Source organism: Salmonella sp. SAL04214 (genome assembly GCF_046550615.1).
GTDB lineage: Bacteria > Pseudomonadota > Gammaproteobacteria > Enterobacterales > Enterobacteriaceae > Salmonella > Salmonella enterica.
Genome location: NZ_JBGDXT010000008.1, coordinates 1 through 57,671 on the forward strand (window position 1 = coordinate 1; position 57,671 = coordinate 57,671).

Genomic DNA, 57,671 nt, shown 5'->3' on the forward strand with positions numbered 1-57,671 from the left:
CACCGCGCGTTCGACGAAGCGCTCCACCACGTCGTCGGCGTAGTGGCGGTAGCCGAGCAGGTTCTGGCCGCGCAGCAGCATCTGCAGCGGGGTTTTGGGCATGGCTTTTTTGAGTTCACGCAGGCGAACCCACGGGTCTTCGCCGAGGAAACGGATGCAGGCGTCAAAGGTGGCGCCGCCCCAGCACTCCAGCGAGCCGTAGCCCACGTCGTCGAGCTGAGCGGCAATCGGCAGCATATCGTCAAGACGCAGGCGGGTGGCGAACAGAGACTGGTGGGCGTCGCGCAGGACGACATCGGTAATGGCAATGGTCATGGATCCCTCCGGGAAATTAAACGTGGTGGCGGTGATGGTGAATGGCGGCGGCAATCACCGGCTTTAAGCGGGTGAAGTCGTCCACGACGGGAACGGCGCGCGGTGCGGGCGCGGCGACGGGCTCCGGGAAGAAGCGAGTAATCACGGCAGACATGCCGCGAATGGCGAAAATCAGCAGGAACAGAAAGCTCAGTACGAACCCCATCCCTAAAAACATCAGGGTGAAACCTTCACCCAGTAGTACAGCTTCATTCATGAATCATTTTCCATAATGAGAGGCACGACGGTGGCCTTGACGACAACCTTCCTGGTGAATCCGGCTAAGGAGTAGAGTGGATTTCCCTTGGCCACCTCTGGCTTTGGCCTCTACTTTTCTCCAGGTCGTTTGCGGCAAAGACACCGCCGTGCGTTTTTTTACACCATCATGCTGAACACGATGCTAGCGATAACCAGCACAATACCGCCGCCCAGACGAGAGGAAATTTGTGCATATGAAATGAGGTTCATACGGTTACAGGCGGAGAGCACTTCCAGATCGCCGGAGCCGCCGCGGTTGGCCATACAAAGACCCGCAGTAATGGATGATTCAATCGGGTAGAAGCCAATCAACCAGCCCCCGATAGCTGCGCCAACGACAGCGCCGACCACAATGATTGCGGCGATAACGACGTTCGCGAACGTCAGGGCATCGATGATCTCTTGCAGATCGGTGTAGCAAACACCCACACCTACCATCAGCACCCACAGCAGTTGTTTGGAGAAGAAGTCAGAAAGACGTTTTGCCCCGGCTTTAATCTCCGGTGAGCAAAGACCTGATGCGTTCAGAGCAGCAACAATCAGAACCATCCAGGCGAAGTAGTGAATAGAGACGCCGCCGATGCTTGGCAGAATTTTCTTGGCAACAACATAGGCCAGCAGGAAGCAGGTGGTGGATAACACCATGCCAACCGCCGTTTCACGATGGGTAATCTGACCGGCCTTTTCATCATCTTCGGTTTTGAAGGAAGCCTTACGAACCAACTCGCCTTCACCGCTAAGCCAGGTGTATTTTTTACCGACCATATCGAGGAGGGCGGCGAAAATAATGGCGAAGATATTCGCAATGGTCAGAATAGCAATAGCCGTTGAGTAATACTCTTCGCGAGAACGTCCGGTAACCGAGTGATAAATTTCAGACAGAGGCACGGCGCCCGCGCCGTTACCACCGCCCATAATCGGCAGAACGTACAGCATCATGATACGGTCGACCGGGATACCGAAGCACAGACCAATGACGATACCGAAAAGGGACGCGCCGACAATCCCGGCGAGGATGGTTGGGATATAGCCCAGCAGTGATTTTAATAGCAGCTTACGGTTTACCGACAGGATCGCGCCTGTGATCAATACTGCGATAAACAGGTTAAGGAAGTTGCTTTTATCCATTACGTTGCTGATCGCATCAATTTCTTTCTGCGTAAATATACCAGCATAGACAAAATAAGCTGCAACCAGAAATATCATAACCGGTGCGCCGCCAATATATTTATTGAAGATCGGTAAACGTTTGCCGATTTCACCAAAAATGGCCCCCATAACAAACATAAGAGCAAAACCACCGACTAAGTCAGTCGGTATAGCGTTATAGAAATGAGACAGTAATAAAGTAATTAATGCAAAGGCATAAAGCGGTAGCGGCATACCAAAGATTTTGAATCTGAGTAAATCGCTGGCCCCCTTTTTCTCCGTCGCCGAAGCCTGGGTCATGTTGGTCATAAACATTTTCCTGTGTATTGATGGGTAACAAGACCCGCGCATACTAATAAATTCAATGAACCGTGAGATGTGACTATCTTCACTGAATGGTTGTGTTTTTAATTAATTTAATTATTTTTATTAACTCTGGTTAATTAAGGAAATAAAAACCATAAAGCTTATAAAAGCAAGGGGGAAAGTGTGATGTCTATTCCAGACGAGTAATACAAACGCTGGCGAAATATGCGGCGTTATTTGCTGACGGATGCAGAATAGAGTGAATCTAATATTTAAACGCATTTATTTGCAAAAGGATGTATTGCGTCGCGAGTCGGTCGCCATGTTTCTGGAGGGCGTGGGACTCGCCCTGGAAGACGATTGTGAAATCGCGGTATGCGCATATTGGCAGGGTGAGATAGTTGGATGCGGCTCGCTGGCCGGAAACGTACTGAAATGCATCGCCGTTTCCCCGGTTTTACAAGGGGAAGGGCTCAGCCTCAAACTGCTGACTGAGCTGCTTACATTGGCCTACGAGTTAAACCGCAGCGAGCTTTTCCTGTTCACTAAGCCGCAAAATCGGTTGCTGTTTTCTGGCGCGGGGTTTTGGCCCATTGCGCAGGCAGGTGAGCTGGCGGTGTTAATGGAGAACAGCAGTGAACGGTTAGCGCGCTTTTGTCGCCAACTGGCGCTTTATCGTCAACCGGGAAAAACGATCGGCGCCATCGTCATGAACGCCAATCCGTTTACCTTGGGCCACCGTTACCTGGTGGAGCAAGCAGCTGCGGCCTGTGACTGGTTGCATCTGTTTGTAGTCAAAGAAGATGCTTCATTTTTTTCCTATACCGACCGTTGGGCGCTGATCGAACAAGGAATCGCGGGCATTGACAACGTCACGTTGCATTCCGGCTCCGCTTATATGATCTCGCGTGCGACGTTCCCCGGCTATTTCCTCAAAGAAAAAGGGGTTGTGGACGACTGCCATTGCCAGATCGATCTGCAACTCTTCCGTGAACATCTGGCTCCAGCGCTGGGGATTACCCATCGTTTTGTCGGCAGTGAACCGTTTTGTCCTCTGACCTGTGCCTATAACCAGCGAATGCACGACATTTTACACGATCCGAAGCGCAGCGGCCCGGTTATTGAGGTCGTCGAGCTGGCGCGGGTGGAGAAAAACGGCACGGCTATTTCCGCCTCTCGCGTCAGAAAACTGTATAGCGAACGTAATTGGCCGGCAATAAGCGCGCTGGTGCCTGCTGGCACCCTGGCATATCTGCAGCGGCATGCCGCCAGACACACTGAAACCATATGACGTAACACCGTTAACAAGGAACATAACTAATGAAAATCATTAAAGATGCCCTGGCAGGCACGCTGGAATCCAGCGATGTGATGATCAGGATTGGTCCATCCAGCGAGCCAGGAATTCGGCTGGAGCTAGAGAGTCTGGTGAAGCAGCAGTTTGGCGCGGCGATTGAGCAGGTGGTTCGGGAAACGCTGGCGAAACTCGGCGTTGAACGCGCGCTGGTTAGCGTCGATGACAAAGGCGCGCTGGAGTGCATTTTACGCGCCCGAGTGCAGGCGGCGGCGCTGCGCGCTGCAGAACAAACGGAAATTCAATGGAGTGCGTTATGAGACCTCGTCGCAGTATGTTGTTTATTCCCGGCGCAAATGCGGCCATGTTGAGCACCTCGTTTGTCTACGGTGCGGACGCGGTGATGTTCGACTTAGAAGACGCCGTAGCGTTACGTGAGAAAGATACCGCCCGTCTTTTGGTTCATCACGCGCTTCAACATCCGTTCTATCAGGATGTTGAAAAAGTGGTGCGCATTAATCCACTGAACACGCCGTTTGGTCTGGCCGATCTTGAGGCTGTCGTGCGTGGTGGCGCGGATATCGTGCGTCTGCCGAAAACCGACAGCAAAAACGATGTGCTGGAGCTGGAAGCGCAGGTTGAACGGATCGAACGTGAATGTGGACGTGAAGTCGGCAGTACCAGGCTGATGGCGGCGATCGAATCAGCGAAAGGCGTGGTCAATGCCGTCGACATCGCCACCTCCAGCCCGCGCATGGTGGCAATTGCGCTGGCGGCATTTGATTACGTGATGGATATGGGCACCAGCCGGGGCGATGGCACCGAGCTGTTCTACGCCCGCTGCGCAGTGCTGCATGCGGCGCGCGTTGCGGGTATTGCCGCCTATGATGTCGTTTGGTCGGATATCAATAATGAAGAAGGCTTCCTGAAGGAAGTGCAGTTGGCGAAAGGGCTTGGTTTTAACGGTAAGTCCTTAGTGAACCCACGTCAGATTGAGCTGTTACATCAGGCTTATTCTCCGACACGTAAAGAAGTTGAGCATGCGCACGAGGTGATTGCCGCCGCTGAAGAGGCTGAGTCTCGCGGTCTGGGCGTCGTTTCACTCAACGGCAAAATGATTGACGGCCCGATTATCGACCACGCGCGCAAAGTGGTGGCGCTGTCGGCTTCCGGTATTCGTGATTAAGGAAGGAACCATGAAAGAGACTGTAACCATGCTCAACCAGCAATATGTCGTACCGGAAGGATTACAGCCCTACCAGGGGGTAACAGCAAACAGCCCGTGGCTTGCCAGTGAAACGGAAAAGCGTCGGCGTAAAATTTGTGACTCGCTTGAAGAGGCTATCCGTCGTTCCGGGCTTAAAAATGGCATGACGATATCCTTCCACCATGCGTTTCGTGGTGGCGACAAAGTCGTCAATATGGTGATGGCGAAGCTGGCGGAAATGGGATTCCGCGATCTGACGCTTGCCTCCAGCTCATTAATTGATGCCCACTGGCCGCTTATCGAACACATTAAAAATGGCGTGGTGCGGCAGATCTACACCTCCGGGCTGCGCGGCAAGTTAGGGGAAGAGATCTCCTCTGGCCTGATGGAAAACCCGGTACAGATCCACTCTCACGGCGGCCGCGTAAAGCTGATTCAGAGCGGTGAGCTGAATATTGATGTCGCTTTCCTCGGCGTGCCGTGCTGCGATGAATTTGGTAATGCTAACGGCTTTAGCGGCAAGTCACGCTGCGGCTCTTTGGGATATGCGCAGGTTGATGCGCAGTATGCTAAATGTGTGGTGCTCCTGACTGAAGAGTGGGTCGAATTTCCCAATTATCCGGCCAGTATCGCGCAGGATCAGGTTGATTTAATCGTGCAGGTGGATGAGGTAGGGGATCCGGAAAAAATCACCGCGGGCGCGATTCGTCTGTCCAGCAACCCGCGTGAACTGTTGATCGCCCGGCAGGCGGCCAATGTGATCGAACACTCAGGTTATTTTTGTGACGGTTTCTCGCTGCAAACCGGCACCGGTGGCGCTTCTCTGGCGGTCACCCGTTTCCTGGAAGACAAAATGCGTCGCCACAACATTACGGCGAGTTTTGGCCTGGGCGGGATCACCGGCACCATGGTGGATCTGCATGAGAAAGGGTTGATCAAAGCGTTGCTGGATACGCAATCATTCGATGGCGATGCCGCCCGTTCGCTGGCGCAGAACCCGCATCATATTGAAATCTCAACCAATCAATACGCGAACCCCGCCTCTAAAGGCGCGGCATGCGAACGCCTGAACGTGGTGATGCTGAGCGCACTGGAAATTGACGTGAATTTCAACGTTAACGTGATGACCGGTTCAAACGGCGTACTGCGTGGCGCATCGGGCGGCCATAGCGATACGGCAGCAGGGGCCGATCTCACCATTATTACCGCACCGCTGGTCCGTGGCCGAATCCCATGCGTGGTGGAAAAAGTGCTGACTACCGTCACGCCTGGGGCAAGTGTTGATGTGCTGGTTACCGACCATGGTATTGCGGTGAACCCTGCGCGTCAGGATCTGCTTGATAACCTGCGTGCTGCGGGCGTGGCGCTGATGACCATCGAACAACTGCAACAGCGCGCTGAGCAACTGACCGGTAAACCGCAGCCGATTGAGTTTACCGATCGGGTGGTGGCTGTGGTGCGTTATCGCGACGGTTCAGTGATTGACGTGATTCGCCAGGTTAAAGGCTGATGAAGGGCACAGACCTGCTGTACGAGGGCCAGGCAGTTACGCTGGAGGAGATGCTACAAGCGCGCGATAAACGTGCCGCCAGGCAGCGTCAGGCGTTGAACTGCTATCGGCTACCGTTGATTTCCCTCACGCTGGTTGCACCGGGCGCCGTTAAAAACTCAGCGGTCTGGCGGCGTGTCGCCGATTACGCAATTGCCGAAATACTGGCGCTTTGCGAACAGAAGGAGTGGGTCAACGTCTGGGAAATGCAGGTAAATGAACGCAGCGGCCCGGAATGGATGGCAGCGGTCTGTGCGCCAGCAATGGCGTTGAAACAGCACATGTCGACACTAGAGATGAGCCATCCGTTAGGGCGGCTTTGGGACATCGACATTATTGATAGCGACGGTAAGTCGCTATCACGCCGTGAACTCGGGCATCCTGCCCGGCCATGTTTGATATGCCAGCAGGATGCTCATCTCTGTGCCCGGGGCAAGCATCACACCCTTGACCTTTTGTTGGATGAAATTGCACGAAGGATTGAATGCTATGAGCGTGAGCGTTGTGACTGAACGGCGTACGCCAGCGTACTCATCGCTGGCGGCTGGCGAACTTAATGGGTTGGTTGCAAGAGCGCTGCTGACGGAAGCCAGGCTGACACCAAAACCCGGTCTGGTCGATATTCGTAATTCGGGAGCGCATAGGGATATGGATCTGGCGGCATTTGAACGTAGCACTACCGCCATTGCTCCATGGATGGAAAAGTTTTTTATCATGGGCAACAACACGGCGGCGCTGGCGGCAGAAAATGTCCTGGTGATGCTGCGTCCGCTGGGGATGGCCTGTGAGAACGATATGCTACAGGCGACCAATGGTGTGAATACCCATCGCGGGGCGATTTTCGCTTTTGGCCTGCTGAGCGCAGCGATTGGCCGACTTCTCGCGCGGGGAGAACCGTTGGAGCAAAATCGTATCTGCGACCAGGTTGCCCGCCTGAGTCGGAATATTGTTGCCCACGAGCTCTCAGCAAAAAAAGCGGGAAAACTGACAAAGAGTGAAACCCATTTCCAGTGTTATGGCCTGTCGGGCGCGCGGGGAGAAGCGGAAAGCGGTTTTCGAACCGTCAGAACGCAGGCTTTGCCGGTGTTTAACCGGGTCGTGCAGGAGCATGACGATACCCATCTTGCCCTACTGCAAACATTGTTGCATCTGATGGCGTGGAATGATGATACCAATCTGGTGTCACGGGGAGGCCTGGAAGGGCTTTACTACGTGCAGCAGCAGGCACAAAAATTGTTGTGGCAAGGGGGCGTATTGGTTGAGGGGGGCATTGAAGCGATGCAGTCCCTCGATGATGAACTCATCCTGCGTAACTTAAGCCCTGGCGGTAGCGCGGATTTACTGGCAGTGACCTGGTTTTTAAGTCATTTTCCTGCCGGTTCCCTCTATCCTGAGTAAGTTTCTCTTCTTTCATTCTCTCCAGCAATGATTCATCCTGCGGGATGAATCATGTCTTTTACTGATATCGCTCCCTGTTTATCATTAATTTCTAATTATCGGCGATTTTAGATGGCGGCCTCCGGGCGCGCTGGTTACTCTGAAAACGGTTTACGCAATTTTTACAAAAGAGAATAGCTATGCATGAAGCACAAATCCGCGTCGCCATTGCCGGCGCCGGTGGCCGCATGGGACGGCAGTTAATCCAGGCCGCCATGGCGATGGAAGGTGTTCAGCTGGGTGCCGCGCTGGAGCGCGAAGGCTCTTCCTTGCTGGGCAGCGATGCTGGCGAACTGGCGGGGGCGGGAAAGTCCGGCGTGATCGTTCAAAGCAGCCTTGAGGCGGTAAAAGATGATTTTGACGTTCTCATCGATTTTACCCGTCCGGAAGGCACGTTGACGCATCTGGCGTTTTGCCGCCAGCATGGTAAAGGGATGGTGATTGGTACTACCGGCTTTGACGACGCCGGTAAACAGGCCATTCGCGAGGCGTCACAAGAGATTGCGATCGTTTTCGCCGCAAACTTTAGCGTCGGCGTTAACGTCATGCTCAAGCTGCTGGAGAAAGCCGCGAAGGTAATGGGCGACTATAGCGATATTGAAATTATTGAAGCGCACCACCGCCATAAAGTGGATGCACCGTCGGGTACGGCGCTGGCAATGGGCGAGGCAATCGCCGGGGCGCTGGATAAAAATCTGAAGGACTGCGCGGTCTACTCGCGTGAAGGTTATACCGGCGAGCGCGTACCGGGCACGATTGGCTTTGCGACCGTTCGGGCGGGCGACATCGTCGGCGAACATACCGCGATGTTTGCCGATATTGGCGAGCGCGTAGAGATTACGCATAAAGCTTCCAGTCGCATGACGTTTGCAAATGGCGCGTTGCGATCGGCGTTATGGCTAAAAACGAAGAAAAATGGGCTATTTGACATGCGGGATGTGCTGGGGCTGGATGTATTATAGCGACTAAATACCTTCGTGATGTGGTTGTGGTAATCAAGATTAATTGATTACAAAGGGCAATATATTATTGCCCTTTTGTTTTTTTGCCCCCCGGTTATTCGGTCAGATAAATAACGCCTTTCACCATTCATGTTTCGACAGTTTCTTCTCCCACGACATGTTCTGCCGCAGTGGCTTACCGTATGCAAAAGGCACCTCGACCAGACTGATAAGACTGATATCCATCGGGGGGTAGTGCTGTTCCACGGGGGCGTTTTATCTCTTTTGCTTCAATAGGTTAGCTTTTTTATGCTGTAGTGAGGCTGGTTGTGGTCCAATCGTATGCGCTAGTCTTAAAGAAAAAGAAGCTGGATCTTTATATCGCGATTGGAGTTGTCATTACATTGTCTTAATCTGCTGTTTTTTGTTGATTTTATAATGCATTTGATTTGTTTTTTATATTTTTAACTTATTGATTTTTAAAATGTTTTTGTCGTTAATTTTCTTAATTTTGAATTTTTATTAATTTAATAACATTAATGGCTATTAAATGAATTTTTATCGTTGTTTTTTGTTGTTTTAATGTGAAATTTGACCATTTGGTCCACTTTTTATCGTTCCAGTCAGCTTTTTTCGAACTTAAGGAAGCGCAAGCGTTTTCTATCGTCACTTAGTTGATCTTTTTGCCTCTTAAACAGAATAACTTACTTATAATGTGCAAAATAACATAAAAAATACCCGCTTTAAGTTGACTTTTATCCGGCTTAACTTCAGAATGCCGCCGTTTGCCAGAAATCCACGGGTAAGCAAATTTGCATTGCTTCATACTGACTGAATGAATTAATATGCAAATAAAGTGAGTGAATATTCTCTGGAGGGTGTTTTGATTAAGTCAGCGCTATTGGTTCTGGAAGACGGAACCCAGTTTCACGGTCGGGCCATTGGGGCAACGGGTTCGGCGGTTGGGGAAGTCGTTTTCAATACTTCAATGACCGGTTATCAAGAAATCCTCACTGATCCTTCCTATTCCCGCCAAATCGTCACTCTTACTTATCCCCATATTGGTAATGTCGGCACCAATGAAGCCGATGAAGAATCTTCTCAGGTTCATGCGCAAGGTTTAGTGATTCGCGATCTGCCGCTGATTGCCAGCAACTTCCGTAACACAGAAGACCTCTCTTCTTACCTGAAACGGCATAACATTGTGGCGATTGCTGATATCGATACCCGCAAGCTGACCCGACTGCTGCGTGAGAAAGGCGCACAGAACGGCTGCATCATTGCAGGCGATAGCCCGGATGCGAAGCTGGCGCTGGAAAAAGCGGAAGCATTCCCTGGACTGAACGGTATGGATCTGGCGAAAGAAGTGACCACGGCGGAAACCTACCGCTGGACGCAGGGTAGCTGGACGCTGAAAGACGGTTTACCGGAAGCGAAATCTGAGGATGACCTGCCGTTCCACGTGGTGGCCTACGATTTTGGCGCCAAGCGCAACATTCTACGTATGCTGGTGGATCGCGGCTGCCGCCTGACGGTGGTGCCAGCGCAGACCGCTGCTGAAGAAGTGCTGAAAATGAATCCGGACGGCATTTTCCTGTCGAACGGCCCTGGCGACCCGGCCCCGTGCGACTACGCCATCGACGCGATTGAGAAATTCCTCCAGACCGACATTCCGGTATTTGGCATCTGCCTCGGCCATCAGCTGCTGGCGCTGGCGAGCGGTGCGAAGACCGTTAAGATGAAGTTCGGCCATCACGGCGGCAACCATCCGGTAAAAGATATGGACAGAAACGTGGTGATGATCACCGCGCAGAACCACGGCTTTGCGGTGGATGAAGACTCGCTGCCAGCCAACCTGCGCGTGACCCACAAGTCGCTGTTCGACGGCACCCTGCAGGGCATTCATCGTACCGACAAACCGGCGTTCAGCTTCCAGGGACACCCGGAAGCCAGCCCGGGCCCGCACGATGCGGCGCCGCTGTTCGACCACTTTATCGAGCTTATTGAGCAATACCGTCAGTCCGCGAAATAATCAGGAGTAATAAGAGCCATGCCAAAACGTACAGATATAAAAAGCATCCTGATTCTGGGCGCGGGCCCGATTGTTATCGGTCAGGCGTGTGAGTTTGACTACTCCGGCGCTCAGGCGTGTAAAGCGCTGCGCGAAGAGGGCTACCGCGTTATTCTGGTGAACTCCAACCCGGCCACCATCATGACCGACCCGGAAATGGCCGATGCCACCTACATCGAGCCGATTCACTGGGAAGTGGTGCGCAAAATCATTGAAAAAGAGCGTCCGGATGCGGTGCTGCCAACCATGGGCGGCCAGACGGCGCTGAACTGCGCGCTGGAGCTGGAGCGTCAGGGCGTACTTGAAGAGTTCGGCGTGACCATGATTGGCGCCACCGCCGACGCCATTGATAAAGCCGAAGACCGTCGTCGCTTCGATATCGCGATGAAGAAAATTGGTCTCGACACCGCGCGTTCCGGTATCGCGCACACCATGGAAGAAGCGCTGGCGGTTGCCGCTGACGTCGGCTTCCCGTGCATCATCCGTCCGTCCTTTACCATGGGCGGCACCGGCGGCGGTATCGCTTACAACCGTGAAGAGTTCGAAGAAATCTGCGAACGCGGTCTGGACCTCTCGCCAACCAACGAGCTGCTGATTGATGAATCGCTGATCGGCTGGAAAGAGTACGAGATGGAAGTGGTGCGTGATAAAAACGACAACTGCATCATCGTCTGCTCTATCGAAAACTTCGACGCAATGGGTATCCATACTGGGGACTCGATCACCGTGGCCCCGGCCCAGACGCTGACCGACAAAGAATACCAAATCATGCGTAACGCCTCGATGGCGGTACTGCGTGAAATCGGCGTCGAAACCGGCGGTTCTAACGTCCAGTTCGCAGTGAACCCGAAAAACGGTCGTCTGATCGTTATCGAAATGAACCCGCGCGTATCCCGCTCCTCGGCGCTGGCGTCGAAAGCCACCGGCTTCCCGATTGCCAAAGTGGCCGCCAAACTGGCGGTGGGTTATACCCTCGACGAGCTGATGAACGACATCACCGGTGGGCGTACTCCGGCCTCCTTCGAGCCGTCCATCGACTATGTGGTTACTAAAATTCCGCGCTTTAACTTTGAGAAATTCGCCGGTGCTAACGACCGTCTGACCACCCAGATGAAATCGGTCGGGGAAGTGATGGCGATTGGTCGCACGCAGCAGGAATCCCTGCAGAAAGCGCTGCGTGGCCTGGAAGTGGGCGCCACCGGTTTCGACCCGAAAGTCAGCCTCGACGACCCGGAAGCGCTGACCAAAATCCGCCGCGAGCTGAAAGACGCGGGCGCAGATCGTATCTGGTATATCGCCGATGCCTTCCGCGCAGGCCTCTCCGTCGACGGCGTGTTCAACCTGACCAACATCGACCGCTGGTTCCTGGTACAGATTGAAGAACTGGTGCGTCTGGAAGAGAAAGTGGCTGAAGTCGGTATTACCGGCCTCAACGCCGACTTCCTGCGTCAGCTCAAGCGTAAAGGGTTTGCCGATGCGCGTCTGGCGAAACTGGCGGGCGTGCGTGAAGCGGAAGTCCGCAAGCTGCGTGACCAGTATGACCTGCATCCGGTCTACAAGCGTGTGGATACCTGCGCGGCGGAATTCGCCACCGATACCGCCTACATGTACTCCACTTATGAAGATGAGTGCGAAGCGAACCCGTCCGTTGACCGCGACAAAATCATGGTCCTCGGCGGCGGCCCGAACCGTATCGGCCAGGGCATTGAGTTTGACTACTGCTGCGTACACGCCTCGCTGGCGCTGCGTGAAGACGGTTACGAGACCATCATGGTCAACTGTAACCCGGAAACCGTCTCCACCGACTACGACACTTCCGACCGCCTGTACTTCGAGCCGGTGACGCTGGAAGACGTGCTGGAAATCGTGCGCATCGAGAAGCCGAAAGGCGTTATCGTGCAGTACGGCGGCCAGACCCCGCTGAAGCTGGCGCGCGCGCTGGAAGCGGCAGGCGTGCCGGTTATCGGCACCAGCCCGGACGCCATCGACCGCGCGGAAGACCGTGAACGCTTCCAGCATGCGGTTGACCGTCTGAAGCTGAAGCAACCGGCCAACGCCACCGTCACCGCCATTGAACAGGCGGTCGAAAAAGCGAAAGAGATCGGCTACCCGCTGGTGGTTCGTCCTTCTTACGTACTGGGCGGTCGGGCGATGGAAATTGTCTACGACGAAGCCGACCTGCGTCGCTACTTCCAGACCGCGGTCAGCGTCTCTAACGATGCGCCGGTACTGCTGGACCGCTTCCTTGATGACGCGGTTGAAGTGGACGTGGACGCTATCTGCGACGGCGAAATGGTGCTGATTGGCGGCATCATGGAACACATCGAGCAGGCGGGCGTACACTCCGGCGACTCCGCCTGTTCCCTGCCAGCCTACACCCTGAGCCAGGAAATTCAGGATGTGATGCGCCAGCAGGTGCAGAAGCTGGCCTTCGAGCTGCAGGTGCGCGGCCTGATGAACGTGCAGTTTGCGGTGAAAGACAACGAAGTCTATCTGATTGAAGTTAACCCGCGTGCGGCGCGTACCGTACCGTTCGTCTCCAAAGCCACCGGCGTGCCGCTGGCGAAAGTGGCGGCGCGCGTAATGGTCGGCAAATCGCTGACCGAGCAGGGCGTGACCCAAGAAATTATCCCGCCGTACTACTCGGTGAAAGAAGTGGTGCTGCCGTTCAACAAATTCCCGGGCGTTGACCCGCTGTTAGGGCCAGAAATGCGCTCCACCGGGGAAGTGATGGGCGTGGGCCGTACCTTTGCGGAAGCGTTCGCTAAGGCGCAGCTGGGCAGTAACTCCACCATGAAGAAACAGGGCCGTGCTCTGCTCTCCGTCCGCGAAGGCGACAAAGAGCGCGTGGTGGATCTCGCCGCCAAGCTGCTGAAACAGGGCTTTGAGCTGGATGCCACCCACGGTACGGCGATTGTGCTGGGCGAAGCTGGTATCAACCCGCGTCTGGTGAACAAGGTGCACGAAGGTCGTCCGCACATTCAGGACCGCATCAAGAATGGCGAATATACCTATATCATCAATACCACCGCAGGCCGCCGCGCGATTGAAGACTCCAGGGTGATTCGTCGTAGCGCGCTGCAGTATAAAGTGCATTATGACACCACGCTGAACGGCGGTTTTGCCACGACGATGGCGCTCAATGCCGATGCCACCGAGAAGGTAACCTCGGTGCAGGAAATGCACGCGCAGATCAAAAAGTCGTAAACAAAGGGTTCGGCGGATATTGCTCTAACCGGACCTGTAATATAATGTTGAAAGGGTTTCTGTAAAGAAACCCTTTTTTTATCTTGCGTAAGGTCATTCCTGGAGAAGTCCGTTTCCGTAACCACATTTTCAATGTAATAAGCACGATATTGCTCACACTAATCAATATTTAAGTCGCATACTATCTTGCATATCCACAATTTTAATATGGCTTAGTTTTTATTAGTTTGGACAGGCCGTAGCCAGATTTTTAATTTGTGAAATGGTGTGCTTATGTGTGAAAAATATGTTGAAAGACCGCTTTATTTGTTAATTGCTGACTGGATGATGGCAGAGAACCGATGGATCACTGCCAGGGAGATTTCCCGTCAATTTGATATTGAACATTGCAAAGCAATTAATACGCTCTCCTATATTCTGTCAGAAGTGGGGGAAATTGTTTGTGAAGTGAAGATGATCCCTAACCAAATTGCAGGACGAGGCTGCCAGTGCCAGCGTCTGGTGAAAGTCGTGAGTATCGACTCTCAACTCTATCGCCGATTGAATCATAATTTGCAGGAAAGAAAAGTGAGCGTGGCGAAAGCGCCGCGGCTGTCTGCCGTTCCCCCCACAGAACTAAACCGTGAGCAGAAATGGCAGATGATGCTCTCCAAGAGTATGCGTCGCTAATTGTCTGTTTAACCTGATGGCGGGGTAAACGGTAATTGACGCGTAGGCCGGATAAGCGTGAGCGCATCCGGCATCAATTACTGTGCTGATTTTGGCTTCACGTCCGTCGTGCCTTTCAGGCGCGGCCGGTTTTCTTCGACCTGCGTTAACGGCTTCGTTTCAGATAACCCCGTTCGACAACGGATCGCAAGATCCTGATATTCTTTGGTATTGAGGCGTTTCCAGTGCAGCTCCTGGTCCGTAACCTGGCGTAGTACGCGCGCCGGTGAACCCACCAGCAGTTGCCTTGCCTCACCCTGAAATCCGGCTTTGACAAAACTCATGGCGGCGACAATGCTCTCTTCGCCAATCACTGCGCCGTCCATAATGACGCTGTTCATGCCGACCAGGGCATCCCGTCCCACCACGCAGCCATGTAGAATAGCGCCGTGGCCGATATGGCCGTTTTCATGCACGATGGTATCGGTATCGCAGTAGCCATGCATAATGCAGCCATCCTGCAGATTAGAGCCTGCCTCCAGGATCAGGCGACCATAATCCCCACGCAATGACGCGAGTGGGCCAATATAAACACCGGCGCCCACGATGACATCGCCAATCAGCACGGCGCTGGGATGGACAAACGCGTCCGGATGCACCACCGGGATCAGTCCTTCAAAGGCGTAATAGCTCATAGTTGTACCTCGGTTTTTTTTGCCGGATGGCGGCGTAAACACCTTATCCGGCCTACGGTTGCGCATGTGCTGTAGGCCGGATAAGCGAAGCGCCATCCGGCATAGTCACATTAACGACCTTTCCACACCGGATCGCGTTTTTCGGCAAATGCCTGCGGTCCTTCGAGCGCATCTTCTGAATGCAGTACCGACGGATAATGCTTCAGCACGCCGCTGCGGATGTAGCGGTAGCCTTCTTCTACCGGCATTTCGCTGGTCGCGCGATAAATCTCTTTCAGCGCCGCGATAGCCAGCGGGGCGCTATTGACCAGTTGTTGCGCCAGTTCGCGCGCGCTATCCATCAGTTCGCTCTGGCTGACAACGCGGTTCACGACTCCCCAACGCAGCGCTTCTTCGGCGCTCATTCGTCTGCCGGTCATTACCATTTCGTTGACGATAGCCGGTGGCAGCAGCTTAGGCAGACGCAATACGCCGCCGCTGTCAGGCACGATGCCGAGCTTTGCTTCCGGCAGCGCGAAGCTGGCGTTTTCGGCGCAGACAATAAAGTCCGCCGCCAGCGCCAGCTCAAAACCGCCGCCAAACGCGTAGCCGTTCACCGCGGCGATAACCGGCTTATCGAGGTCAAATATTTCGGTTAAACCAGCAAAGCCGCCGGGACCAAAATCGGCATCCGGCGCTTCACCTTCCGCTGCCGCTTTTAAGTCCCAGCCAGCAGAAAAGAATTTCTCCCCGCCGCCGGTAATGATTGCTACGCGTAATTCCGGATCGTCACGGAAATTAAGAAAAGCTTCACCCATTGCAAAGCTGGTTTTGGCATCAATGGCATTCGCTTTAGGTCGGTCGAGGGTAATTTCCAGGATCGGGCCGTTACGGGTCAGATGTAATGACTCACTCATAGTTCATCTCCAGATAAATAGTTTCCCGGCGGGAGGGATTCCTGCCGGAAGGTTTATTTCAGATTTTTTTTGATTATTTTTCCTGAACAGTTGCGCGGCAGGTCAGTTCTGATCTCCATAAAAGAGGGAACCTTGAATTTCGCCATATTGTTTTCGCAAAAGCTGAAAAACTCGGCTTCGCTTAATGTTTCACCTTCATTAAGGACGATAAACGCTTTAATGGCCTCATCACGGATCGCGTCTTTAATACCAACCACCACAATGTCCTGAATTTTCGGATGCGCAGAAATAATATTTTCCAGCTCGACGCAGGAGACATTTTCCCCGCCGCGTTTAATCATGTTGCAGCGTCTGTCGACAAAATAGAAATAGCCATCCTCATCCTGGTAACCCGAATCACCGGTATGTAACCAGCCCTCTGGTTCCAGCGCCCTGGCGGTTGCCTCCGGCTGCATGTAATACTCTTTGAAGATAGTCTTGCCGGGGATGCCTTTAATACAGATTTCGCCAATTTCTCCGGCGGGCAGCGGGCGATTTTGATCGTCGCGAATTTCAGCTTCATAGCTAAAACCCACGCGACCAATGGAAGGCCAGCGCCGTTTGTCTCCGGGACGGTCGCCAATAATTCCGACAATGGTTTCAGTCATACCATAAGAGGTCAGCAGCCTGACGCCAAAGCGTTCGGTAAAATCGTCTTTTTCCTGCTCGGATAAATTGAGATAGAACATCACTTCGCGCAGGTGATGCTGCCTGTCCGTTGGTGCGGCGGGCTGGACCATCAGCGTGCGGATCATCATCGGGATGCACTCGGTCACCGTCGCCTGATATTTACGTACCTGATCCCAGAAGGCCCTGGCACTGTACTTCTCTAGCAGGACAAAGGTGCTGCCAGCGGAGAATGCAGGCATTGCGGCGGTACACTGACAATCGATATGAAACGCGGGCATCACCGTCATGTACACGTCATCATCGCGCAGGGCGATTTGCCAGGCAGAGTAGTAGCCTGCAAAACGCAGGTTGTAGTGGGTAATTACCACCCCTTTAGGCCGTGAGGTGGTGCCTGAGGTAAACAGAATTTCCGCCGTATCGTCAGTGGATAACGCGGGCGTATAGCACAGCGTGGTGGACTGGCGGGATTGCAGTTGGGTAAAGTGACTCACGCCGTCGTCAGCCGGAAGCTGCTCGCCAATCAGACAGATATGATTAAGCGGAGTGCTATTGTCCTGGCGTATTTCACGGTACATAGGATAAAACTGGGCGCTGGTAACCAGCAGACTCACCTGGCTGTTTTGCAGGATCCAGGCGCTTTCTTCGCCCAGTAAGCGGGCATTAATCGGCACCATAATGGCGCCGATTTTTGCCAGTCCAAACCAGCAAAAGATGAATTCCGGACAGTTATCCAGATGCAGCGCGACCCTATCACCCTTGCGGATCCCTAAGGAATAAAAAAGGTTCGCCGTGCGGTTAATCTCTTCATTGAGCGAAGCATAGCTAAACTGCCGAACGATTCCCTCACAGGATTCGAAAATTAACGCCGTTTTATCTCCGTACACCCCGGCCAGGTCGTCCCACATCTGACGTAAGTTTTGTCCGCCAACGATATCCATATTGCTTTATCCACTGAAATCAGGCGTGAGCGCTAACCGGAAAACCGATTAGCGCATCGCGTTTAATCCTCAACTTTGGCCAGGCCTTTGCCGACCAGTTCCTTAATATCTGCTTCGCTATAACCAATGTTTTTCAGAATGGCGGCGGTATCCATGCCGTGTGACGGCATGCCACGCCAGATTTTCCCTGGGTTGTTTTTAAATTTCGGCATGATGTTCGGCCCTTTACAGGTGCGACCGTCCATTGTTTGCCACTGAGTAATCGATTCGCGGGCAACGTACTGCGGATTACCTTCCAGTTCCGGAATGGTGAGCACCTTCGCACAGGCGATATTCAGCTCAGCAAAACGCGCCTGAACGTCGGCGATGGTGTGTGCTGCCAGCCAGGCGTCCAGTTTCTCTTCGACGAGCGGGCCGTAAGGGCATTCCACGCGATGGATGAGCTGCGTGCCTTCCGGAACTTCCGGCGTACCGAGAATGTGGGCCAGGCCAATATCTTTAAAACACTCGTTGATTTGCGTGATGCCGACCAACTCCATGACGATGTAACCATCGGCGCATTTATACAGGCCGCAACCGGCGTAGTAGGGGTCTTTCCCTTTCGTCATACGTGGACAGATTTCGCCGCCGTTGAAGTAGTCCATCATGAAATACTGACCCATACGCAGCATCACTTCGTACATGGCGATATCGATGCTTTCACCTTTACCCGTTTCGCGTACTTTGTGCAGGGCTGCCAGCGCGGCTGTCGTCGCGGTCATCCCGGAGAAGTAATCGGCGGTATACGGGAAGGCTGGCATCGGCTGATCAACGTCGCCGTTTTGGATCAGATAACCACTGAATGCCTGCGCGATGGTGTTATACGCCGGAAGATTGGTGTACTCCTCGGTACCATACTGGCCGAAGCCGGAAAGGTGGGCAATGACCAGTTTCGGGTTATGTTCCCACAGCACTTCATCAGTAATACCACGGCGGGCAAAGGCCGGGCCTTTACTGGCTTCAATGAAAATATCGGTGGTTTCCATCAGTTTCAGAAACGCTTCCCGACCTTCATCTTTGAAAATATTCAGCGACAGGGCGTGCAGGTTGCGGCGTGAGAGCTGCGGGTAGTTAGGCTGTACGCGAATGGTATCGGCCCATGCGACGTTTTCAATCCAGATAACCTCGGCGCCCCATTCGGCGAACATCTGTCCGGCGAATGGACCGGCGATTTCGATTCCTGAAAAAACAACGTGTACCCCAGCAAGCGGGCCAAAGGTTGGCATTGGTAAATGATTCATCATTTTTCTCCTGGCATTTTTTGCGGTATGTAGGCCGGATAAGCACAGCGCCATCCGGCATGATTGCCTGATGGCGACGCCCCGCGTCTTATCAGGCCTACAAGGGATCGATTAGCGGTATTGCTTAAGTACCGCACGACCCAACGTCAGGATCTGCATTTCGTCAGAACCACCAGAAACACGGTCAACGCGCAGATCACGCCAGAAACGCGTGATGCGGTGGTTGCCCGCGATACCAACACCTCCCAGTACCTGCATGGCGGTGTCTACCACTTCAAACGCGGCGTTGGCGCAGAAGTATTTGCACATTGCCGCGTCGCCGGAGGTAATGGTGCCGTTATCCGCTTTCCACGCGGCTTCCAGCAGCATATTTTTCATGGAGTTCAGTTTGATCGCCATATGCGCAAACTTCTCCTGAATCAGCTGGAAACGGCCAATAGCTTCACCAAACTGCACGCGCTGATTAGCGTAACGCGCAGCGTCTTCAAAAGCGCACATTGCGGTACCGTAGTTGGTCAGCGCGACGAGGAAGCGCTCATGGTCAAACTCTTCTTTCACGCGGTTGAAGCCGTTACCTTCCCGACCGAACATGTCTTTCTCGTCCAGTTCAACGTCGTCAAAGGTGATTTCACAGCAGCTGTCCATGCGCAGACCGAGTTTCTCCAGTTTGTTGACCTTGATACCCGCTTTGCTCATGTCCACAAACCACTCGGTGTAAACCGGTTTATCCGGCGATGCACCGTCTCTCGCCATGACCACGATGTACGGGGTATAGGCGCTACTGGTGATAAAGCACTTACTGCCATTGAGATAAACCTTACCATTTTTGCGTGTATAAGTGGTTTTCAGACTACCAACATCCGATCCCGCTCCTGGTTCGGTGATAGCAGAGTTCCACATCTGCTTACCGGTGCCCCGGAACGCCATGATTTTATCAATTTGCTCCTGAGTCCCTTCACGCAGGAAAGTGTTAAAACCTCCCGGCAATTGGTACAACACGTAAGTTGGCGCGCCAAGACGTCCCAGCTCCATCCAGACGGCGGCGACGGTAACAAAACCCGCTTCCAGACCGCCGTGTTCCTCCGGGATCAGCAGGCTATCAATACCCATATCCGCCAGCGCTTTTACAAAACGCTCAGGGTAGACGCTGTCACGATCGCACTCGGCAAAATAAGCTTCCCAGTTCTCACTGGCCATCAGTTCGCGAATACCGGCGACAAACAGCTCCTGTTCGTCATTTAAGTTGAAATCCATCTTTCAGCCTCTTGATCAATTGGGTTAATAAGAATTACTTGTCTTTCCAGTGCACTTTGGCGTCTTTAATAAAGGACAGCGTCACCATAATGTTGACGAAGAACAGCGGGCATCCTCCGGCGATAATCGCGGTCTGAATCGGCTTCAAACCACCCAGCGCCAGCAGAACGATACCGATGATGCCGACCAGCACCGACCAGCCGATACGCACTAACAGAGGCGGCTCTTCACCATCGCGAACTTCACGACAGGTCGACATCGCCAGGGTGTAAGAGCAGGCGTTAATCAGCGTGACGGTGGCAATAAAGCAGAGGATGAAGAAGCCCCACATGGTGGCGGTGCTGAGCGGCAAGGCGGCCCAGGTTTCGATAATGGCGCGCGCCACGCCGTGTTGCTCAATCAGTTGCGGAATGTTGAGGATGTTTTTATCCATCAGCAGCAGCGTGTTACTGCCCAGCACTGTCCACAGGATCCAGGTAGACGCGGTCAGACCCATCACCATCCCGAAGCACAGTTCACGTACGGTACGACCACGGGAAATACGGGCCAGGAAGATACTCATCTGGATGGCGTAAATAACCCACCACGCCCAGTAGAAAACGGTCCAGCCCTGTGGGAAGCCGCCTTTACCGATGGCGTCGGTATAGAACAGCATCCGTGGCAGGTGCATTAACAGCATCCCGACGGAGTCGGTGAAGTAGTTCATGATGAAGCTGGCGCCGCTGACGATAAACACCCAGCCGAGCATCAGGAAGCTCAGGTAGCTACGCACATCGCTGGCGATTCTGACCCCTTTTTGCAGGCCGCAGGCCACGCAAATCGCGTTCAGAATGATCCAGCAGGTAATGATGATGGCGTCGAGTTGCAGCGTATGCGGAATACCGAACAGCCATTGCATACACTCGGTGACCAGCGGGGTAGCCAGACCGAGGCTGGTGCCCATCGCGAAGATCAGCGCCACCAGGTAGAAGTTATCGACGATGGTACCGAATAGCCCTTTCGCATGCTTTTCACCGACGAGCGGTACCAGCGTGGAGCTGGGGCGGATGACATCCATCTTGCGTACAAAGAAGAAGTAGGCGAAGGCCACGGAAAGGAAGCTATAGGTTGCCCACGGTAGCGGCCCCCAGTGGAACAGGCTGTACGCCAGACCTATCTCTTTCGCGCCCGTGGAATTGGGTTCCAGACCGAACGGCGGGGTGGAGATATAGTAGTAGATCTCAATAGAGCCCCAGAACAGAACTGCAGCTGATGTACAGGAGGCGAACATCATGAAAATCCAGCTGGCGGTACTAAACTCCGGTTTTTCGTCGCCTAATCTCTTTTTAGCATAGGGGCCAAAAACCAGCCAGAACCAGCCGAAGAGCATGACGACCATATACCATTCAAATGCCCAACCCCAGACGTTGGTGACATAACTGAATACCGCATTAATAACGACGTTAGCGGCATCAAGATCTCTGACTGTTAGCCAGCAAAGTATCCCGACAATTATTAATGGCGGAAAAAAAACCTTCGGTTCAATTCCCGATTTTTTCTTTTCATTTTTCATAAGTGAATTCCAGTGTGAAAACGAAATTTATTTAGCGTGCCAGTCCATGAACGTTTGTTTATTTATTATTAATGATTTGTTGATAAGTTTTTAACCTCTGGGACGCCTCAATGAGTAACTCATGATGGGTATTCACTTCGGGTGATTCTGTTATCTTCGTCACACTTTTTTGCGTTGATTATTTTGTGTCTAAATTTTGATTTTTTCTTTATTTATCAATTGATTGTTTGTGGTTTTTTAACTTTTTTAAGTATCTGACGTTCAATATTGTTGAGCCAGCAAACAATATTGAAAATTTTCATATTTGGCATATTTCTTTCAATATTGGTGAGGTGCGTAACACTATTGAAAGTTACGAATATCAATGTGTGACATTTTCAATATTGGTGATTAAGGTTTTATTTCCGAATTAAAGAGCGTGATATCTGTATTTAACACCGCCGATATAAATACGTTTCCTTCATGATTTCTGGAGATGCAATGAAGATAATTACTTGCTACAAATGCGTACCTGATGAGCAGGATATTGCGATTAATAATGCTGACGGAACACTCGATTTCAGCAAAGCGGATAGCAAAATCAGCCAATATGATCTGAATGCAATTGAAGCTGCTTGCCAGTTAAAACAGCAGTTGGGAGACGCTCAGGTTGTCGCCATGAGCGTTGGCGGCAAAGCGCTGACTAATGCAAAAGGGCGCAAAGATGTCCTCTCTCGTGGCCCTGATGAACTGATTGTGGTCATTGACGATCAATTTGAGCAGGCGCTGCCGCAACACACCGCTACCGCGCTGGCCGCCGCGGCGCAAAAATCAGGTTTCGATCTACTTATCTGCGGCGACGGTTCTTCCGATCTTTATGCTCAGCAGGTTGGTTTGCTGGTGGGCGAAGCGCTGAACATTCCGGCGATTAACGGCGTGAGTAAAATCCTCTCTCTTACCGACAGCACATTGACAGTAGAACGCGAACTGGAAGATGAAGTTGAAACGCTGAGCATCCCGCTCCCGGCGGTGATCGCGGTTTCCACCGACATTAACACCCCACAAATCCCTTCGATGAAAGCCATTCTTGGCGCGGCGAAAAAACCGGTTCAGGTCTGGTCGCCTGCGGATATCGGGCTGAACAGCGTACCCGCGTATTCCGCACAACAGGTTGCCGCACCGAAGCAGCGCGAGCGTCAGCGTGTGGTGATTGAAGGTGACGGTGAAGAACAAATCGCCGCGTTTGTCGAGAATCTGCGCAAAATCATTTAATTATCAGGGGATGTTATGAACAAATTTTCCAGTGTCTGGGTATTCAGCGATACCCCTTCTCGTCTGCCCGAACTGATGAGTGGCGCGCAGGCTGTAGGTGAAAAAGTTAACGCGTTCGTACTGAACGAAGCGGACAGCGCGACAGCATGCCATTTGGGCGCGGATCATGTCTGGCTGCTCAGCGGCAAACCAGAAGACCGCATGATCGAAGACTACGCTGCTGCGATGGCTGAGACTATTCGTCAGCATAGCGAGGGCGGCGCGGTGCTGCTGCCGAATACGCGTCGGGGCAAGCTGTTGGCGGCAAAGCTGGGCTATCGCTTGTCGGCTGCGGTTTCCAATGACGCCAGCGACGTCGCCCTGCAGGATGGAAAAGCGGCGGTTAAACATATGGTCTACGGCGGTCTGGCGATAGGGGCAGAAACCATCGCTTCGCCGTTTGCCGTGATCACACTCAGCAGCGGAACGTTTGACGCACAACAACCGGATGCTTCTCGCAGCGGCGAGATGCACACCGTGCAGTGGCAGGCTCCGGCCACTGCCGTGACCCGCACCGCAACCCAGGCGCGTCAGAGCAACAGCGTTGACCTCGACAAAGCGCGTCTGGTGGTCAGCGTGGGACGCGGCATCGGCAGCAAAGAGAATATCTCGCTGGCCGAAGCGCTGTGCCAGACGATTGGCGCCGAGCTGGCCTGTTCCCGCCCGGTGGCGGAAAACGAGAAGTGGATGGAGCACGAGCGCTACGTCGGTATCTCCAACCTGATGCTCAAACCTGAACTGTATCTGGCAGTGGGGATCTCCGGGCAGATCCAACACATGGTCGGCGCCAACGGCGCGCAGACGATTTTCGCCATCAACAAAGATAAAAACGCGCCAATCTTCCAGTATGCGGATTTTGGCATCGTTGGCGATGCGCTGAAGATCCTGCCTGCGCTGACGGCTGCCTTAGCGCGATAAACCATTTCGGGCAGGATGCGAAGGTATCCTGCCGCTGACAGGAGTACGTATGTCCGAAGATATCTTTGATGCCATCATCGTGGGTGCAGGTCTGGCCGGTTCGGTTGCGGCGCTGGTGCTTGCTCGCGAAGGTGCACAGGTGCTGGTTATCGAGCGCGGCAATTCTGCTGGCGCGAAGAATGTCACCGGTGGGCGTTTGTATGCACATAGCCTGGAACGCATCATTCCCGGCTTTGCGGATCAGGCCCCCATTGAACGCATGATCACCCACGAAAAACTCGCCTTTATGACCGACAACGGGGCGATGACTATCGACTACTGCAATGGTGAAGATGCTTCAGCGTCGCAGGTTTCCTATTCCGTCTTACGCAGTAAATTTGACGCCTGGCTGATGGAGCAGGCCGAAGAGGCGGGGGCGCAACTGATCACCGGTATTCGCGTCGATAACGTCGTTCAGCGTGATGGCAAAGTCGTGGGCGTGGAAGCCGATGGCGATATTCTGGAAGCCAAAGTCGTAATCCTCGCTGATGGGGTGAATTCTCTGCTGGCTGAAAAGCTGGGCATGGCCAAGCGTGTTGAGGCATCGCATGTTGCTGTCGGCGTGAAGGAACTGATCGAATTGCCGAAGTCGGTCATTGAAGATCGTTTTCAGCTACAGGGCAACGAAGGTGCCGCCTGTCTGTTTGCCGGAGCGCCGACCGATGGTCTGATGGGCGGTGGCTTCCTGTATACGAATGAAACAACCCTTTCCCTGGGGCTGGTCTGTGGACTTCATCATCTGAAAGACGCGAAAAAATCGGTCCCGCAAATGCTGGAAGATTTCAAACAGCATCCGGCCGTTGCGCCGCTGATCGCCGGTGGCAAGCTGGTGGAATATGCCGCGCACGTTGTACCCGAGGCGGGAATGAATATGCAGCCTGAACTGGTGGGCGATGGCGTACTGATTGCCGGGGATGCTGCCGGCATGTGTATGAACCTCGGCTTTACCATCCGGGGTATGGATCTCGCCATATCCGCAGGCGAAGCGGCGGCGAAGACGGTGCTTTCGGCGATGAAGCGTGACGATTTTAGCAAGCAGTCGTTGGATGAATACCGTCAGCATCTGGACGAAGGTCCGATGCGCGATATGCGCATGTATCAGAAACTTCCAGCTTTTCTTGATAATCCCCGCATGTTTACCGCCTATCCCGAAATGGCGGTCAGTATCGCGCGCGACCTGTTCACCGTGGATGGCTCCGCGCCGGTGCCGATGCGTAAAAAAATCCTGCGCCATGCGAAGAAAGTGGGCTTCATCAACCTGATGAAAGATGGCCTGAAAGGAGTGACCGTATTATGACATCTCCCGTCAATGTGGACGTCAAACTGGGCGTCAATAAGTTCAATGTGGATGAAGATAGCCCGCACATCATTCTCAAAACCGATCCTGATAAACAGGCGCTGGAGGTGCTGGTTAAGGCCTGTCCGGCGGGACTGTATAAAAAGCAGGACGACGGTAGCGTTCGTTTTGATTATGCCGGGTGCCTGGAGTGCGGAACGTGCCGGATCCTTGGCCTTGATACGGCGCTGGAAAAATGGGAATACCCGCGCGGGACGTTTGGCGTGGAGTTCCGCTACGGCTAATAAGTACGAAGTTGTGCCCCCGTTGGCCGGATAAGATGCGGTAGCGTCGCCATCCGGCAATCATGTGGCGCCAATGCCGGATGGCGGCGGAAACGCCTTATCCGGCCTACAGATGCGCTTTGCCCGTGTTGACACAGGACATCACCATGCAGCAGCCCAGGAACTTTGATGACCTTAAATTCTCCTCCATTCATCGCAGAATTATGCTGTGGGGAAGCGGCGGCCCGTTCCTTGATGGCTACGTGCTGGTGATCATTGGCGTGGCGCTGGAACAACTGACGCCGCTATTGCACCTTGATGCTGAATGGATTGGCGCGCTCGGCGCGGCTACGCTTGCCGGACTGTTTATCGGCACCTCGTTGTTTGGCTATATTTGCGATAAAGTCGGGCGGCGTAAAATGTTCCTGCTTGATATTATCGCTATCGGCGTTATCTCCGTGGCGACCATGTTTGTTTCCACACCGCTTGAATTGCTGGTGATGCGCGTTTTAATTGGCATTGTTATCGGCGCGGATTACCCTATCGCCACTTCCATGATTACGGAGTTTTCCAACACCCGCCAGCGCGCGTTCTCCATCGGTTTTATCGCCGCGATGTGGTACGTCGGCGCGACCTGCGCCAACCTGGTGGGTTACTGGCTGTATGACATGGAAGGCGGCTGGCGCTGGATGCTTGGCAGCGCCTTTATCCCGTGCTTAATCATTTTGATTGGCCGCTTTGACCTGCCGGAATCGCCACGCTGGCTATTGCGAAAAGGACGGGTAAAAGAGTGCGAACAAATGATGATCAAACTGTTCGGCGAACCGGTCTGCTTTGACGATGAGCCGCCGCAGGAGACCCGCTTCCTGCAGCTGTTTAACCGCCGTCATTTCCCGTTTGTACTGTTCGTTGCGGCTATCTGGACCTGTCAGGTAATCCCGATGTTCGCTATATATACCTTTGGGCCGCAGATCGTCGGGTTACTCGGCTGGGAGCAGGGGCGCAACGCGGCGCTCGGCAATGTGGTCATTAGCCTCTTTTTTATGCTGGGCTGTATACCGGCGATGTTCTGGCTAAACAGTATTGGCCGTCGCCCTCTGCTTATTGGCAGCTTCGCCATGATGACAATCGCGCTGGCGCTACTGGGGCTGGTGTCAAATCTGGGCATCATACTGGTCGTGGTGGCGTTTGCGGTATACGCCTTCTTTTCCGGCGGACCGGGCATACTGCAATGGCTTTATCCTAATGAACTCTTCCCGACGGATATTCGCGCTTCGGCCGTGGGGGTCATCATGTCATTAAGCCGCATCGGAACCATTGTCTCCACCTGGGCATTACCGATTTTCATTACTCGTTACGGTATTAATAACGTCATGCTGATTGGCGCGTTGATTTCGTTAGTCGGGCTTGGCGTATCGGTGATGTTTGCCCCGGAAACTCGCGGCTTGACGCTAACACAGACCGGAAACATGACTTTGCGCGGAACGCCATCGGATAACCCTCGTTAAGAGTGTTCTGCATTTCTCCCTGCTTTTCGCCAATAACGCTACAGTTAACAGTCACATGCTAAAACAACTGAAAAGCAGGGAGAACACCATGCAAAAACGTCTTATGACCGCACTGTTTACCGCAGCAACACTATTCACCGTCGCAGGATGCTCTTCTAACCAGGCGGTTGAAACCACGGATGGCAAAACTATTGTCACCGACGGGAAACCCGAGGTCGATAACGATACCGGTATGGTGTCTTACAAAAACGCCGCCACCGGGAAAACCGAACAGATTAACCGCGATCAGCTGAAAAATATGAGCGAGCTGGATAATTAATTCAATTTTTTCTGGTTAGCCGCTCAATAATATTCTCTCTTTATGCGCATCCATTTATTCCCATGCGAATAAACGGATGCCTGAACAGGCAGGGACGCCGGAAAACGTCGAAATACGTTAGACCATTCGCCCGTGTTCCCGCTTTCCCCACCGCGCTGTCCGCTTACATGAGGTTACACTCATCGACATTTCTCTGAACAGCGGCTCAACATTTCCCGGAAAAAAACATATCGCAGGGCATTTATCCTTATGATTAGGTATAAATGATGAGGTATAAGGAACAGGAGTCTGTAATGAAACTGAAACTAATACCTTTTTATTTGCTCGCGCTATTTTCTGCCGCCTCCGGGGCTACGGAGATAAACGCCTGCAAAGACCTGATCGGAACATGGAAAACCACGGCAGATAACCCGCCTTATACCATGACAATATTGCCGCCAGTAGAAGGCTGCGGGGAAAAATGTGTGAAACTGAACGTACAGTATGAACTTGACGTGACTCACCGCAACGCGCTTTATTGCCATGAAGGACAAGAGGGGGTAAAAGGGCAGGGACCCATGGTGATAGCATTTGAAGGGGCGTATGGTGGACACGCTATTGGAACCTATAACCGACAGCTGCAATTACTTTGGGCTGGCGTAATACCGAAAAATAAAAAGGGGAAATGGATAACGAAAATGGAGAATTATTGGTTCAGGCAGGTAAAAGCGCACTAAATATTACCTTAAAACAGCCCGCAAAACCGTCTTATTCACGAAGGGCTTACTGCCTGCGCGCGCACATTCCAACGGCTTGCCTGCCCCGGATGAACTGTTGATAAAAAAGAGGGCCAGCATCTGTTTCCAGACGGCCCTGAGTGGATTGTGACGGAACATGGCACCTTGCTGGCGCTCTCTTATTATTTCATGCCTGTGCCCTCGTTATGGCGCAATCAGAGCTTTATTTCGTCGCATCGTTATAAACTTCGGCAACGGCTTCAAAATTCGGACCATGCTCACGTGCAGCGATAATATGATAATATTTTCCGCCTTTCGCATCGGCTAATTCTGACAGTTTTTCGCGTAGATCAGAGGGTGAGGAAATCTGCCCGCCACTCTGGGACACATTTATGGTGCCGACCTTAACCAGTTTGAAGTGGCTGATTTCTTGCTTAGAGACCTGCTCTGCCGCAAGCGTGCTGAATGAAGCAACCGTTGCCAGTAATGCGGCGGCAATAATGCGTTTTTTCATAGTTCTGTTCCTGTTGCATTGATGATAAGGTTTGCGCAATATCAGTAATCCGTAACGAAATTATTTATACCCTTCATACTTCAGGTTGCTTATGGGTTGGCTACGGATTACTCGGCCCACCCATGGGCCTCGCCCTGACGGGCCGTCGCATGCGACGTTCAAATCTGCTCCCGGCAGATTTGTCGCTCACCTCAGTCACATAATTATCTATGCTCCTGGGGACTCACTCCCTTGCCGCCTTTAAGCAACTCGAATTATTTTGGGTATATAACCTCGGTTGATTATCTGAAAATAGACTTATTTGGTGTGACCGTCTTATATCTTGTTATAGTCACCTCTTTATGTTGTTGTCAATGTAAAATAATGCGCTGCCAGTTAAAAAGAAACTTAACCCCCTGTAAATAATAGTTTTTATATTATTTCTTGTAATGACGTAAGTTTTATTGAATCACGCGGTAATACGCTAGTTTTATTCATAAGCAACATAACAGAATTGAGTTATGTTTTAATTTCACAGAGTGATATTACCGGTTGTATGTCTATGGTTGCGCGGCCTGTTACTGATAGTGTTTCTTTCGGGGCGATTTTATTGTAGCGGCATAGGGTAATCACCGTAGCTGAAGGGAAAAGGCACGAACACAGCGCTATAGAGTATGTTTAATAATGTATTTTTTTATGAAGTAATGTCTGCAGTTGTATCTCTAAAATAAAAACAATGAGCTTTTCATCTAAATAATTTTTCAGTGAATTATGCTCATTTATTAATATATTTCTAATTTGAAATACAAATCAATTTATAACACATATTCTTACCCGGAAGGCATTGATATATATCCACGCTTCCTCGTACAGTAATAAATGAATATGTGATAAAGTTACTGACTACAGGTATAATAATATGAGTAATAAAAAAAATCTGTCCGCAGAAGAGACGGATCTTACGCGTAGGAAACTGTTAACCAGCGCCGGTATTCTTGCCGCCGGCGGTATGCTATCCGGCGCGGTAAAGGCTGATGAAAAATGCGCCGTCAAGGCGAAACCGGCGTGGGATAAACCGTTTACCGGCGAAATCCCGGAAAAATTGCCAGAAGGATATAATATTCTGTTAGTCGTGACCGACCAGGAGCGTTTTTTTCCTACGTTTCCTTTCCCGGTACCCGGCAGAGAGCGGCTCATGAAAACGGGGGTGACATTCTGTAATCATCAGAATACCAGTAATGTCTGTACGCCTTCCCGCTCCGTATTGTATACCGGCTTACATATGCCCCAGACAAAAATGTTTGATAATCTGGGCTTACCCTGGATGCCTTATGACCTTGACCCCGCTCTTGGAACCACAGGCCATATGATGCGGGAACTGGGATACTATACGGCCTATAAAGGTAAGTGGCATCTTACAGAAAAACTGGAGAAGCCTTTGCCTGACGAAAAAGATGAGGATATTGATGTCGGGGATATTCCTGAACCAGAATTACATAAAATTATGGAAAAATATGGTTTTGCTGACTATCACGGCATCGGCGATATTATAGGCCATAGTAAAGGCGGCTATTTTTATGATTCAATCACCACGGCTCAGACTATAAATTGGTTAAGATGCAAGGGGCAGCCCTTGAATGACCAACACAAGCCCTGGTTCCTGGCCGTTAACCTCGTTAATCCTCATGACGTCATGTTTATTGATACCGATAAAGAGGGAGAAAAGGTACAGTGGCGTGGCGAGTTGGATCAGGATGATAATACCCTGGCGCCCACGCAGCCGCCGGAAAACGAGCTTTATCAGGCAAGCTGGCCGAACTATCCGCTGCCGGCAAACAGGCATCAGTCATTCAATGAGCAGGGAAGACCGCCGGCGCATCTTGAATACCAGACGGCGCGCGCTGCGCTGGAAGGGCAATTTCCTGATGAAGATCGTCGTTGGCGTAAACTGCTTGACTACTATTTCAACTGTATCCGCGATTGTGATACACACCTTGACCGGATATTAAATGAACTTGATGCCCTCAAGTTAACTGATAAAACGATTGTTGTATTTACTGCCGATCATGGCGAATTAGGCGGAAGCCATCAGATGCACGGTAAAGGCGCTTCCGTTTATAAAGAACAGATCCATGTACCGATGATTATTTCCCACCCGGCGTACCCCGGTAATAAGAAATGTCAGGCGTTGACCTGTCATCTTGATATCGCGCTGACATTAGTTGGGCTGACCGGTTTGCCGGAAGAAAAACAGCACCAGGCGTTAGGCAACCGCAAAGGCGTTAATTTTAGCGGATTGCTAAAAAACCCGGAGGGCGTTGCGGTTAATGCGGTGAGAAATGCCAGCTTATATTGCTATGGCATGATCTTGTATACCGATGCCCATTATCTCCACCGCGTTATCGCGCTACAAAGAGATAAACAAAAAACGGTGGCGCAAATCAAGCAGGAAATATCCCATCTGCATCCTGATTTTAGCCATCGTTCAGGGACGCGGATGATTAACGATGGTCGTTATAAGTTTGCACGCTATTTCTCACTAAGGGAGCATAATACGCCGGAAACCTGGGAGGATCTTATTAAGTACAACGATCTTGAACTTTACGATCTTAAAAATGATCCCGATGAGAACCATAACCTTGCTGCTGATAAACAGAAATATCAGGATCTCATTCTTACGATGAATGAGAAACTGAATAAAATTATCAAGGACGAAATTGGCGTGGATGACGGCAGTTTTATGCCGGATGCGGCCCGTGAGCCGTGGGATCTTACTATTGAGCAGTTTAACCGCATGGCGAAAGATTAAGAGCCTGGCCCATTAGGCTATTTTATTCGCCATTTGGGGGCCGGGCAGTGCTCAAAATCCTCACGTACTACGTGTACGCTCCGGTTTCTGCGCGCTGGTCGGCCCCAAACTGGCTTCAACAATTACGCCTGGTGGGCCAGGCTCTAAGTACCTGACCCATTAGGTTAATTTATGCGTCGGCGATCTGGCATCCAGCGTGTCTGGAGGTTCAGATGCTGTTGGCGCTGCGCTTATTGGGCCTGTGTCATCATGTAATGGATTGATATTACAGTCATTACAGGCAAATTTAGCGCAGCGCCGCCCGACAAGAAGGCCTTAAACCGATTTGTCAGCAATTTAAGGCTGCCATCATCACCAACCTTTCCACACCGGATCGCGCTTTTCCGCAAACGCCTGCGGCCCTTCGAGAGCGTCTTCCGGGGGCAGGATGGTGTCAACTCCTGGCTGGCGTTAATTCAATTTTTTCTGGTTAGCCGCTCAATAATATTCACTATTAGCCTGGCGAATTTGTCACTACACTTTGTAATAAAAAAACAGATCATCACAGGCTAATCATGATCCTCATTATTTATGCGCATCCGTATCCGCATCATTCTCATGCGAATAAGCGGATGCTTGAACAGGCAGGGACGCTGGAAAACGTCGAAATACGTTCGCTTTATCACCTCTATCCCGATTTCAATATTGACGTTGCCGCCGAGCAGGAGGCGCTGTCGCGCGCGAGTCTTATCGTCTGGCAGCATCCGATGCAGTGGTACAGCGTCCCTCCTTTACTCAAATTATGGATGGATAAAGTCCTCACCCACGGCTGGGCTTACGGTCATGGCGGTACGGCATTGCATGGTAAACATCTGCTGTGGGCGGTAACGACCGGCGGTGGTGAAAACCACTTTGCTATCGGCTCCCATCCCGGATTTGACGTCCTTTCTCAGCCGCTACAGGCGACGGCGCTCTATTGCGGCCTCAAATGGCTGCCGCCGTTTGCCATGCACTGCACGTTCATTTGCGATGACGACACCTTACAGGCGCAGGCGCGTCAGTATAAACAGCGTTTACTGGCATGGCAGGAGGTGAATCATGGATAGCCATACTCTACTGCAGGCGCTGATCTATCTTGGTTCGGCGGCGCTGATTGTGCCGATTGCGGTACGTTTGGGCTTAGGATCGGTGCTGGGGTATCTGATTGCGGGTTGCATTATCGGCCCCTGGGGGCTACGGCTGGTAACGGACGCCGAATCTATTCTGCATTTTGCGGAAATCGGCGTTGTGCTGATGTTGTTTGTTATTGGGCTTGAGCTGGACCCACAACGGTTATGGAAGCTGCGCGCCTCGGTATTTGGCGGCGGCGCGTTACAAATGGTGGTCTGCGGCGGACTGATTGGTCTGTTCTGCATGTTTCTTGGCCTGCGTTGGCAGGTGGCGGAACTGATTGGCATGACGCTGGCGCTTTCGTCCACGGCTATCGCCATGCAGGCAATGAATGAGCGTAACCTGACCGTTTCACAAGTAGGGCGTAGCGCATTTGCAGTGCTCTTGTTCCAGGATATCGCGGCGATCCCGCTGGTGGCGATGATTCCGCTGCTGGCCGCCAGCGGCGCATCCACCACGCTTGGCGCGTTTGCGCTATCGGCGTTGAAAGTCGCAGGCGCGTTGGCGCTGGTGGTGCTGCTGGGACGCTACGTCACGCGCCCGGCGCTGCGCTTTGTCGCGCGTTCTGGTTTGCGGGAAGTGTTCAGCGCCGTGGCGCTATTTCTGGTGTTTGGTTTCGGCCTGTTGCTGGAAGAGGTTGGGCTGTCAATGGCGATGGGCGCGTTCCTGGCGGGCGTTCTGCTGGCGAGTTCGGAATATCGTCATGCGCTGGAAAGCGATATTGAACCCTTTAAGGGGTTGCTGCTGGGGCTGTTCTTTATTGGCGTCGGCATGTCGATTGATTTCGGCACGCTGGTGGAGAATCCGCTGCGCATTCTGCTGTTGCTGGCCGGTTTTCTGGCAATCAAAATCGTCATGCTGTGGCTGGTCGCGAGGCCCCTGGGCGTACCGGCAAAACAGCGTCGCTGGTTTGCCGTCTTATTAGGCCAGGGAAGTGAGTTTGCGTTTGTGGTTTTTGGCGCGGCGCAAATAGCGGGTGTACTTGAGCCGGAATGGGCAAAAGCGCTGACGCTGGCGGTCGCGCTGTCGATGGCGGCAACGCCGATTTTTCTGATGCTGCTGACGCGCATGGAAAAGACCGAGAAGGGGGAAGCGCGCGAGGCGGATGAAATCGACGAAGAGCAGCCGCGGGTTATTGTGGCCGGGTTTGGACGGTTTGGGCAGATAGCCGGGCGTCTGCTGCTGTCGAGCGGGGTGAAGATGGTGGTGCTCGATCACGACCCCGATCATATCGAAACGCTGCGTAAATTCGGCATGAAGGTTTTTTATGGCGACGCGACGCGTATGGATTTACTGGAATCTGCCGGAGCGGCGAAGGCGGAGGTATTGATTAATGCCATTGACGATCCGCAAACCAATTTGCAACTGAGTGAGTTGGTGAAGACGCATTTCCCGCATCTGCAGATTATCGCCCGCGCCCGTGATGTCGATCATTACATTCGCCTGCGCCAGGCTGGTGTGGCGATGCCCGAACGTGAAACCTTCGAAGGCGCGCTCAAAAGCGGGAGACAGGCGCTGGAAGCGCTGGGGCTGGGGCGTTATGAAGCCCGCGAGCGCGCGGATCTGTTCCGCCATTTTAATACCCGGATGGTGGAAGAGATGGCGAAAGGGGAAAACGATCCGTTATCTCGCGCCGCCGCCTATAAACGTACCAGCGCGATGTTGAGCGAAATTATTACCGAGGACCGGGTGCATCTGTCGTTGATTCAGCGCCACGGCTGGCAGGGAACGGCTGAGGGCAAACATTCCGGGGAGGTCTCCGATGAACCCGAGGTCAAACCGTCAATCTAAAGTAAAAAATGTGATGTTCTGCAAACTTTACTGCTAATTGGCTGTTTTTGAACTACTGTAATGCTGGGGCTCCACATCAAATGAGTGGCGTCGCCAGCAGAACGAAAAATTTTCGTGCTCATCCTCTTTTCGTCAGTCGACGAAAGATTGCGCTTTACGTATAGTGGCGGCAATTTTTTTTGTATCAGGAAATAATTAATGATCAGTCTGATTGCGGCGTTAGCGGTGGATCGCGTCATCGGTATGGAAAACGCCATGCCGTGGAACCTGCCTGCCGATCTCGCCTGGTTTAAACGTAACACGTTAAATAAACCTGTCGTCATGGGACGTCACACCTGGGAGTCCATCGGACGCCCCTTACCGGGACGTAAAAATATTGTTATCAGCAGCCAGCCGGGCACCGACGATCGCGTGCAGTGGGTGAAGTCTGTCGATGAGGCGATTGCCGCTTGCGGCGATGCGCCGGAAATTATGGTCATTGGCGGCGGGCGCGTGTACGAGCAGTTCCTGCCAAAGGCGCAGAAGCTTTATCTGACGCATATTGATGCGGAAGTCGAAGGCGATACCCATTTTCCGGATTATGAACCGGATGACTGGGAATCGGTATTCAGTGAGTTTCACGATGCCGACGCGCAGAATTCTCACAGCTATTGTTTCGAGATTCTGGAACGTCGTTAATACTGTAGTGCCGGATGGCGGCGAAACGCCTTATCCGGCCTACTCTTGAGCCAGATGTAGCCGGATGTAGGCCTGATAAGCGTAGCGCCATCAGGCATAAACCTATCAGGCGTTGACCGCTTCGCCTTCGCCCATATCCATCTGGCGGTTTGACGGCTGCACAAAATACTGTTTATCTTCCCAGCGTAAACAGGTCAACTCCCCGCCCCAGCAGCAGCCGGTATCCAGCGCGTAAATACCTTCTGGCGTCCCTTTCCCTTCCAGCGACGCCCAGTGCCCGAAAGCAATACTGTAAGCCTCGCTCACCGGCCCCGGAATGGCGAACCACGGCTTCAGCGGCGCCGGGGCATTTTCCGGCGACGCTTTACTGTACATATCCAGTTGACCGTTAGGAAAGCAGTAACGCATACGGGTAAAAGCATTAGTAATAAAGCGTAGCCGCGCCAGACCGCTTAACTCCGGCGACCAGTTATTCGGCATATCGCCATACATCGCGTCGAGGAAAAACGGGTACGAGTCGCTCGACAGCACCGCTTCAACATCGCGGGCGCACTCTTTTGCCGTCTGCAAATCCCACTGCGGAGTAATACCCGCATGCGCCATGACCAGCTTTTTCTCTTCATCTACCTGCAACAGCGGCTGACGGCGTAACCAATTCAACAGCTCATCGGCGTCCGGCGCTTCAAGAAGCGGGGTCAGCCGGTCTTTAGGTTTGTTGCGACTAATCCCGGCGAATACGGCCAACAGGTGTAAATCGTGATTCCCCAGCACCAAACGCACGCTATTGCCAAGTGATTTGACGTAGCGTAACACGTCCAGCGAACCGGGACCGCGGGCGACCAAATCGCCTGTCAGCCATAGAGTGTCTGTATCTGGCGTAAATTCCACTTGCTGTAATAAGGCGATCAGTTCGTCGTAGCAACCGTGAACGTCGCCGATGAGATAAGTTGCCATTGTTATAATTTTAGTGAATGAGTGTAGGGACGGCGAGTCGAAACACGGGAATGTCGATGGTAAAGGCGTCGCCATTTTCATCGATCATTTCGTAATGACCCTGCATGGTGCCCAGCGGCGTTTCAATTACCGCACCGCTGGTGTACTGATACTCTTCGCCAGGCGCAATGCGCGGCTGGACGCCAACCACACCTTCGCCCTGGACTTCAGTTTCACGGCCATGACCATTGGTAATCAGCCAGTAGCGGCCCAATAGCTGCACTGGCGCCCGGCCCAGATTGCGGATGGTTACGGTATAGGCAAAAACGTAACGTTCATCGTCAGGTGAGGATTGCGCCTCAATGTAGACGCTTTGCACCTGAATACACACTCTGGGCGAATTGATCATGTTTAACTCTCCTTCAAAGGCGCGTTTTCCGACAGATAGTTGGCCATCTGGCAGTACTGCGCGACAGAGATATTTTCCGCGCGCATTGCCGGGTCAATACCCATTTCCGTCAACGTCTCAACGCTAAAAAGATTGCCGAGACTGTTACGGATCGTTTTACGGCGCTGGTTAAAGGCCTCGGTGGTAATACGGCTCAACACGCGAATATCTTTAACCGGGTAAGGCATTGTTGCGTGTGGAACCAGACGCACCACGGCGGAGTCCACTTTGGGCGGCGGCGTGAAGGCGGATGGCGGCACTTCAAGCACCGGGATCACCTGACAGTAATATTGCGCCATCACGCTTAAACGACCATACGCTTTGCTGTTCGGCCCTGCAACCAGACGATTTACCACTTCTTTTTGCAGCATAAAGTGCATGTCGGCAATGGCATCAGTATAGCTAAAGAGATGGAACATCAGCGGGGTGGAGATATTATAGGGCAGATTGCCGAACACACGCAGCGGTTGGCCCAACTGCGCAGACAGTTCGCCAAAGTTCATGGTCATGGCGTCCTGCTGATAAATAGTCAGCTTCGGCCCTAAAAACGGATGGGTTTGCAAACGCGCCGCCAGATCGCGGTCAAGTTCAATGACCGTGAGCTTATCCAGTCGTTCGCCGACCGGCTCCGTCAGCGCCGCCAGGCCGGGGCCGATTTCAACCATCGCCTGGCCTTTTTGCGGATTAATAGCAGAAACAATACTGTCGATCACAAACCGATCGTTGAGAAAGTTTTGCCCGAAGCGTTTACGGGCTAAATGGCCCTGATGGACTCGATTATTCATTGGGTATTAACAATCATTTTGATGGCGAGATTAAGCGCCGTAATAAAACTGCCGACATCCGCTTTTCCACGGCCTGCCAGTTCAAGCGCGGTGCCGTGGTCAACGGAGGTTCGAATAAAAGGTAGGCCGAGCGTAATATTCACTCCCCGACCGAATCCCTGGTATTTTAGCACGGGCAGGCCCTGATCGTGGTACATTGCCAGCACCGCGTCGGCATTATCGAGATATTTGGGCTGAAACAGCGTATCAGCAGGTAGCGGCCCGTTGAGTTTCATTCCCTGCGCCCGCAGCTCGTCGAGCACTGGAATGATGGTGTCTATCTCTTCCGTGCCCATATGACCGCCTTCGCCCGCGTGCGGATTCAGGCCACAGACAAGAATGCGCGGTTCGGCAATACCAAATTTGGTCCGCAAATCGTGATGCAAAATAGCAATCACTTCGTGCAAAAGCGCAGGTGTGATGGCGTCTGCAATCGCCCGTAGCGGCAGATGCGTGGTCGCCAGCGCCACGCGAAGTTCTTCGGTTGCCAGCATCATCACGACTTTTTTCGCCTGCGAACGCTCTTCGAAAAACTCGGTATGACCGGTAAACGGAATGCCTGCGTCGTTAATAACGCCTTTGTGCACGGGGCCTGTGATCAGCGCGGCAAATTCACCGTTCAGACAGCCATCACACGCTCGCGCCAGCGTCTCTACCACGTAGGGGCCATTTTCTACCGTCAACTGACCGGGGATGGCAGGCGCGCGCAGCGAGACCGGCAATAGGGTCAGCGTTCCCGCGGGCTGCGGCGCAGCGGGGACATCAGGCGAGTAAGGGAGAAGCGAGAGGGGCAGGCCGAGCATGGCGGCCCGCTCCGTCAGGAGCGCGCCGTCCGCACAGACGACCAGTTCAATCGGCCACGCGCGTTGCGCCAGTTGGACGACAAGATCGGGGCCAATCCCGGCGGGTTCGCCGGGAGTGATAACAACGCGTTGCGCACTGCTCATTAGTTACTCAAAATCTTAACGTAAGCGCTGGCGCGCTGTTCTTGCATCCAGGTCGCCGCTTCTTCTGAGAATTTACGGTTCATCAGCATACGATAAGCGCGATCTTTCTGCGCCGCATCGGTTTTGTCTACCTTACGCGTATCCAGCAATTCGATCAGATGCCAGCCGAAAGAGGAGTGTACCGGCGCGCTTATTTGGCCTTTATGCAGCTTCGTCAGCGCGTCGCGGAACGCCGGATCGAAAATATCTGGCGTAGCCCAACCCAAATCACCGCCCTGGTTAGCGGAGCCCGGGTCCTGAGAGTACTCTTTCGCCGCAGCGGCAAAGGTGGTTTTACCACTCTTAATGTCAGCCGCGATTTCTTCCAGCTTCAGGCGCGCCTGCTGATCGTTCATGATCGGCGACGGCTTAAGCAGAATGTGACGAGCGTGAACTTCGGTCACGGAGATACTCTGGCTCTGACCGCGCAGGTCGTTTACTTTCAGAATGTGGAAACCGACGCCGGAGCGAATCGGGCCGACAATGTCGCCTTTCTTTGCGGTGCTCAGCGCCTGGGCGAAAATCCCCGGCAGCTCCTGGATACGGCCCCAGCCCATCTGACCGCCTTTTAGCGCCTGCTGGTCGGCAGAGTAGGTAATCGCCAGTTTGCCGAAATCTGCGCCGTTACGCGCTTCTTCAACAATGCTTTCCGCCTGGCGCTGCGCGTCGTTAACCTGCTCGGAGGTTGGGTTTTCCGGCAGAGCAATCAGGATATGGCTCAGGTTCAGCTCGGTGCTGGCGTCGTTTTGGGTGCCAATCTGTTTTGCCAGCGCGTCAACTTCTTGCGGCAAAACGGTGATACGGCGACGAACCTCGTTGTTGCGGACTTCAGAGATAATCATCTCTTTACGAATCTGGTTACGGTAGGTTGAATAGTTCAGCCCATCGTAAGCCAGACGGCTGCGCATCTGATCCATCGTCATATTGTTTTGTTTGGCGATGTTGGCGATGGCCTGATCCAACTGCTCATCCGTGATCTTCACCCCCATCTTCTGACCCATCTGCAGGATAATTTGATCCATAATCAAACGTTCCAGGATCTGGTGACGCAGCGTGGCGTCGTCCGGAAGCTGCTGACCTGCCTGACCCGCGTTGAGTTTGACTGATTGCATTAAGCCATCAACGTCGCTTTCCAGCACGACGCCATTATTGACGACGGCTGCGACTTTATCGACTACCTGGGGGGCAGCGAAACTGGTATTCGCGATCATGGCGATACCGAGAAGCAGCGTTTTCCAGTTCTTCATACTTTTTCCATTTCAATTAACCGCAATGCGGATTACGTTGTAAATCAATCAGATTACATAGAGCTTTGGTACGGCAGAATGTTCGAACGCAACATTTCTTGCGTGCCGAGGCCGTAGTTAGAGCTCAAACCGCGCAGCTCAATGTTGAAGCCAATCGCGTTATCATAAATCGCGTGTTGTTTATCGTTATCCCAACCGTTCAGCTTACGTTCGTATCCGACGCGGATCGCATAGCAGCAAGAGTTGTACTGCAAGCCGAGCATCTGGTCTGCAGGTTTGCTCGAATTGGTATCGAAGTAGTACGCGCCGACAATCGACCAGCGATCGGCAATCGGCCAACTTGCCACCGCGCCCACCTGGTTGATGCCGTTTTTATACTGCTCTGCCGTGGAATAATACGAAGGCAACGTAGCCTGAATATATTCCGGGCTGGCATAGCGGTAGTTCAACTGTACCAGACGATCCTGATCCCGACGGTATTCGAGGCTGCTGCTGCTGGTAGCGACGCTATCCAGACGGGTATCGTACTGCACTCCGCTACGCAGCCCCCAGCGTTCTGAAATACGCCAGTAAGTGTCGCCTGCCCAAACCAGCGAACCGGTTTTGTCGTCATTCTCCCATTTAATGTTGTCATCGCCGGTGCGAGACTCCGTGAAATAGTAGATTTGACCAACAGAAACGTTAAAACGTTCAACGGCGGCATCATCATAAATGCGTGTTGTGACGCCTGTCGTGACCTGGTTGGCGGAAGCAATACGGTCGAGACCGCCATAAGTGCGGTCGCGGAACAGGCCGTTATAGTCGGATTGCAGCAAAGAAGAATCGTAGTTATAGATGCCGCTCTGGTCGCGGTACGGCACATACAGGTACTGCACGCGTGGTTCCAGCGTCTGGGTATACCCCGGCGCCAGCATCGCCATATCGCGTTCGAAGATGAGCTTACCGTCGACTTTAAACTGCGGCATGACGCGGTTAACCGAATCTTCCAGCTTATTTTTATTGTTTGGATCGCTGTTATAGCTGTCCAGATTCGTTTGCTGATAGTGCGTCGCCATCAGCTTCGCTTCGGTGTTCAGGCTGCCCCAGCGGTTGGAGAGCGGCAAATTAATGGTTGGCTCCAGGTGGACGCGGGTCGCTTCCGGCATGTTGTCTTTGGTGTTAACAAAGTGCACCGCCTGGCCGTAAATCCGGGTATCAAACGGCCCGAGATCGTTATGGTAGTAGTTAACGTCTAACTGCGGCTCCGCAGAGTAGCTGCTGGTGTTTTGATCGTTAAACACCTGGAATTGTTTGGTCGACACCGTAGCGTCAAAGTTTTGTACGGCGTAGCCGACGCTGAATTTCTGCGTTGCGTAGCCGTCGGTACTGGAACCGTACTTACTGTCGAAATCATTAAAGTAGCTGGAGTCGCTGACTTTGGTGTAATCGACGTTAAAACGCCACACCTGATCCATCACCCCTGAGTGCTGCCAGTAGAATAACCAGCGGTGCTTATCGCCCTCTTTGGGATGATCGTCCTCGTAGACTTTATCAGAAGGCAGATAATCTAATTCCATCAACCCGGCGCCTGCCTGCGTGAGATAACGGAATTCGTTCTCCCACATAATATTGCCGCGGCGGTGCATATAGTGCGGGGTGATGGTGGCGTCCATATTGGGCGCGATGTTCCAGTAATACGGTAAGTAGAACTCGAAATAGTTCTTGGTCGTGTATTTCGCGTTCGGGATCAGGAAACCTGAGCGACGTTTGTCACCGACGGGTAGCTGTAAATAGGGGCTATAAAAGATCGGAACCGGACCTACTTTAAACCGGGCGTTCCAGATCTCCGCAACCTGTTCTTCACGGTCATGGATGACTTCACTCCCCACCACGCTCCAGGTATCGGAGCCAGGCAGACAGGAGGTAAAGCTGCCGTTTTCCAGAATGGTATAGCGGTTTTCGCCGCGCTGCTTCATGAGATCGGCTTTACCGCGCCCCTGACGGCCTACCATCTGGTAATCGCCTTCCCAGACGTTCGTGTCTTTGGTGTTCAGGTTCGCCCAGCCCTTCGGCCCTTTAAGGATGACCTGATTGTCATCATAATGCACATTACCCAGCGCATCGACGGTGCGTACAGGTTCCGGCTGACCTTCCGCCTGCTTCTGATGAAGCTGCACTTCATCCGCTTGCAGGCGGCTATTCCCCTGCATAATGTCCACGTTGCCGGTAAAAACGGCATCGTCCGGGTAGTTACCTTTAGCGTTATCGGCATTGATAGTAACCGGCAGATCGTTGGTATCGCCTTTTACCAGAGGACGATCGTAGCTCGGCACGCCCAACATACACTGTGAGGCGAGATCGGCTGCCAGCCCCTGATGACTATAAAGGGCGCTGGCGATCATGGTGGCCAGAAGAGTGGGAATACGTTTTTTCATACGTTGTATTTATTGTTCCATCATCGGTAGCGTTGCGCGTGACAAACGGTCACAGCCTAACTTACTCATCTTCGCTGCGCCAGTGTTAATCCTGCCGTTTAGCGTCTGTGGTGTTAGGCACGGCATTGAATGACAGGTATGATAATGCAAATTATAGGCGATGTCCCACAATTGACCGTAGCCTTCATTCGCAGAAAAGCACCTTATTTTGTGGGAGATAGCCTCACCGATAGCGTAACGTTTTGGGGAGTCTATGCAGTACTGGGGAAAGATAATTGGCGTCGCCGTAGCCCTGATGATGGGCGGCGGCTTTTGGGGCGTGGTCCTGGGTCTGCTGGTGGGCCATATGTTCGACAAAGCCCGCAGCCGAAAAATGGCGTGGTTTGCCAACCAGCGGGAACGGCAGGCGCTGTTTTTTGCCACCACCTTTGAGGTGATGGGCCACTTAACCAAATCAAAAGGACGGGTGACGGAAGCGGATATTCATATCGCCAGTCAGTTGATGGATCGTATGAATTTACACGGCGATTCACGTACTGCCGCGCAGAACGCCTTTCGGGTCGGAAAAGCGGATAATTACCCATTACGTGAAAAGATGCGGCAGTTTCGTAGCGTCTGCTTCGGGCGTTTTGATCTGATCCGGATGTTTCTGGAAATTCAGATCCAGGCGGCGTTTGCCGATGGCTCGCTACACCCTAATGAGCGGGAAGTGCTGTATGTGATTGCGGAAGAGTTAGGTATTTCCCGCGTACAGTTCGATCAGTTTCTGCGCATGATGCAGGGCGGCGCGCAGTTTGGCGGCGGTTATCATCAACAGTCCGGCGGCGGCTGGCAGCAGGCGCAGCGCGGCCCGACGCTGGAAGATGCCTGTAATGTGCTGGGGGTTAAAACCACCGACGATGCAACCACCATTAAACGCGCTTATCGCAAACTGATGAGCGAGCATCATCCGGACAAACTGGTCGCGAAAGGTTTACCGCCGGAAATGATGGAAATGGCGAAGCAAAAAGCGCAGGAAATTCAGAAAGCGTATGAGCTAATCAAAGAACAGAAAGGCTTCAAGTGATTGAATTGCCGGATGCGACTAGCGCCTTATCCAGCCTACGTTAATGAATGTAGGCCGGGCAAGCGAAGCGCCCCGGCATAAATTGGCTCCGAATTTAAAAATCTGCCGGGACTTTAAACGTCATGCTGGTGCCGTAAGCGGGATGGGTAATGGTCAGCATTTCGGCGTGTAACTGCAAACGCGGCGCCAGCGACAACGCTTCCGGCGAGGCGTAAAACCGATCGCCTAAAATCGGGTGGCCTAACGCCAGCATATGCACACGAAGCTGATGCGAACGTCCGGTGATCGGTTTGAGCACCACGCGGGCGGTATTATCCGCCGCAAACTCCACCACGTTATATTCCGTTTGCGCCGGTTTGCCGGTTTCATAACACACTTTCTGCTTTGGCCGGTTCGGCCAGTCGCAGATGAGTGGTAAGTCAACCAGTCCTTCCGCCGGGGAGGGATGCCCCCATACGCGCGCCACATACTGCTTTTTCGGCTCACGTTCGCGGAACTGACGTTTTAGCTCCCGTTCCGCGGCTTTGGTCAGCGCCACTACAATTACGCCGCTGGTGGCCATATCCAGACGATGCACCGATTCTGCCTGCGGGTAGTCGCGCTGGATACGCGTCATAATGCTGTCTTTGTGCGCTTCCAGACGCCCCGGCACGGACAACAGGCCGCTGGGCTTATTGACCACCATAATGTGCTCATCCTGATACAGGATAACCAGCCAGGGTTCCTGCGGCGGATTGTAGTTTTCCATCCCCATGTACGGCTCCGTTATTGGTGCGTGACGACGATAAGACGCAGCGCGTCCAGACGCCAGCCTGCCTGATTCAGGCTTTCCAGCACCTGCTGACGGTTACTGTCGATAGCGGCAAGTTCGTCGTCGCGAATGTTCGGGTTGACGGCGCGCAGCGCTTCCAGACGCGACAGTTCCCCGGACAGTTTTTCATCCGCCTCGCGACGCGCGTTATCAATCAGCGCTCTGGCGGACTTTTCAATCTGCGTCTCACCCAGTTGCAAAATGGCGTGGACGTCCTGTTGCACGGCGTTCACCAGTTTGCTGCCGGTGTGGCGATTCACGGCGCTGAGCTGGCGGTTGAAGGTTTCAAACTCGACCTGGGCGGCCAGATTGTTGCCGTTTTTATCTAACAGCATACGTACCGGCGTCGGCGGCAGGAAGCGGTTCAGTTGTAGCTGTTTCGGCGCCTGCGCTTCCACGACGTAAACCAGTTCGACCAGCAGCGTGCCGACGGGCAGCGCTTTATTTTTCAACAGCGAAATGGTGCTGCTGCCGGTATCGCCGGAGAGGATCAGATCCAGTCCGTTACGGATGAGCGGATGTTCCCAGGTAATAAACTGCGCATCTTCGCGAGACAGGGCTACGTCACGTTCAAACGTGATAGTACAGCCGTCTTCCGGCAGGCCGGGGAAATCCGGCACCAACATGTGGTCGGACGGCGTCAGCACGATCAGGTTGTCGCCGCGATCGTCCTGGTTAATGCCGACGATATCGAACAGGTTCATGGCGAACGCGATCAGGTTGGTGTCGTCGTCCTGTTCTTCAATGCTTTGTGCGAGCTGTTGGGCTTTTTCTCCGCCGTTGGAGTGGATCTCCAGCAGGCGGTCGCGGCCCTGTTCTAACTGGGCTTTTAGCGCTTCATGCTGTTCGCGGCAGGATTTGATCAGATCGTCAAACCCGTCGGTTTCTTCAGGCGCGGCCAGATAGTTAATCAGACTGGCGTAGGCTGAATCATAAATCGCGCGACCGGTCGGGCAGGTGTGCTCAAAGGCGTCCAGCCCTTCGTGATACCAGCGAACCAGCACCGACTGGGCGGTTTTTTCCAGGTACGGGACGTGGATCTGGATATCATGCGCCTGGCCGATACGATCCAGACGACCAATACGCTGTTCCAGCAGATCCGGGTTAAACGGCAAGTCGAACATCACCAGATTGCTGGCAAACTGGAAGTTACGTCCTTCGGAGCCGATTTCAGAACATAACAGCACCTGCGCGCCGGTATCTTCTTCGGCGAACCAGGCGGCGGCGCGGTCGCGTTCGATAATCGACATGCCCTCATGGAACACGGCGGCGCGGATGCCTTCGCGTTCGCGCAGCACCTGCTCCAGCTGTAACGCGGTGGTCGCCTTAGCGCAGATCACCAGCACTTTTTGCGAACGATGGCTGGTCAGATAGCCCATTAGCCACTCAACGCGTGGGTCGAAGTTCCACCAGGTGCCGGTATCGCCTTCGAACTCCTGATAAATTTGTTCCGGATAGAGCATATCGCGGGCGCGATCTTCCGCGCTCTTACGCGCGCCCATAATGCCGGAGACCTTAATGGCGGTCTGATACTGGGTCGGCAGCGGTAGTTTTACCGTATGCAGTTCACGTTTCGGGAACCCCTTGACGCCGTTACGGGTGTTGCGGAACAGAACGCGGCTGGTGCCGTGGCGATCCATCAGCATCGACACCAGCTCATCACGGGCGGCCTGCGCGTCGTCGCGATCGCTATTAGCGGCCTGCAACAGCGGTTCAATATCCTGTTCGCCGATCAGATCGCCCAGCCTGTTCAGTTCGTCGTTGCTGAGTTTATTGCCCGCCAGCAGCATGGCCACCGCATCGGCGACAGGGCGGTAGTTTTTCTGTTCTTCGACAAACTGTTCGAAATCGTGGAAACGGTTCGGATCGAGCAGGCGCAGACGGGCGAAATGGCTTTCCATCCCCAGCTGTTCTGGCGTGGCGGTCAGCAGCAGCACGCCCGGTACGCGTTCAGCTAATTGTTCGATGGCCATATATTCACGGCTCGGCGCATCGGTGCTCCACACCAGATGATGCGCTTCGTCGACCACCAGCAAATCCCACTCGGCGTCGCACAAATGTTCCAGACGCTGCTTATTACGGCGGGCGAAATCCAGCGAGCAGATCACCAGTTGTTCGGTTTCAAACGGGTTATACGCGTCGTGCTGCGCTTCGGTATAGCGTTCGTCATCGAACAGCGCGAAGCGCAGGTTGAAACGGCGCAGCATTTCTACCAGCCACTGGTGTTGCAGGGTTTCCGGAACAATGATCAATACGCGTTCCGCCGCGCCGGATAATAACTGTTGATGCAGAATCATCCCGGCTTCAATGGTTTTACCTAAGCCCACTTCATCCGCCAGCAGTACGCGCGGCGCGTGGCGACGACCCACATCATGAGCGATATTAAGCTGATGCGGGATCAGATTGGTCCGCTGACCGCGCAGGCCGCTGTATGGCATCCGGTACTGCTCGCTCTGAAATTTACGGGCGCGATAGCGCAGCGCGAACCGATCCATTCGATCGATTTGACCGGCGAACAGACGATCCTGGGGCTTACTGAAAACCAACTTGCTGTCGAGCAGAACCTCGCGCAACGTCACATTGGTCTCTTCGGTATCCAGGCGGGTGCCGACATAAACAAGCAGGCCATTTTCTTCTTTTACTTCATCGATATGTAGCTGCCAGCCTTCATGGCTTGTAATCGTATCGCCAGGGTTGAACATGACGCGGGTCACGGGAGAATCACTGCGCGCATACAGGCGGTTTTCCCCCGTGGACGGGAAAAGTAAGGTGACGGTTCGCGCATCCATCGCAACAACGGTTCCAAGTCCCAGCTCGCTTTCTGTATCGCTGATCCAGCGTTGACCAAGTGTAAAAGGCATATGTGTTCGGCTCTATATCTTTAATTGCAGGCATTACTCGCCATTCCCAGGCGACAGCACTGGATAATTGCGAGTATACGACCCCGCTACCAGGCTAATGTGGTAGTGGCGTTAATTAGGTCCAGGAATGGAAAGGGCGCTATGGTACTGGAAGGCGGCGCTTTCGTCACGCGTCAAAATAGCCCCAGTTGCCCGGTCAGTAGTGTAGCAAAATTATCTTCAACGAAGGGAAGAATTCCTTCCGCCACGGGTTGTAGCTGGCGGGTAAGATAGTGTTCGTAATCCAGCGGCGACTGCTGGTAATCCACGGGCTCGGGGCCGTTAACAGTCCAGACATATTTTATGGCGCCGCGATTCTGATACTGCGCCGGACGACCCTGCTTCAGGTTTTGTTCATCCGCCAGCCGGGCGGCGCGAACGTGCGGCGGAACGTTACGTTGGTACTCATGTAAAGGGCGACGCAGACGCTTACGATAAACCAACTGCGCGTCCAGTTCGCCCGCCATCAGTTTATCGATAGTCTCACGCACATAGTCTTGATAAGGTTCATTGCGAAAAACGCGCAGATACAGCTCCTGTTGAAAGCGCTGCGCCAGCGGCGTCCAGTCGGTCCGCACCGTTTCCAGACCTTTAAATACCATGCGCTGGCTGTCGCCTTCCTGAATCAGGCCCGCGTAGCGTTTTTTACTGCCAGTATCCGCGCCGCGGATGGTCGGCATCAGAAAACGGCAAAAGTGGGTTTCAAACTCCAGTTCTAGCGCGCTGGTCAAATTTTGCTGTTGTAACGTCTGCGCCCACCATTCGTTCACGTGACGCACCAGCCTGTGCCCGATTTCCGCCGCGTCGGCTTCTGAATGCGCGCGCCGGAGCCAGACGAAAGTGGAATCGGTATCGCCATAAATCACGTCATAACCCTGCGCCTCAATCAGCGCTTTGGTCTGGCGCATAATCGCATGACCGCGCATGGTGATTGACGACGCCAGACGGGGATCGAAAAAGCGACAGGCCGTGGTGCCGAGTACGCCATAAAAGGCGTTCATAATGATTTTAAGCGCCTGCGAGAGCGGTTTATTGCCCTGACGTTTGGCTTCATCGCGCCCGTGCCAGATTTGGCTAACAATTCCCGGCAGGCAGTGCTTTTCTCGTGAAAACCAGGCGTCAAGGAAACCTTCGGTACTGTGTTTCGGATCCGGCTGCGCCATGCCTTCGACCAGCCCGACGGGATCAATCAAAAACGTGCGGATAATCGACGGGTACAGGCTTTTATAATCCAGCACCAGTACTGAATCGTATAATCCGGGTTGTGAATCCATTACGTAGCCGCCGGGACTTGCCAGCGGCGGCACTTCGCCGAGATTGGGCGCGACATAGCCGGCGCGGTGCATTCGCGGAAAGTAAAGATGCCCGAATGCGGCGACTGAACCGCCGTGGCGATCGACCGGCAGGCCGTTGATCGTCGCGCGTTCCAGCAAAAACGGCATGATCTCGGTTTTATGGAAAATGCGCGTGACCAGCTCGCAGTCTTTCAGGTTGTAGGTGGCGAGGGCGGGTTTATCCTGGGCAAAGCGGCGATCGATCTCATCCATACGATCCCAGGGATTATCAATGGATTTTCCTTCGCCGAGCAGTTCCTGCGAGACGGCTTCCAGCGAAAAAGACGAAAAATTCCAGAACGCGGATTTAAGCGCGTCGATACCATCGATAATGACTCGCCCTCTGGCCTGGGCGAAAAAAACGCCGTTTTTGAAGCCATGTTCGCGCCACTCCAGTTCGCTATTGTCTCGCCCCAGCCGTAAAGGGATACGGTAGCGTTCGGCATGTTTTTGCAGCATACGCAGGTCGAACTGCACCACGTTCCAGCCGATGATGACGTCAGGATCATGTTCGGCAAACCAGGCGTTGAGTTTTTCCAGCAGCTGCGGGCGGCTGGCGACATACACAAGCTCGAAGTCCAGTTGGCGGTCATCGCCATTCGCCGGGCCCAGCATATAAACGGTACGCTGGCCGCAGCCTTCCAGACCAATGCAATACAGTTCGCCGTGTCGCGTGGTTTCGATATCCAGCGAGACCCATTTTAGCGGCGGTCGATAGTCGGGGTGGGGTTTAAGACGCGCATTGCGGATAACGCCGTTGCGCATCTCGCCGTCTACCCAAACGGGCGACGTAATAAAACGTTCCATCAGGTAACGTTCCGGCGGGCGGACATCCGCTTCATAAACGGTGACGCCGTTTTCGCGCAGCAGTTTCTCCATCCGCATAAGCTGGCGGTGAGTGCGGCAATACAGACCGGATACCGGCTGACGATGAAAGTCTCGCAGCTGGAGCGGCGTCAGGCGATAGTCTTTTTCCGCCTGTAGCAGCGAGGCGGCGCGGGAGGTCTGGCTGGTCGGAATAAACGCCACGGACTCTTGCGGCGCCAGCGTTGCCTGCACAGGGCCGTTGTCTGTCGCCAGCCAGAAAGAGACCTCCGTCCCTTGCGGCGTATCCCGCCAGTGCCGGGTTAAAATGAAACCTGCCTGCGCCACGATGATTACCTGTCTAAAAAATTCACGCTAATTATAACCTGTTTTAGGGGGTAATACTGTTATTTTGTACAGGCATATAACGTAAAAGCCGATATCCGCTGTAATAAAAAGTTTCTCGCAGTAAGAAGCGGGTTTTCGCCCACCAGGATTTATAGCGGGTGGATCGCGTGGGTGATGAGCGGCTATCGATACCATTATCCTGAGCGATAGTTTTCAGACGCAGCATATGCAGCGGATCGCTGACCAGTAACGCTGTGCGCCATTGTTGTTGTCGCAGTATCTGTTTTGCGTAACGAATATTTTCGCGCGTCACGGTAGAGCGCTCTTCAATAAAAATTGCCTTAGCCGGAATCCCTTTTTCCAGAACGTATTGACGGGCTATCGCCGCGTCGGAAACCGTTGCGCCAGCGCCGTAGCCGCCGGTTAATACCAACGCGCGGACAATGTGTTGTTGGTAAAGCCAGATGGCATGATCCAGTCTGGCCTTAAAAACGGGAGAAGGCGTTTTTCCGCTAACGCCTGCTCCTGCGACAATCGCGCAGTCAGCTACGCGCGTCTGGTTTTGCTGACTGAACTGATAAATAGCGATGGCGTTATGGATAAACACCGTAGCCATAATGAGAATTATGCCTGCCGCGATTCTGATGATGTAGCGATATTTCATGAATGAGTTCGTTCCCCGTGACGGGTTTAATGGATATTTTAACGATAAAATGGCTTTTAGCGTCAGATATTTTTGCTGACGTATATTTATCAATATAATGATGCCGGTATATACAGCTGATATAATTATCCTATAACTGCTAATTTTGAATCATGTTTATTTACCATTTTTACCCATGTATTAGCCGTTTTGTGTCAAGTCTGTTTTCATACATTAAGTATTTTTCAGAAAGGCGCTTGTTCGAATCTGTTACTTATTTCTCGGATTAACAAAAAAGCGATATTTTTTGTTTGTTTTACTTAATGAAAAGTGTAACAATTTCATTTGGAACATCCGCACCGTCAGGTAGAAATATAATATTCCAATTGGCCGCTATGGTTAAATAAAAATGGATTACAGTGCGAATTCGTCGGGAACTCTCTGCATAATTTAATTTTTATTTTAGAATATAATTTTATTTTGACTTTCAGGTGCGGGTGTTTTTATCAAAATTTGTGGTATTCGGGAATTATCTTTTATGAATGTGAATATGCAGGCGTGTCCGGTAGGGAACGCACGTTATCTTTTCGTCAATACTCAACGCGCTAACCCTTCCATAAAAACCGTGAGTCGATTTTTTGAGTATAAAACATGGACAGATCAGATTTGGCGTACCGAAATTATTGAAAACGGCAATGCTTTTTTTCACTGGCAAGGACACGACAGAAAAAACGGACATCGGGATACCATTATTAACTATCTGTTAAATGGGCAACGCTGGCAGTCAACAATCGAGGATTATATTTTCTTCCATGCGCTGGAAGGAAAAGCGTGGCAGGGACATTATGATAATATTATTGAATATGTGAGTTCTGATCATTACGTCTATCAAAGCGCATTTGCTGAATATATCACCGACCAGACTCATCAACGCGCCCCCCATGGGACGCGTTTTTAGAGGCATTACTGCCCGTAATAGGCTTTTGCGCCATGTTTGCGTAGATAGTGTTTATCCAGCAGGGATTGCTGCATGTCGGGCAACTGCGGCGCAAGCTGGCGGCAGAAGATCCCCATATAGGCCACTTCTTCCAGCACGATGGCGTTATGCACGGCATCCTCGGCATTTTTACCCCAGGCAAACGGGCCGTGCGAATGGACAAGCACGCCGGGCATTTGAGCGGCGTCAATACCTTGTTTTTCAAAGGCTTCAACAATGACATTGCCCGTTTCCCATTCATACTCGCCATTAATTTCCGCCTCGGTCATTTTGCGAGTGCAGGGAATCGTACCGTAGAAATAGTCGGCATGGGTGGTTCCCGTCGCCGGAATCGGCTGACCCGCCTGCGCCCAGATAGTCGCGTGGCGCGAATGGGTGTGTACGATGCCGCCGATAGTCGGAAATGCCTGGTACAACAGACGGTGGGTTGGCGTATCGGACGACGGTTTCTTATGACCTTCAACGACTTCACCGGTCTCCAGACTGACCACCACCATATCGTCAGCGGTCATGACGCTATAATCGACGCCGGACGGCTTAATCACCAGTACGCCGCGTTCGCGATCGACGGCGCTGACGTTACCCCAGGTAAGGGTGACCAGGTTGTGTTTTGGCAGCGCCAGATTGGCTTCCAGTACCTGGCGTTTGAGATCTTCTAACATTGTTTTCTCCCTGCCGGATGGCGCTTCGCTTATCCGGCCTACGAGCGACGGTGTGCCGGATGGCGACACAAATGCCTTATTCGGCCTACAGGACCGTAGGCCCGGTAAACGCAGTGCCACCGGGCATTCAGACTTCACTTTTAGCGTTTTAAACCGTAATACACCTCGTTCCAGCGCAGCGCGTCCTTAAAGGCCGGCAGACGGGTATCATTATCAATTACCGCGATTTCGATATCGTGTATTTCTGCGAACTGGCGCATATCGTTCAGATCCAGCGCGTGGCTGAAGACGGTATGGTGCGCGCCGCCAGCCAGAATCCACGCTTCGGAGGCGGTCGGCAGATCCGGCTGCGCCTTCCACAGCGCGTTAGCCACCGGCAGTTTCGGCAGGGAGTGCGGCGTTTTTACGGTGTCAATGCAGTTGACCAGCAGGCGATAACGATCGCCGAGGTCGATCAGGCTGGCGACGATCGCCGGGCCGGTTTGGGTATTGAAAATCAAACGCGCCGGATCTTCCTTGCCGCCAATGCCGAGGTGCTGGACGTCGAGGATCGGTTTCTCTTCCACCGCGATGGACGGACACACCTCCAGCATGTGCGAGCCGAGCACCAGATCGTTGCCTTTCTCGAAGTGGTAGGTGTAATCCTCCATAAATGAGGTGCCGCCCTGCAGACCGGTTGACATCACTTTCATAATGCGAAGCAGAGCGGCGGTTTTCCAGTCGCCTTCGCCCGCAAAGCCGTAGCCCTGTTGCATCAGACGCTGTACGGCCAGACCCGGAAGCTGTTTCAGGCCGTGCAAATCTTCAAATGTCGTCGTAAAGGCGTGAAAGCCGCCCTGTTCCAGGAAACGCTTCATACCGAGTTCAATACGCGCCGCCTCCCGCACGTTCTGGCGTTTATCGCCGTGGATTTGGGTGGCGGGCGTCAGGGTATAGCTGCTTTCATACTCGTCAATCAGAGCGTTGATATCGCCGTCGCCGATAGAATTCACCACCTGCACCAGATCGCCGACCGCCCAGGTATTGACCGAAAAGCCAAATTTGATTTGCGCGGCCACTTTATCACCGTCAGTCACTGCGACTTCACGCATATTGTCGCCGAAGCGGCAGACTTTTAGCTGGCGGGTATCCTGTTTAGAGACCGCCTGGCGCATCCAGGCGCCGATACGCGTATGGGCCTCTTTATCCTGCCAGTGGCCAGTGACGACCGCGTGCTGCTGGCGCATCCGCGCGCCGATAAAACCGAACTCGCGGCCGCCGTGCGCAGTCTGGTTCAGGTTCATAAAGTCCATATCGATGCTGTCCCACGGCAGGGCGGCGTTAAATTGGGTATGGAATTGCAGTAGTGGTTTGTTAAGAATACTCAGCCCGTTGATCCACATTTTGGCCGGGGAGAAGGTGTGCAGCCAGACCACCAGCCCTGCGCAGCGATCGTCATAATTGGCGTCACGACAAATAGCGGTAATCTCATCCGGCGAGGTGCCCAGCGGTTTTAATACCAGTTTACATGGCAGTTTGGCTTCGGTATTCAGCGCGTTGACCACATGCTCGGCATGTTGGGTGACCTGACGCAGGGTTTCTGCGCCATACAAATGCTGGCTGCCAATCACAAACCATACTTCATAATTATCAAAAATCGTCATTGTCGTGTCCTTAATGAGTCAGGATTGCCTGATTGGCCGGGGTCGTTGGCGCCGGCGCGGCAGTCGGAAGATAATGTTGTTCTGCGCTTAGCGCCCACTGCTGGTAGCGGCGGTAAAGCTGTTCGAAGCGTTGCGCCTGTTCAGGGTGGGGACGCAGAGTGCGTTCTACCGCGCTCGCCATGCTTTGCTGGGCGGCAGGAATATCGGCATGGACTTTCGCAGCGACGGCGGCAAAGATAGCGGCGCCTAATGCGCAACACTGGTCGGAAGCGACGATCTGCAACGGACGATTCAGTACGTCGCAGCAGACCTGCATAATGACCTGATTTTTACGGGCGATGCCGCCAAGCGCCATCACGTTATTGACCGCGATACCCTGATCGGTAAAACACTCCTGAATGGCGCGCGCGCCGAAGGCGGTCGAGGCGACCAGACCGCCAAACAGCGCTGGCGCGTCGGTGGCGAGATTGAGATCGGTAATGACGCCTTTCAGACGCTGATTAGCGTTTGGCGTGCGGCGACCGTTAAACCAGTCGAGCACCACCGGCAGGTGATCCAGGGACGGATTTTTCGCCCAGGCGTTGGTGAGCGCTGGCAGTAGCTGCTTCTGGCTGGCGTTAATCTGGGTTTTCAGTTCCGGGTGCTGCGCGGCAAGTTGTTCCAGCGGCCAGCTCAACACGCGGCTAAACCAGGCGTAGATGTCGCCGAAAGCAGATTGGCCCGCTTCCAGACCGATAAAGTTCGGCACCACGCTGCCATCAACCTGACCGCAAATGCCTTTCACGGCGCGATCCCCGACGCTCTGTTTATCCGCAATCAAAATGTCGCAGGTAGACGTGCCGATGACTTTTACCAGCGTATTGGGCTGCGCGCCCGCGCCGACCGCGCCCATATGACAGTCGAACGCGCCGCCGGAAATCACTACGCTTTCCGGCAAGCCGAGGCGCTGCGCCCATTCGGCGCACAGGGTGCCCACGGGCAGATCGGCGGTGAAGGTTTCGCTAAATAACGGGTAGCGCAGATGACGGTTAATGCACGGATCGAGTTCATCAAAGAAGCTCGCGGGCGGCAGACCGCCCCAGCTTTCATGCCACAGTGTTTTGTGCCCGGCGCTGCAGCGGCCACGGCGGATATCCTGCGGGCGAGTGGTGCCGGAAAGCAGCGCCGGCACCCAGTCACACAGTTCAATCCACGAGACGGCGGCCTGCGCGACGGCGCTATCCTGACGGGTGACGTGCAGAATCTTCGCCCAGAACCATTCGCTGGAGTAAATGCCGCCAATATAGCGGGAGTAGTCGACCTTGCCTGGCTTATGGCACAGACGAGTGATTTCGTCGGCCTCTTCCACGGCGGTGTGATCTTTCCACAGCACAAACATCGCATTCGGGTTCTCGGCGAACTCCGGACGCAGCGCCAGGACGTTACCGTCGGCGTCAATCGGCGCTGGCGTAGAGCCGGTGCTGTCAACGCCAATGCCAACGACATTTGCGCGTTGCGCGGCGCTTAATTGTGCCAGAACGGCTTTCAGCGCGGCCTCCATTGACTCCATGTAGTCGCGTGGATGATGACGGAACTGGTTGTTCGGGCCGTCGCAATAACGGCCTTCTTGCCAGCGCGGATACCACTCTACGCTGGTGGCGATCTCGTCGCCGGTGGCGCAGTCCACTGCCAGAGCGCGCACTGAATCACTGCCAAAATCGAGGCCAATTGCAATTGCCATCGTCTTACTCCATCCAGAAAAACAGGTATGGAGAAACAGTAGAGAGTCGCGGCAAAAACCGTCAGGCAGGATTCGCTAATCTTATGGACAAAAATGCTAATGCTTTGCAAAGTGTGACGCTGTGCAAATATTCAATGTGGACATTCCAGCCATAGTTATAGACACTTCTGTTACTTAATTTTATCGCCTGAACTGTACGCTTTTGTTACAAAGCGCTTTTCACAAGCGGGGTTGATACGTGCTTTCATCAAGCGCAAGGTCTTGCGGAGATGTAAGCACTGTCGTCCTGGTCAATATGGACAATTTGTTTCTTCTCTGAACATCGGGGGGTAGAGAAATCATGGCTGAAACGCAAAATGATCCGCTATTGCCGGGATATTCATTTAATGCCCATCTGGTCGCCGGACTGACGCCAATTGAAGCGAATGGATATCTGGATTTTTTTATCGATCGTCCGTTGGGCATGAAGGGATATATTCTTAACCTGACCATCCGCGGAGAGGGCGTCATTAATAATAATGGCGAGCAGTTTGTCTGTCGGCCTGGCGATATATTATTGTTTCCGCCGGGCGAGATTCATCACTATGGACGGCATCCGGACGCCAGCGAGTGGTATCACCAGTGGGTTTATTTCCGGCCTCGCGCCTACTGGCAGGAGTGGCTGACCTGGCCGACAATCTTTGCCCAGACAGGATTTTTCCGTCCGGACGAGGCGCGCCAGCCGCATTTCAGCGAACTGTTCGGACAGATCATCAGCGCCGGGCAAGGGGAAGGCCGCTATTCTGAGCTACTGGCGATCAATCTGCTGGAGCAGCTGTTGCTCAGGCGTATGGCGGTAATTAATGAGTCGTTGCATCCGCCGATGGATAGCCGTGTGCGCGATGCCTGCCAGTATATCAGCGACCATCTGGCGGACAGCCATTTTGATATCGCCAGCGTCGCCCAGCATGTCTGCCTGTCGCCCTCCCGGTTATCGCATCTGTTCCGCCAGCAGTTAGGCATTAGCGTATTGAGTTGGCGCGAAGATCAGCGTATCAGCCAGGCGAAACTTCTGCTTAGCACTACGCGAATGCCGATAGCGACCGTTGGGCGCAATGTTGGATTTGACGATCAGCTCTATTTTTCGCGGGTATTTAAAAAATGCACCGGGGCAAGTCCTAGCGAGTTCAGGGCCGGATGTGAATAAAAAGTGAATGATGTGTCCACAAAGATGTCATAAGCCGTAACTATTCGGATAATTGACGGCTTGACGAAGGGGGACGGGGTAAGCAGAATCCCTGCTTCATCACGCTGACGGACACACTATGCAAGCACTGCTGGAACACTTTATCACCCAATCCACTTTGTATTCGCTTATCGCCGTGTTGCTGGTCGCCTTCCTGGAATCGCTGGCGCTGGTGGGGTTGATTTTACCCGGCACGGTACTGATGGCGGGGCTGGGCGCGCTTATCGGCAGCGGCGAGCTCAATTTTTGGCATGCCTGGCTGGTGGGTATTATCGGCTGTCTGATGGGCGACTGGATTTCGTTCTGGCTGGGGTGGCGCTTTAAAAAGCCGCTACACCGCTGGTCTTTTATGAAAAAGAACAAGTCGCTGCTGGATAAAACCGAACACGCGCTGCATCAGCACAGTATGTTCACGATCCTGGTCGGACGTTTTGTCGGTCCGACGAGGCCTCTGGTGCCGATGGTGGCAGGGATGCTGGATCTTCCCGTAGCGAAATTTATTGGGCCGAACTTGATTGGCTGTTTGCTGTGGCCGCCGTTTTATTTCCTGCCGGGCATTCTGGCGGGAGCGGCAATCGATATTCCTTCCGATATGCAGAGCGGAGATTTCAAATGGCTGCTGCTGGCGACGGCGTTGCTGCTGTGGGTCGGAGGCTGGCTATGCTGGCGGTTGTGGCGCAGCGGCAAAGCGGCAGTCGATCGTTTAACCGCGTATTTCCCCCGCAGCCGTTTGCTGTATCTGGCGCCGTTGACGCTCGGGATCGGCGTAGTCGCGCTGGTGGTGCTGGTTCGCCACCCGCTGATGCCGGTATATATCGATATTCTGCGCAAAGTTGTGGGTTACTAACGATTCCTTTGCCGGATGGCGGCTTCGCCTTATCCGGCCTACAAAATATGGGATTTGATGCCCAATAGCGCTGAGGCGCTGGCTTGACCGCTTAGTAGCTCGTCTGTTTTGCCTTGCCACGCGATACGCCCGTCGGCCACGACGATTGACCGGGGCGCAATTCGCGCCGCATCTTCCACGCTGTGCGAGACCATCAACAGCGTGAGCTGTCGCTCGCGGCAGATATCGCTGACCAACGTCAGCATCTCCTGGCGCAGCGCGGGATCGAGCGCGGAGAACGGTTCATCCAGCAGCAGTACCGGCTGTTCACGTACCAGGCAGCGCGCCAGCGCTACCCGCTGACGCTGGCCGCCGGACAGTTCGCCCGGTAAACGCGTCATCAGACTCTCAATGCCCATCTGATGTGCGATAGCGTCCCGTTTTTCCCGCTGGCTGGCGTTGAGCGTTAACCCAGGGTTTAGCCCCAGACCGATATTTTGCTGCACATTCAGGTGGCTGAATAAATTATTCTCCTGAAACAGCATTGAGACCGGACGTCGTGAGGGCGGCGTAAGCGTATGATCGTCGCCGGCAATCAGTAGCGTACCGCTGGCAGGCGCAAGAAAACCGGCAATTAAATTCAACAACGTGCTTTTCCCCGCGCCGCTGGGGCCAAGAATCGCCACCTGCTCGCCGCGTTCTACCGCCAGCGTAAAACGCATCGGCAAATGATGGTAAAGCCAGGTGATATCAATCAGTTTTAGCATGTCGGCCCGGTAGTTTCTCTATGAGGGTAAATAACGTAAAGCAGAGCAGCAGCAGTATCAGCGCGGTCACCGCGCCGTCCTGGCTGCGGTAGGAGCCG

The 57,671-nt window shown here is 53.3% G+C and carries 49 protein-coding genes and 2 pseudogenes (1 of these 51 running past the window's edge); 25 read left to right on the forward strand and 26 right to left on the reverse strand.

The window, feature by feature from the left end; translation table 11 throughout:
• From ACLJQD_RS14400 to citS, 3 genes and pseudogenes are all read right to left on the reverse strand, one after another.
• A pseudogene (locus tag ACLJQD_RS14400) lies at positions 1–315 on the reverse strand (oxaloacetate decarboxylase); the annotation flags it as partial.
• A gap of 16 nt (positions 316–331) precedes the next feature.
• Positions 332–571 carry an oxaloacetate decarboxylase subunit gamma gene (locus ACLJQD_RS14405; RefSeq protein WP_001001154.1) on the reverse strand — a complete coding sequence of 80 codons (240 nt, stop codon included), beginning with the start codon at positions 569–571 and terminating at the stop codon, positions 332–334.
• 158 nt (positions 572–729) lie between these two features.
• Positions 730–2,070 (reverse strand): citrate/sodium symporter CitS, encoded by a 1,341-nt coding sequence (gene citS, locus ACLJQD_RS14410; RefSeq protein WP_017441580.1) that lies wholly within the window; start codon positions 2,068–2,070, stop codon positions 730–732.
• Between the two features lie 244 nt (positions 2,071–2,314).
• Here citS and citC point away from each other — a divergent pair, with 244 nt between their 5' ends.
• The 10 genes from citC (at position 2,315) to caiF (ending at position 14,442) form a co-directional block, all read left to right on the forward strand.
• Positions 2,315–3,358: a [citrate (pro-3S)-lyase] ligase gene (gene citC, locus ACLJQD_RS14415; RefSeq protein WP_001181444.1), complete on the forward strand. Its 1,044-nt coding sequence runs from the start codon at positions 2,315–2,317 to the stop codon at positions 3,356–3,358.
• A gap of 29 nt (positions 3,359–3,387) precedes the next feature.
• The gene (gene citD / locus ACLJQD_RS14420; RefSeq protein WP_000691461.1) at positions 3,388–3,681 is read left to right on the forward strand and encodes a citrate lyase acyl carrier protein; all 294 of its coding nucleotides are present in this window, start codon (positions 3,388–3,390) and stop codon (positions 3,679–3,681) included.
• Positions 3,678–4,547: a citrate (pro-3S)-lyase subunit beta gene (gene citE / locus ACLJQD_RS14425; RefSeq protein WP_001247810.1), complete on the forward strand. Its 870-nt coding sequence runs from the start codon at positions 3,678–3,680 to the stop codon at positions 4,545–4,547. Before citD ends, citE begins: the two co-directional genes overlap by 4 nt.
• Before the next feature lie 10 nt (positions 4,548–4,557).
• Positions 4,558–6,078 (forward strand): citrate lyase subunit alpha, encoded by a 1,521-nt coding sequence (gene citF / locus ACLJQD_RS14430; RefSeq protein ID WP_017441579.1) that lies wholly within the window; start codon positions 4,558–4,560, stop codon positions 6,076–6,078.
• Positions 6,078–6,629 carry a citrate lyase holo-[acyl-carrier protein] synthase gene (citX, locus tag ACLJQD_RS14435; RefSeq protein WP_017441578.1) on the forward strand — a complete coding sequence of 184 codons (552 nt, stop codon included), beginning with the start codon at positions 6,078–6,080 and terminating at the stop codon, positions 6,627–6,629. The genes citF and citX overlap by 1 nt, the downstream gene beginning before the upstream one ends.
• Positions 6,607–7,515, forward strand: coding sequence for a triphosphoribosyl-dephospho-CoA synthase CitG (citG, locus tag ACLJQD_RS14440; RefSeq protein ID WP_017441577.1), 909 nt, complete (start codon positions 6,607–6,609; stop codon positions 7,513–7,515). Before citX ends, citG begins: the two co-directional genes overlap by 23 nt.
• Positions 7,516–7,694: 179 nt before the next feature.
• Positions 7,695–8,516 (forward strand): 4-hydroxy-tetrahydrodipicolinate reductase, encoded by an 822-nt coding sequence (gene dapB / locus ACLJQD_RS14445; RefSeq protein ID WP_017441576.1) that lies wholly within the window; start codon positions 7,695–7,697, stop codon positions 8,514–8,516.
• An 862-nt stretch (positions 8,517–9,378) separates the two neighbouring features.
• A complete protein-coding gene (carA, locus tag ACLJQD_RS14450; protein ID WP_017441575.1) occupies positions 9,379–10,527 on the forward strand; it encodes a glutamine-hydrolyzing carbamoyl-phosphate synthase small subunit in 1,149 nt (382 codons plus the stop codon).
• Positions 10,528–10,545: 18 nt separating this feature from the next.
• Positions 10,546–13,773, forward strand: coding sequence for a carbamoyl-phosphate synthase large subunit (gene carB, locus ACLJQD_RS14455; protein WP_017441574.1), 3,228 nt, complete (start codon positions 10,546–10,548; stop codon positions 13,771–13,773).
• A 273-nt stretch (positions 13,774–14,046) separates the two neighbouring features.
• Positions 14,047–14,442, forward strand: a complete 396-nt coding sequence (gene caiF, locus ACLJQD_RS14460; RefSeq protein WP_000333324.1) for a carnitine metabolism transcriptional regulator CaiF — start codon at positions 14,047–14,049, stop codon at positions 14,440–14,442.
• Positions 14,443–14,519: 77 nt separating this feature from the next.
• On the opposite strand, the gene caiE is transcribed toward caiF, so the two are convergent.
• The 6 genes from caiE to caiT all read right to left on the reverse strand — a co-directional run bounded on the left by caiE (position 14,520) and on the right by caiT (position 21,705).
• Positions 14,520–15,116 (reverse strand): carnitine operon protein CaiE, encoded by a 597-nt coding sequence (gene caiE, locus ACLJQD_RS14465; RefSeq protein WP_000122863.1) that lies wholly within the window; start codon positions 15,114–15,116, stop codon positions 14,520–14,522.
• Positions 15,117–15,226: 110 nt separating this feature from the next.
• Positions 15,227–16,012 (reverse strand): crotonobetainyl-CoA hydratase, encoded by a 786-nt coding sequence (gene caiD, locus ACLJQD_RS14470; protein WP_000004383.1) that lies wholly within the window; start codon positions 16,010–16,012, stop codon positions 15,227–15,229.
• Positions 16,013–16,065: 53 nt separating this feature from the next.
• Positions 16,066–17,619 carry a crotonobetaine/carnitine-CoA ligase gene (gene caiC, locus ACLJQD_RS14475; RefSeq protein WP_000355808.1) on the reverse strand — a complete coding sequence of 518 codons (1,554 nt, stop codon included), beginning with the start codon at positions 17,617–17,619 and terminating at the stop codon, positions 16,066–16,068.
• Between the two features lie 62 nt (positions 17,620–17,681).
• Complete coding sequence (gene caiB / locus ACLJQD_RS14480) at positions 17,682–18,899, reverse strand: L-carnitine CoA-transferase (protein WP_017441572.1); 1,218 nt, start codon at positions 18,897–18,899, stop codon at positions 17,682–17,684.
• A gap of 111 nt (positions 18,900–19,010) precedes the next feature.
• On the reverse strand, positions 19,011–20,153 hold the full coding sequence (gene caiA, locus ACLJQD_RS14485; RefSeq protein ID WP_000347134.1) for a crotonobetainyl-CoA dehydrogenase: 1,143 nt from the start codon (positions 20,151–20,153) through the stop codon (positions 19,011–19,013).
• A 34-nt stretch (positions 20,154–20,187) separates the two neighbouring features.
• The gene (gene caiT, locus ACLJQD_RS14490) at positions 20,188–21,705 is read right to left on the reverse strand and encodes an L-carnitine/gamma-butyrobetaine antiporter (RefSeq protein WP_000787073.1); all 1,518 of its coding nucleotides are present in this window, start codon (positions 21,703–21,705) and stop codon (positions 20,188–20,190) included.
• A gap of 480 nt (positions 21,706–22,185) precedes the next feature.
• On the opposite strand from caiT, the gene ACLJQD_RS14495 reads away from it, so the two are divergent.
• The 7 genes from ACLJQD_RS14495 to ACLJQD_RS14525 all read left to right on the forward strand — a co-directional run bounded on the left by ACLJQD_RS14495 (position 22,186) and on the right by ACLJQD_RS14525 (position 28,055).
• Entirely contained in the window at positions 22,186–22,956 is a 771-nt protein-coding gene (locus ACLJQD_RS14495; RefSeq protein ID WP_000692185.1) for an electron transfer flavoprotein FixA, read from the forward strand.
• A gap of 15 nt (positions 22,957–22,971) precedes the next feature.
• Positions 22,972–23,913, forward strand: a complete 942-nt coding sequence (locus ACLJQD_RS14500) for an electron transfer flavoprotein subunit alpha/FixB family protein (RefSeq protein ID WP_001032188.1) — start codon at positions 22,972–22,974, stop codon at positions 23,911–23,913.
• A 49-nt stretch (positions 23,914–23,962) separates the two neighbouring features.
• A complete protein-coding gene (locus tag ACLJQD_RS14505) occupies positions 23,963–25,249 on the forward strand; it encodes an FAD-dependent oxidoreductase (RefSeq protein WP_001287771.1) in 1,287 nt (428 codons plus the stop codon).
• The gene (gene fixX / locus ACLJQD_RS14510; protein ID WP_000203737.1) at positions 25,246–25,533 is read left to right on the forward strand and encodes a ferredoxin-like protein FixX; all 288 of its coding nucleotides are present in this window, start codon (positions 25,246–25,248) and stop codon (positions 25,531–25,533) included. Before ACLJQD_RS14505 ends, fixX begins: the two co-directional genes overlap by 4 nt.
• 146 nt (positions 25,534–25,679) lie before the next feature.
• Entirely contained in the window at positions 25,680–27,020 is a 1,341-nt protein-coding gene (locus ACLJQD_RS14515; RefSeq protein WP_001187057.1) for an MFS transporter, read from the forward strand.
• An 88-nt stretch (positions 27,021–27,108) separates the two neighbouring features.
• Positions 27,109–27,339, forward strand: a complete 231-nt coding sequence (locus tag ACLJQD_RS14520; protein ID WP_001172089.1) for a YgdI/YgdR family lipoprotein — start codon at positions 27,109–27,111, stop codon at positions 27,337–27,339.
• A gap of 299 nt (positions 27,340–27,638) precedes the next feature.
• On the forward strand, positions 27,639–28,055 hold the full coding sequence (locus ACLJQD_RS14525; RefSeq protein WP_000767274.1) for a hypothetical protein: 417 nt from the start codon (positions 27,639–27,641) through the stop codon (positions 28,053–28,055).
• Positions 28,056–28,278: 223 nt separating this feature from the next.
• On the opposite strand, the gene srfN is transcribed toward ACLJQD_RS14525, so the two are convergent.
• Positions 28,279–28,569, reverse strand: a complete 291-nt coding sequence (srfN, locus tag ACLJQD_RS14530; RefSeq protein ID WP_000745961.1) for a DUF1471 family virulence protein SrfN — start codon at positions 28,567–28,569, stop codon at positions 28,279–28,281.
• A gap of 898 nt (positions 28,570–29,467) precedes the next feature.
• Between srfN and ACLJQD_RS14535 the strand changes: the two genes are divergently transcribed.
• Entirely contained in the window at positions 29,468–31,357 is a 1,890-nt protein-coding gene (locus ACLJQD_RS14535; RefSeq protein WP_017441571.1) for a sulfatase-like hydrolase/transferase, read from the forward strand.
• Between the two features lie 351 nt (positions 31,358–31,708).
• Here ACLJQD_RS14535 and ACLJQD_RS14540 read toward each other — a convergent pair.
• Positions 31,709–31,789 (reverse strand): annotated as a pseudogene (locus ACLJQD_RS14540) (hypothetical protein); the annotation flags it as partial.
• Between the two features lie 122 nt (positions 31,790–31,911).
• Here ACLJQD_RS14540 and kefF point away from each other — a divergent pair.
• The 3 genes from kefF to folA all read left to right on the forward strand — a co-directional run bounded on the left by kefF (position 31,912) and on the right by folA (position 34,975).
• On the forward strand, positions 31,912–32,442 hold the full coding sequence (gene kefF / locus ACLJQD_RS14545) for a glutathione-regulated potassium-efflux system oxidoreductase KefF (protein ID WP_000600706.1): 531 nt from the start codon (positions 31,912–31,914) through the stop codon (positions 32,440–32,442).
• On the forward strand, positions 32,435–34,297 hold the full coding sequence (kefC, locus tag ACLJQD_RS14550) for a glutathione-regulated potassium-efflux system protein KefC (protein ID WP_017441570.1): 1,863 nt from the start codon (positions 32,435–32,437) through the stop codon (positions 34,295–34,297). Before kefF ends, kefC begins: the two co-directional genes overlap by 8 nt.
• A 198-nt stretch (positions 34,298–34,495) precedes the next feature.
• On the forward strand, positions 34,496–34,975 hold the full coding sequence (gene folA / locus ACLJQD_RS14555; RefSeq protein ID WP_000624379.1) for a type 3 dihydrofolate reductase: 480 nt from the start codon (positions 34,496–34,498) through the stop codon (positions 34,973–34,975).
• Positions 34,976–35,080: 105 nt separating this feature from the next.
• Here the strand turns inward: folA and apaH are convergent, their stop codons facing one another.
• Genes apaH through lptD form a run of 6 tightly spaced genes read right to left on the reverse strand, consistent with a single transcriptional unit; the run spans position 35,081 to position 41,827 of the window.
• The gene (apaH, locus tag ACLJQD_RS14560; protein ID WP_000257211.1) at positions 35,081–35,929 is read right to left on the reverse strand and encodes a bis(5'-nucleosyl)-tetraphosphatase (symmetrical) ApaH; all 849 of its coding nucleotides are present in this window, start codon (positions 35,927–35,929) and stop codon (positions 35,081–35,083) included.
• 10 nt (positions 35,930–35,939) lie between these two features.
• On the reverse strand, positions 35,940–36,317 hold the full coding sequence (apaG, locus tag ACLJQD_RS14565; protein WP_000610894.1) for a Co2+/Mg2+ efflux protein ApaG: 378 nt from the start codon (positions 36,315–36,317) through the stop codon (positions 35,940–35,942).
• 2 nt (positions 36,318–36,319) lie between these two features.
• Positions 36,320–37,141 carry a 16S rRNA (adenine(1518)-N(6)/adenine(1519)-N(6))-dimethyltransferase RsmA gene (gene rsmA / locus ACLJQD_RS14570; RefSeq protein WP_001065397.1) on the reverse strand — a complete coding sequence of 274 codons (822 nt, stop codon included), beginning with the start codon at positions 37,139–37,141 and terminating at the stop codon, positions 36,320–36,322.
• Positions 37,138–38,127 (reverse strand): 4-hydroxythreonine-4-phosphate dehydrogenase PdxA, encoded by a 990-nt coding sequence (gene pdxA, locus ACLJQD_RS14575; protein ID WP_000093001.1) that lies wholly within the window; start codon positions 38,125–38,127, stop codon positions 37,138–37,140. Before pdxA ends, rsmA begins: the two co-directional genes overlap by 4 nt.
• The gene (gene surA, locus ACLJQD_RS14580; RefSeq protein ID WP_000800482.1) at positions 38,127–39,413 is read right to left on the reverse strand and encodes a peptidylprolyl isomerase SurA; all 1,287 of its coding nucleotides are present in this window, start codon (positions 39,411–39,413) and stop codon (positions 38,127–38,129) included. The genes pdxA and surA overlap by 1 nt, the downstream gene beginning before the upstream one ends.
• 53 nt (positions 39,414–39,466) lie before the next feature.
• Positions 39,467–41,827 carry an LPS assembly protein LptD gene (gene lptD / locus ACLJQD_RS14585; protein WP_000746116.1) on the reverse strand — a complete coding sequence of 787 codons (2,361 nt, stop codon included), beginning with the start codon at positions 41,825–41,827 and terminating at the stop codon, positions 39,467–39,469.
• 253 nt (positions 41,828–42,080) lie between these two features.
• On the opposite strand from lptD, the gene djlA reads away from it, so the two are divergent.
• Positions 42,081–42,893: a co-chaperone DjlA gene (gene djlA / locus ACLJQD_RS14590; protein WP_001200595.1), complete on the forward strand. Its 813-nt coding sequence runs from the start codon at positions 42,081–42,083 to the stop codon at positions 42,891–42,893.
• A gap of 94 nt (positions 42,894–42,987) precedes the next feature.
• Here djlA and rluA read toward each other — a convergent pair whose 3' ends face one another.
• The 4 genes from rluA to ACLJQD_RS14610 all read right to left on the reverse strand — a co-directional run bounded on the left by rluA (position 42,988) and on the right by ACLJQD_RS14610 (position 49,754).
• Entirely contained in the window at positions 42,988–43,647 is a 660-nt protein-coding gene (rluA, locus tag ACLJQD_RS14595) for a bifunctional tRNA pseudouridine(32) synthase/23S rRNA pseudouridine(746) synthase RluA (RefSeq protein ID WP_000525198.1), read from the reverse strand.
• An 11-nt stretch (positions 43,648–43,658) separates the two neighbouring features.
• Positions 43,659–46,565, reverse strand: coding sequence for an RNA polymerase-associated protein RapA (gene rapA / locus ACLJQD_RS14600; protein ID WP_001116966.1), 2,907 nt, complete (start codon positions 46,563–46,565; stop codon positions 43,659–43,661).
• 173 nt (positions 46,566–46,738) lie between these two features.
• The gene (gene polB / locus ACLJQD_RS14605) at positions 46,739–49,090 is read right to left on the reverse strand and encodes a DNA polymerase II (RefSeq protein ID WP_017441568.1); all 2,352 of its coding nucleotides are present in this window, start codon (positions 49,088–49,090) and stop codon (positions 46,739–46,741) included.
• Between the two features lie 43 nt (positions 49,091–49,133).
• Complete coding sequence (locus tag ACLJQD_RS14610) at positions 49,134–49,754, reverse strand: YdcF family protein (RefSeq protein WP_017441567.1); 621 nt, start codon at positions 49,752–49,754, stop codon at positions 49,134–49,136.
• A 517-nt stretch (positions 49,755–50,271) separates the two neighbouring features.
• On the opposite strand from ACLJQD_RS14610, the gene ACLJQD_RS14615 reads away from it, so the two are divergent.
• Entirely contained in the window at positions 50,272–50,691 is a 420-nt protein-coding gene (locus tag ACLJQD_RS14615; protein ID WP_017441566.1) for a DUF4751 family protein, read from the forward strand.
• A 5-nt stretch (positions 50,692–50,696) separates the two neighbouring features.
• Here the strand turns inward: ACLJQD_RS14615 and araD are convergent, their stop codons facing one another.
• The 3 genes from araD to araB form a co-directional block, all read right to left on the reverse strand.
• Positions 50,697–51,392 (reverse strand): L-ribulose-5-phosphate 4-epimerase, encoded by a 696-nt coding sequence (gene araD, locus ACLJQD_RS14620; protein WP_000888684.1) that lies wholly within the window; start codon positions 51,390–51,392, stop codon positions 50,697–50,699.
• Between the two features lie 140 nt (positions 51,393–51,532).
• The gene (araA, locus tag ACLJQD_RS14625) at positions 51,533–53,035 is read right to left on the reverse strand and encodes an L-arabinose isomerase (RefSeq protein ID WP_000151693.1); all 1,503 of its coding nucleotides are present in this window, start codon (positions 53,033–53,035) and stop codon (positions 51,533–51,535) included.
• Between the two features lie 10 nt (positions 53,036–53,045).
• Entirely contained in the window at positions 53,046–54,755 is a 1,710-nt protein-coding gene (gene araB / locus ACLJQD_RS14630; RefSeq protein WP_017441565.1) for a ribulokinase, read from the reverse strand.
• Between the two features lie 340 nt (positions 54,756–55,095).
• On the opposite strand from araB, the gene araC reads away from it, so the two are divergent.
• Together araC and ACLJQD_RS14640 are read left to right on the forward strand one after the other, a co-directional pair.
• On the forward strand, positions 55,096–55,941 hold the full coding sequence (araC, locus tag ACLJQD_RS14635; RefSeq protein ID WP_000852387.1) for an arabinose operon transcriptional regulator AraC: 846 nt from the start codon (positions 55,096–55,098) through the stop codon (positions 55,939–55,941).
• A gap of 118 nt (positions 55,942–56,059) precedes the next feature.
• Entirely contained in the window at positions 56,060–56,827 is a 768-nt protein-coding gene (locus ACLJQD_RS14640; protein WP_001148369.1) for a DedA family protein, read from the forward strand.
• Between the two features lie 38 nt (positions 56,828–56,865).
• Here ACLJQD_RS14640 and thiQ read toward each other — a convergent pair whose 3' ends face one another.
• Positions 56,866–57,573, reverse strand: a complete 708-nt coding sequence (gene thiQ / locus ACLJQD_RS14645; RefSeq protein WP_000915965.1) for a thiamine ABC transporter ATP-binding protein ThiQ — start codon at positions 57,571–57,573, stop codon at positions 56,866–56,868.
• Positions 57,557–57,671 carry the 3' portion of a thiamine/thiamine pyrophosphate ABC transporter permease ThiP gene (thiP, locus tag ACLJQD_RS14650; RefSeq protein ID WP_000235635.1) on the reverse strand. It continues 1,496 nt past the right edge of the window, so 115 of the gene's 1,611 nt are visible here — the last part of the coding sequence; its start codon lies beyond the right edge, outside the window — the gene reads right to left on this strand; it ends in the stop codon at positions 57,557–57,559. The genes thiQ and thiP overlap by 17 nt, the downstream gene beginning before the upstream one ends.

Bases quoted from the DNA above. Each gene is read 5' to 3' on its own strand.
- ACLJQD_RS14405 (WP_001001154.1), bottom strand. From the start codon at position 571: ATGAATGAAGCTGTACTACTGGGTGAAGGTTTCACCCTGATGTTTTTA.
- citS (WP_017441580.1), bottom strand. From the start codon at position 2,070: ATGACCAACATGACCCAGGCTTCGGCGACGGAGAAAAAGGGGGCCAGC.
- citC (WP_001181444.1), top strand. From the start codon at position 2,315: ATGCAGAATAGAGTGAATCTAATATTTAAACGCATTTATTTGCAAAAG.
- citD (WP_000691461.1), top strand. From the start codon at position 3,388: ATGAAAATCATTAAAGATGCCCTGGCAGGCACGCTGGAATCCAGCGAT.
- citE (WP_001247810.1), top strand. From the start codon at position 3,678: ATGAGACCTCGTCGCAGTATGTTGTTTATTCCCGGCGCAAATGCGGCC.
- citF (WP_017441579.1), top strand. From the start codon at position 4,558: ATGAAAGAGACTGTAACCATGCTCAACCAGCAATATGTCGTACCGGAA.
- citX (WP_017441578.1), top strand. From the start codon at position 6,078: ATGAAGGGCACAGACCTGCTGTACGAGGGCCAGGCAGTTACGCTGGAG.
- citG (WP_017441577.1), top strand. From the start codon at position 6,607: ATGAGCGTGAGCGTTGTGACTGAACGGCGTACGCCAGCGTACTCATCG.
- dapB (WP_017441576.1), top strand. From the start codon at position 7,695: ATGCATGAAGCACAAATCCGCGTCGCCATTGCCGGCGCCGGTGGCCGC.
- carB (WP_017441574.1), top strand. From the start codon at position 10,546: ATGCCAAAACGTACAGATATAAAAAGCATCCTGATTCTGGGCGCGGGC.
- caiF (WP_000333324.1), top strand. From the start codon at position 14,047: ATGTGTGAAAAATATGTTGAAAGACCGCTTTATTTGTTAATTGCTGAC.
- caiE (WP_000122863.1), bottom strand. From the start codon at position 15,116: ATGAGCTATTACGCCTTTGAAGGACTGATCCCGGTGGTGCATCCGGAC.
- caiD (WP_000004383.1), bottom strand. From the start codon at position 16,012: ATGAGTGAGTCATTACATCTGACCCGTAACGGCCCGATCCTGGAAATT.
- caiC (WP_000355808.1), bottom strand. From the start codon at position 17,619: ATGGATATCGTTGGCGGACAAAACTTACGTCAGATGTGGGACGACCTG.
- caiB (WP_017441572.1), bottom strand. From the start codon at position 18,899: ATGAATCATTTACCAATGCCAACCTTTGGCCCGCTTGCTGGGGTACAC.
- caiA (WP_000347134.1), bottom strand. From the start codon at position 20,153: ATGGATTTCAACTTAAATGACGAACAGGAGCTGTTTGTCGCCGGTATT.
- caiT (WP_000787073.1), bottom strand. From the start codon at position 21,705: ATGAAAAATGAAAAGAAAAAATCGGGAATTGAACCGAAGGTTTTTTTT.
- ACLJQD_RS14495 (WP_000692185.1), top strand. From the start codon at position 22,186: ATGAAGATAATTACTTGCTACAAATGCGTACCTGATGAGCAGGATATT.
- ACLJQD_RS14500 (WP_001032188.1), top strand. From the start codon at position 22,972: ATGAACAAATTTTCCAGTGTCTGGGTATTCAGCGATACCCCTTCTCGT.
- ACLJQD_RS14505 (WP_001287771.1), top strand. From the start codon at position 23,963: ATGTCCGAAGATATCTTTGATGCCATCATCGTGGGTGCAGGTCTGGCC.
- fixX (WP_000203737.1), top strand. From the start codon at position 25,246: ATGACATCTCCCGTCAATGTGGACGTCAAACTGGGCGTCAATAAGTTC.
- ACLJQD_RS14515 (WP_001187057.1), top strand. From the start codon at position 25,680: ATGCAGCAGCCCAGGAACTTTGATGACCTTAAATTCTCCTCCATTCAT.
- ACLJQD_RS14520 (WP_001172089.1), top strand. From the start codon at position 27,109: ATGCAAAAACGTCTTATGACCGCACTGTTTACCGCAGCAACACTATTC.
- srfN (WP_000745961.1), bottom strand. From the start codon at position 28,569: ATGAAAAAACGCATTATTGCCGCCGCATTACTGGCAACGGTTGCTTCA.
- ACLJQD_RS14535 (WP_017441571.1), top strand. From the start codon at position 29,468: ATGAGTAATAAAAAAAATCTGTCCGCAGAAGAGACGGATCTTACGCGT.
- kefF (WP_000600706.1), top strand. From the start codon at position 31,912: ATGATCCTCATTATTTATGCGCATCCGTATCCGCATCATTCTCATGCG.
- kefC (WP_017441570.1), top strand. From the start codon at position 32,435: ATGGATAGCCATACTCTACTGCAGGCGCTGATCTATCTTGGTTCGGCG.
- folA (WP_000624379.1), top strand. From the start codon at position 34,496: ATGATCAGTCTGATTGCGGCGTTAGCGGTGGATCGCGTCATCGGTATG.
- apaH (WP_000257211.1), bottom strand. From the start codon at position 35,929: ATGGCAACTTATCTCATCGGCGACGTTCACGGTTGCTACGACGAACTG.
- apaG (WP_000610894.1), bottom strand. From the start codon at position 36,317: ATGATCAATTCGCCCAGAGTGTGTATTCAGGTGCAAAGCGTCTACATT.
- rsmA (WP_001065397.1), bottom strand. From the start codon at position 37,141: ATGAATAATCGAGTCCATCAGGGCCATTTAGCCCGTAAACGCTTCGGG.
- pdxA (WP_000093001.1), bottom strand. From the start codon at position 38,127: ATGAGCAGTGCGCAACGCGTTGTTATCACTCCCGGCGAACCCGCCGGG.
- surA (WP_000800482.1), bottom strand. From the start codon at position 39,413: ATGAAGAACTGGAAAACGCTGCTTCTCGGTATCGCCATGATCGCGAAT.
- lptD (WP_000746116.1), bottom strand. From the start codon at position 41,827: ATGAAAAAACGTATTCCCACTCTTCTGGCCACCATGATCGCCAGCGCC.
- djlA (WP_001200595.1), top strand. From the start codon at position 42,081: ATGCAGTACTGGGGAAAGATAATTGGCGTCGCCGTAGCCCTGATGATG.
- rluA (WP_000525198.1), bottom strand. From the start codon at position 43,647: ATGGGGATGGAAAACTACAATCCGCCGCAGGAACCCTGGCTGGTTATC.
- rapA (WP_001116966.1), bottom strand. From the start codon at position 46,565: ATGCCTTTTACACTTGGTCAACGCTGGATCAGCGATACAGAAAGCGAG.
- ACLJQD_RS14610 (WP_017441567.1), bottom strand. From the start codon at position 49,754: ATGAAATATCGCTACATCATCAGAATCGCGGCAGGCATAATTCTCATT.
- ACLJQD_RS14615 (WP_017441566.1), top strand. From the start codon at position 50,272: ATGAATGTGAATATGCAGGCGTGTCCGGTAGGGAACGCACGTTATCTT.
- araD (WP_000888684.1), bottom strand. From the start codon at position 51,392: ATGTTAGAAGATCTCAAACGCCAGGTACTGGAAGCCAATCTGGCGCTG.
- araA (WP_000151693.1), bottom strand. From the start codon at position 53,035: ATGACGATTTTTGATAATTATGAAGTATGGTTTGTGATTGGCAGCCAG.
- araB (WP_017441565.1), bottom strand. From the start codon at position 54,755: ATGGCAATTGCAATTGGCCTCGATTTTGGCAGTGATTCAGTGCGCGCT.
- araC (WP_000852387.1), top strand. From the start codon at position 55,096: ATGGCTGAAACGCAAAATGATCCGCTATTGCCGGGATATTCATTTAAT.
- ACLJQD_RS14640 (WP_001148369.1), top strand. From the start codon at position 56,060: ATGCAAGCACTGCTGGAACACTTTATCACCCAATCCACTTTGTATTCG.
- thiQ (WP_000915965.1), bottom strand. From the start codon at position 57,573: ATGCTAAAACTGATTGATATCACCTGGCTTTACCATCATTTGCCGATG.